The following is a 57,671-nucleotide window of genomic DNA, read 5'->3' on the forward strand; positions in this document are numbered from 1 at the left end:
GTCACCGTCGCGGCTGACCACCACCTTGCCGTCCTCCACTTTGAGGCTCGTGCGCCGTGGCAACTCCCAGTCGAGCTTGCCTTTCGGACCTTCCACATGGACCTTCTGTCCTTTGACCTCAAGCTTCACCTTGGCCGGAAGAACAATCGGTAATTTTCCAATTCGCGACATAAATCAATCCTCACCAAACGTAACAAAGCAATTCTCCGCCGATGTTTTTCTTGCGGGCTTCCTGGCCCGTCATCACGCCTTCCGAAGTGGAGACCACGGCCACGCCCAATCCGCCACGCACGCGGGGAATGGCATCCGCGCCCACGTAATTGCGCAGTCCGGGCCGGCTGATGCGGCGCAACCCTTCGATGACTGATTTCTTGCCTTCGTATTTCAACCGCAACTTGAGCGTCTTCTTGTCGGTGTTTTCCACCGTCACCTCGGCGATGTAGCCCTCGGCTTTAAGAAGCTTGGCCAGGCTTTCCTTCAACCGGGAATGCGGCATTTGCACAGTCGGCAACAGCGCCCGCGACGCATTGCGAATCCGGGTCAACATGTCGGCAATCGGATCAATCATACTCAAAATCGCTCTTAAACTTTCGCTTCAATTTACGGACTTACCAACTGGCCTTCACCACTCCGGGAATCAAACCGTTGGCGGCGGCTTCGCGGAACGTCAACCGGGAGCAACCAAATTTGCGAATGTAGCCATGCCGCCGGCCGGTCATGGAGCAGCGGTTCACCAATCGCGTCGGGCTGGCGTCGCGCGGCAGTTTTGCCAGTCCCGCGTAATCGCGCTTGGCCTTCAGTTCCGCGCGCTTGGCGGCGTATTTTTGAACCGTTGCTGCTTTGCGCTTGTTGCGCTCCAACCATGCTGTCTTCGCCATAAAGTTATTCGTTCCGTGCTTATTTTTCCGAGAAGGGGAAACCCATCTGCTTCAACAAATCCAACGCTTGCGCGTTACTGGTCGCGCTCGTCACGAGCGTAATGTCCATGCCCTGCTGACGCTTCACCTTTTCCAATTCGATCTCCGGAAAAATGGACTGGTCCGCGATGCCAAACGTGTAATTGCCGCGCCCGTCAAATTTGCGCGGCGATAAGCCGCGAAAGTCGCGAATGCGCGGCAACGTCACGGCCACCAGACGATCAAAAAATTCATACATCGCGTCCCGGCGCAAGGTGACGCGGCAGCCAATCGGCTGATCTTTACGCAATTTGAAATTGGCAATCGCCTTGCGCGACCGGCTGATGGCTGGCTTCCGACCGGTGATGGCGGTCAGGTCTTTGGCCGCATCTTCCAACGCGCCTTTTTCCAGCGACGCACTGACGCCCATGTTCACCACGATTTTTTCCAGCTTGGGTACCTGGTGGACGTTGGCGTAGTTGTGCTTCGCCTTCAGGGCGGGCACCACCTCGTTGATGTATTTGGTATAAAGTCGGGATTTCATTTTCTCGCGGTCACGGTTTCAGCCGTAACCTTTCATTTCTTCTTCAAGCCTTCGCTTTCGCGCCGCCGCGTTTGGTCACGCGCGCGTCAAAATGGGTTGCCAACATCACGTTGGAAACATGCACAGAACCTTCCCGCTCAATGATGGCGCCCTGCGGGTTCTGCTGGTTTTTACGGGTATGGCGCTTGATCATGGCCACGCCTTCCACAATGACGCGGCCCTTCTTGCCGAGCACATGAATGATCCGACCGCGTTTGCCTTTGCTCGCGCCGGAGAGCACCACCACCTCGTCGTTTTTCTTCACATGAAATCGCTTCATAACCTCAAATAACCTCCGGTGCCAGCGAAATGATCTTCATGAATTTCTTGTCGCGTAACTCGCGGGCCACCGGCCCAAAAATGCGCGTGCCCTTCGGGTTGTGTTCCGCGTCAATAATGACGCAGGCGTTGCGGTCAAAGCGCAAATACGATCCGTCGCTCCGCCGGATGACATGCCGGGTCCGCACGATAACGGCATTATGCACCTCGCCTTTTTTCACCTGCCCATCCGGTGTGGCGTCCTTGATATGCACCTTCACCACGTCGCCGATGCCAGCGTAGGTTTGATTGCGTCCCAACACGCCGATGTTCCAGGCGACTTTCGCCCCGGTGTTATCGGCCACGTCAAGATGAGAACGGATTTGTAACATAAAATTTATCTCAAGCGGTGACGCGCTCCACCCCGCCACTCTTTTCCACCACTTCCACCAGCCGCCAGCGCTTCAGTTTGGACACGGGCCGGGTCTCTTCAATCCGCACCTTGTCGCCCACCTTGGCCGTCGCCTGTTCGTCATGCGCGTAGAATTTTTTGTACGCCTTGACCACTTTCTTGAACTGCGGATGCGGAAAGCGGCGCTCCACGCGGACCACGATGGTCTTGGCCATCTTGTTCGAAATCACGTCGCCGACGCGCTCTTTGCGATGACCGCGCTTTTCTGTCGTTTGATTTGTGTCAGCCATACCAGATTACCCCATTAACCTTGCTTCGCATTGCGCACCTGTGAGGCCCGGGTTTCGAGCCGCGCAATATCCCGCCGCAACGTCCGCAACCGCGCCGTCTTTTCCAACTGCGCGCTCGCCTGCTGCAACCGCAGGTTGAACATTTCCATGCGCAGATCCCGGCTCTTGGCCAGCGTTTCTGTCAGCGTCATGTCTTTGATTTCCGAAAATTTCATAAATGCTCCTCGCCCGCGGCACGCTTATGCCGCGCGTTGATGTCGGGAAACGAACTTGGTCTTGATCGGCAACTTGGCTGCCGCCAGCCGCATGCAATCGCGGGCCACCGTTTCGGACACTCCGTCCACCTCGAATAAAATGTTCGCCGGACGCACCACCGCCACCCAGCCTTCCACCGGCGCTTTACCCTTACCCATCCGGGTTTCGAGCGGCTTTTTGGTGAAGGACTTTTGCGGAAACACCCGGATCCACAACTTGCCGTGGCGCTTCATCTCCCGGGAGATGGCCACGCGCGCGGCTTCCAGTTGTTTGCTATCCATCCAACAACGCTCCAGCGCCATCAGGCCGTACTCGCCAAAGGCCACCGTGCTACCGCGATACGCCAGACCCGCGCGATTGCCGCGGTGCATTTTGCGATACTTAACTCTTGCTGGCTGTAAAGGCATATTTGTTTCCTCGTCTCAAATTCAAATCATCAACTCGCCACCGCCGCGGTCGCTTCCGGCTTGGCGGCTTTTTGCGGCTGGTTCTCTCCCTTGCAGATCCAGCACTTGACCCCCAGTTTGCCGTACACCGTGTTCGCTTCGGCAAAACCGTAATCAATGTTCGCCCGCAAAGTGTGCAGCGGCACGCGACCCCAGTGGTATTTTTCCACCCGGGCAATTTCCGCTCCGCCCAAACGGCCCGCGCAACGAATCTTGATGCCTTCAGCGCCAAAATCCTTCGCCGTTTGCAGCACCTTCTTCATCGCGCGCCGAAATGAAACGCGTCGTTCCAATTGCAGCGCGACATTCTCCGCCACCAATTGCGCGTCAATCTCAGGCGATTTGACCTCCTGGATGTCCACATAGACTTCCTTGCCGGTCATCACGCCCAAGTCCTCTTTGATCTTGTCAATCTCCGAACCTTTGCGCCCAATGACCACTCCCGGACGCGCGGTCAAAATGGTGATCCGGCAACGGCTCGCGGCGCGTTCGATTAAAATCTTCGGCACGGAAGCGCCCTCGAGTTTCTTCTTCAGAATCCCGCGAATCTTGCGGTCTTCCGCCAGCAGACTGCCAAAATCCTTCTTGGCGGAATACCACTTGGAACGCCAGTCTTTATTGACCGCGACCCGCAGGCCGATTGGATTGGTTTTTTGCCCCATATATTACTCGTCTGACAAAGTGATTTTAATGTGACTACGCCGCTTGATGATGGGGCCGGCAGAACCCCGCGCCTTCGGCACTACCCGCTTCAGCGAAGTCGCCGTTCCCGCCACCGCTTCCTTCACCACCAACGACTCCGGCTTGGCCTTGTTGTTGTTCTCGGCATTGGCAATCGCGGACTTGAGTGTCTTGGCGACGAAACGTGCCGACTTGCGCGGCACCACCGCCAACACCGCCTGCGCTTGCAATGCGGGCAAGCCCTGAATCTGCCGCACCACCTCGCGCACTTTCTGCGCGGACATCGGCACGTTTTTAAGAATCGCGTGGACTTGCATAAACTACTTGGCCTCCGCTTTCGCCGTATGAGCCCCGTGCCGCTTGAACGTGCGCGTCAGGGAAAATTCCCCCAACCGGTGACCCACCATGTTTTCGGTGACAAACACCGGATTAAAGACCTTGCCGTTATGCACCGCAAACGTGACCCCCACGAACTCGGGCGTGATCATTGAGCGCCGCGACCAGGTCTTGATCGGCGCCTTGGATTTCGCCGCCTTCGCTTTCTGGATCTTCTCCAGCAAGCGCTGCTCGACAAACGGACCTTTTTTAATCGAACGTCCCATAAAAATTATTTGTTCTTCATCGGGCGACCATCACGCCGCACCACAATAAATCGGTTGGATTGCTTGCGTTTCACCCGCGTCTTATAACCCTTCGCTAATAAGCCCCACGGCGAGGTCAACTGCTGCCAGCCACCGCCACCCTTGGATTTCCCCGCGCCGCCGCCGTTTGGATGGTCCACCGGATTGCGCACCACTCCGCGGTTGATCGGGCGGATGCCGCGATGCCGCGAACGACCCGCCTTGCCCAGCACCACGTTCTCGTGCTCGGTATTTCCCACTTGGCCGATCGTGGCGTAACACTCTTCGTTCACCTTGCGGATTTCGCCCGAAGGCAGGCGAATTTGCGCATATCCTTCGTCGCGCGACATCAAAATCGCTGCTCCGCCCGCCGTTCGCACCATCTGGCCGCCTCGACCAGGAATCAGCTCGATATTATGCACCGAAAGACCAACCGGGATCGCCTTGAGCGGCAAAGCGTTACCCACCTCGGGCGGCGCCGCCGGGCCGCTCAAAATCTTGCCTCCCACCTGAATTCCAACCGGAGCAATAATGTAGCGCTTTTCCCCATCCTTGTAAGTCAGCAACGCCAGCCGCGCCGAACGCATCGGATCATATTCAATCGCCGCCACCGTCGCTTCCACGCCGTACTTGTTACGTTTGAAATCCACCAACCGGATCTTCTGCTTGTGCCCGCCGCCAATACCCCGCGCGGTGACGCGACCATAATGGTTGCGCCCGCCGGTCTTCTTGCGGATCTGCACAAGCGACCTCTCCGGCTTATGCTTCGTAACGTCGCTGAAATCTGCGTACGACATGTAGCGCAGCGACGGCGTTAGCGGTCTAAAGGTTTTCACTGGCATAAAAATTCAATGATTTCCAGTTGATGTTACTCCCGAAGAGTCGGCAAACCCTCATTCCTGTCCCCGCTGTGGAGTATCAGTTATCGGCTTGCAATAAAACTGGCCCTTCCGTTTTCAAGCGAAAGGGACGCAGAGACTAGCAGGGATAATCTTTGACGCAATATCTTTTTTAAAAAATTTAATCGCGGTGCTGCTTCAAATTAAAAGAGACCGAGACGGTGGCCGATGGAGCGCGCATTACCTCAAGATAAACGCGCCCAGAACTGACCGACGAACGAGGGAGTTGCCCGAATCGAAATGATGCCGTTGAAACTTGGGAGGGACGCGTTCCGTCGTGTTCCTGACCACATCGTAGCCGAAGCGCGGAGTAGGTTTTCAAACCAAGCTGGAACTCAGGAACTCAAAAAACTTTCATCCCATCCTTGGAGTTTCGCGCGCCTCACGGAAGTTCGCGGTTTATCCAATTCTGTCGGCTGAGGGGCTTTGTCGCTTGCCGAAATCGGGCGCAGGGGCGTATCGTCGCCCCATGAATCTGGAAGATCATCTCGGTGATATCATTCGCAAGGGACGAATGATTGCCAACGTCTCACGGCCCGCCGCCGCTCAGGCCGCCGGATTGACTGAAGCCGAACTTTCCGATTTGGAAGAATCGGGAAATTTCTCGCGCCGCCCCAATTTCGCGGCACTCGGCCCGATCATTAAAATGGAGGCACGAAAGCTTGAAGCCATTGCCGCTGGTTGGTTGCCCCGGCCTCCGCAACTGAAACGCTGGCAACACTTGCGCCTGCTGGTCTCGGAGGGCGAAGGGATGACGGTGAATTGCTATTTGGTGTGGGATGCGAGCACTCGCGAAGCGGCGCTTTTCGATACGGGATTCGACGCCCAACCGATTCTTCAAATGGTGCAAAATGAACGGTTGAAACTGGAACATATTTTCATCACCCACTCCCACGAAGACCATGTCGCGGCGCTGGGAGAAATCCGCGCGGCCAGTCCGGGCGTTCAAGTTCACAGCCATTCACGGCACGCGCCGGCGACTCAACGCCTGCAGGCCGGAGCGCAATTCGCATTGGGCGCTTTGAAAATCTCGTTTCGGGAAACGCCCGGACACGCGGCGGACGGAGTGACTTACGTGGTGAGCGGCTGGCCCGACCACGCGCCGGAGGTGGCGGTGGTCGGAGACACGGTTTTTGCGGGTTCAATGGGACGCGGCAACGACGGTTGGGAATTGGCGCGCAATAAAATTCGGGAGGAGATCCTGTCGTTGCCGCCAGCCACGTTGCTGTGTCCGGGGCATGGTCCGCTGACTTCGGTGGCGGAGGAGCGCGCCAACAATCCGTTCTTTTGATCTTTGCAAATTGACCTTCAGGATGGCGATGAGTAGCCTGTTATTCCCTGCAAGCAGGGTTTTATGCGACACACCATCTCAGTCCTCGTAGAAAATAAATTCGGCGTGCTGACCCGCGTGGCGGGCCTGTTCACGGGTCGTGGTTACAACATCCATTCCCTCAATGTCGCTCCAACGCATGACGCCACCGCGTCGTGCATGACCATTGTGACGCACGGAGACGACGCCACCCTCGAACAGATCATCAAACAGCTCAGCAAGTTGCCGGACGTGCTCAAGGTTCAACATTTCGAGGACGGCGAATACGTGGACCGCGAACTGGTGCTGGTAAAGGTGGCGGTGGATTCCAAACACCGCGCGGAGGTGATGCAGATCACGGATATCTTCCGCGCCAAGATCGTGGACGTGCAACCGAAAAACCTGATCATTGAAATCACCGGCGATGAGAACAAGATCGAAAAGTTCATCGGCTTGATGGACAACTTCGGGATCGTGGCGCTGACCCGCACCGGCAAAGCCGCCATGCCCCGCGCCTGACCTTTCAAGGCACGCGGAACTGATCGCGCAATTTTTTTAAATCAACGACGACAATTATTTTATGGCAAAAGTCTATACCGACAAAGACGCCGATCTCGGCGTGTTGAAAAACAAAACGCTCGCCGTGCTCGGCTTTGGCTCGCAAGGCCACGCCCACGCGCTCAACCTCAAAGACAGCGGCCTCAAGGTCATCATCGGCCTCTACGAAGGCAGCAAATCCATTCCCGTTGCGAAAGAAAAAGGCTTCAAGGTCTTTAGCACAGCGGAAGCGGTAAAGCGCGCCGATGTGATCATGGTCGCCCTGCCCGACACCAAGCAACCGGCCTGCTACGCGAAGGACATTGCGCCGAATTTAACCCCGGGCAAAACGCTCGTGTTCAGCCACGGCTTTTCCATCCATTTCAAAACCATTGTTCCGCCGAAAAATGTCAATGTGATCATGGTGGCGCCGAAAGGCCCGGGACACACGGTGCGGCGGCAGTACACCGAAGGTAAAGGTGTGCCGTGTTTGATCGCGGTCTATCAGAACCCCGGTAAAACCGCCAAGAAGATCGCGCTGGCCTGGGCCAAAGGCATTGGCGGCACGCGCGCGGGCGTCATCGAAACCAACTTCAAGGAAGAAACCGAAACCGATCTGTTTGGCGAACAAACCGTTCTGTGCGGCGGCATCAGCGCGCTGGTGCAGGCCGGATTTGAAACGCTGGTCGAAGCCGGTTATTCGCCCGAGATGGCGTATTTTGAATGTCTGCATGAATTGAAGCTGATCGTGGATTTAATGAATGAATCCGGCATCAGCGGCATGCGCTTCTCCATCTCCGAAACCGCCAAGTGGGGCGATATCACCGTCGGGCCGAAGATCGTGGACGCAAGCGTGAAGAAGCGGATGAAAGCCGCGTTGCAGGACATTCAATCCGGCAAATTTGCGAAGGCGTGGGTCAAGGAATACAAGGGCGGCTACAAGAAATACCACGCGCTGCTTAAGAAGGGTGAAAACCATCCGATTGAAAAAGTCGGCACGAAACTGCGCAGTCTGATGCCGTGGATGGGGAAGAAGAACATCAAAGGCGCGCAAGCCGCCTATTGATAAATCAGCCTGACTATTCAGCCGTTATCGTTTCTGGCGGTAACGGCTTTTTTGTGCCGGTCTCATGAAAACGAACTGGCCTGCCCATGCCGGAGAGAATAGGCACGAACAGGCCAGCCGCAGCCGCCAGCGCCCCCGATGACGGCTTAAAGTCTTGGGATGGTCAGCGTTGAAAATGCCCGTCTGAGAAATCGCTTGAGCGAGAAGCGAACGCTCCTCGTGAGGGAACCAGTCAGGTAAATTTCCTCTCTCAAGCTGCCACGAAGTTTCATGGTCGCGGCAACTTACGGCGCAGCGCGCCGGATGCAATTAGGCCCTTCCGGATTCTCCACCCGGGTGTTTCCCGGTAAAAAGAAACCCCCTGCGGAATTGGCTTCCGAAGGGGGTGAAATGACGAAGCGAAACTCAGGGACGATCTATTTCTCCCAATGGGCGGATCCAAATGTTGCGATAACGAACCAGATCGCCGTGATCTTGCAACCCGATCGGGCCGCGAGAAGTTTTGGTTTCGTTGTAGCTGGTGAGTTCGCGGTGCTTGGTGGGGCCGAGATACTCGCGATGATTTTGCAGCACGACTCCGTTGACGATGATGGTGACGGCAGCCTTCCGGGTCAATTGCCCGGCCGCATCCCAACGCGGGGCTTCAAAAATAATATCGTAACTCTGCCATTCCCCCGGCTTTTTGCTGGGATTGGCCAATGGCGGAAATTGCCCGTACATCCCGCCCAGTTGCCCATCGGCATAAGTGGGATTTTGATAGCTGTCGAGCACCTGCGCTTCATATTGACCGATCAAAAAAATTCCGCTGTTCCCGCGTCCCTGGCTGTTGCCTTTGACAACGACGGGGGAGGCGAATTCCAGGTGCAGTTGAAAATCTTCAAACTCCTGTTTGGTGCGGATTGATCCCGCCGCCGGCGTGACTTCCATATAACCATTCTGCACTTTCCAGCCCGCCGCGCCACCGTGTTCGTTTTGCCATTGGGACAAGTCCTTGCCATCAAACAACACCACTGCATCCGAAGGGGCGCCGGCGTTCAGACTGAAACTCGCTGCCGGCGTGACCACTGCGGGACGCGGGCGATTTGAGTCGTGAACATGCCATTTCTGGCCGGGAATGATCGGCGTATCGGTGTAACCCGGGGACTCATCGGCCGGCGCGTTCAGGTTGGTAAGCGTCATACTAATTCCCATCAGGAAAAGAGAGCGGCAAATTCGATTTCGCATGACGCAGTTTTCTTAAGCGGCGTCCAAATTGCAACAGACAAAATCAGCCACACGGACGACCGCTGAAGCCACGCCCGCACTCAGCGTACGCGATGGATCATCCATAGCGCCATCAGGGTAAAGGCGATATTGGGCAGCCAGCCCGCAATCCAGGCCGGCAGATGGCCCGCGGTGCCCGCCGCCTGACTGATTTCCATCACCGCGAAGTACAGCAGGCAAATACCGATGCTCCCGGCAACGCCAGCGAAAACATTGCGCCGCCCCGAAGCCACCCCGAACGGCAGCGCAATCAGGACCACCACGAAACATTTCCACGGACTCGCAATCCGACTATGCAGCCGGGTGTAGAGCCAGTTGCGGGTGGCGCTGGTCAAATCGGGATGTAGCGCCAGATAACTGCGAATGTCTTCCAGAGGAATATCGGCATGATGACGCCGGCGGGAACCGGCACGTTGATTGATCAAAACCTCACTCCGGATTTCTTCGGGAGTTTCCTTAAGATCGGGGCGGGCCAGAACCGGCTCCTGCAACGTCGGCACAGGACTCGCATCCACGCTGGGATCGCTGCGATACTCGCGCGCGTTAAAAAAGACCCACACCCCGTTGCTGTAAACCGCCGAGCTGGCATAGAACCACGTGGGGGCGCCGCCGCGGCCCGAGCTGACGATGATCGGATTGAGCATGGTCAACGCTTCAGGATCAAATTCCTTGATCGCCCAATTGTGACCGTCACGCGCGTTCATGAAGCCCAAATTTTTGATCACCGCTGGGCTGGCGTCCGCCGCGCTGGACGGTTTGCGCCGCGCTTGATTGATGAGGGCCTCCGCCCGTTCTTCGGCATCCGGCGCGAATTTTTCATTCACCACAAACAGGCCGATACTGCCCAGCAAACCGACCAGCAAATACGGCGCGGCCAGGCGCCACAGGCCGATCCCCGCCGCGCGCATGGCGGTGATTTCATTATTGCGCGCATGTTGCGTCAAAGCGTAAAGCAGGGCGAGCAACAGCGCGACGGGCAGCACGACATCGAGGAATTCAGGTGAGCGGATCACGTAATACAAAACCACATCCGCAACCCCGGTCTGGACTTCCTTGAATGTCTCAATGCGCTCGAAAAGATCGGAGGACGTCCAGAAGATGAAGAATCCGCCCAGACAATATGCCAAAGGCAGCAGCAGCTCGCGCAGGAGATAGCGATCCAACAGACGCACCGGGTCAGGCTAAACTTTGCCGACGGCGACCAGCAAGCTTGCGAAAACAAAAACGGCGACCGGGATTGCCGGTCGCCGTTGAAAATGTCCGCCGCTCAAGCGGGTACCAATTGATGTTTGACAATGGCTTCGTAACCTTTGGATTCCAATTCCAAGGCGAGTTCCTTGCCCCCCGATTTCACAATGCAACCATCCGCCATGACATGCACTTGATCGGGAATGATGTAGTTCAGCAGGCGTTGGTAGTGCGTGATGATCAACTGGGCTGAATCCGGACGGCGGAGTTTGTTGACTCCACTGGAAACCACCTTCAACGCGTCAATGTCCAGTCCCGAATCGGTTTCATCCAGAATGGCCAGCCTAGGTTCGAGCACGGCCATCTGAAAAATCTCCGCGCGTTTCTTTTCGCCACCGGAGAAACCTTCGTTCACCGAACGTTTCAACAAATCGTCCTTAAGCTCAAGCAGCTTCATCTTGGATCGCACCAGCGTGAGAAAATCCATTGCGTCCACTTCCGACAACCCTTTGGCCTTGCGGATTTCATTATAGGCCGCGCGCAAAAAGTAGGTGCTGTTCACTCCCGGAATTTCCACGGGATATTGGAAGGCCAGAAACACCCCCGCGCGGGCGCGTTCCTCCGGATCCAGATCCAACAAATCTTCACCCAGATATTTCACCGTGCCTTCGGTCACTTCGTAGCCCTCGCGACCCGCCAGAATGGCGGCCAGCGTGCTCTTGCCGCTGCCGTTCAGTCCCATCAAGGCGTGAACTTCGCCAGGATAAATGGTCAGGCTGAAGCCTTTGAGAATTTGCTTGTTCTCCACACCGGCGTGGAGGTTGTTGATTTCAAGAATAGGTTGCGTGCTCATGGAATAAATTCGTTTTCTGTTTTAGCCGGGATCGTTCCGGCCCTTGTCGCAAGGCGACCTGAAACTCAGCCGACACTCCCTTCCAAACTGACGCCGAGGAGCTTCTGCGCTTCCACGGCAAACTCCATCGGCAGCTCTTTGAATACTTCCTTGCAAAAGCCGTTCACGATCATGTTCACGGCGTCCTGCGTTTGAATGCCGCGCTGGTTGCAATAAAAAATCTGGTCCTCGCCGATCTTCGACGTGGTCGCCTCGTGTTCGACCGACGCGGTGGAGTTTTTCACCTCAATGTACGGAAACGTGTGTGCGCCGCACTTCGAACCGATCAACATCGAGTCGCATTGCGAAAAATTTCGCGCGTGGGCCGCGGTCTTTTGAATTTTTACCAGGCCGCGATAACTGTTCTGGCTGCGCCCGGCCGAGATGCCCTTGGAAACAATCGTACTGCGGGTGTTCTTGCCGATGTGAATCATCTTCGTCCCGGTGTCCGCCTGCTGATAGTTGTTGGTGACCGCCACGGAATAGAATTCTCCTTTCGAGTTGTCACCAAGCAACACACAACTCGGATATTTCCAGGTAATCGCCGAACCCGTCTCGACCTGAGTCCAGGTGATGCGCGAGTTTTTACCTTTGCACAAACCGCGCTTGGTCACGAAATTGTAAATGCCGCCCACCCCGTTCTCGTCGCCCGGATACCAATTCTGCACCGTGCTGTATTTGATTTGCGCGTTGTCGAGCGCCACCAGTTCCACGACCGCCGCGTGCAACTGATTTTCATCGCGCATCGGCGCAGTGCAACCTTCCAGGTAACTGACCTGCCCGCCCTCATCGGCAATGATCAACGTGCGCTCAAACTGTCCCGACTTGGCGGCGTTGATGCGGAAGTAGGTCGAAAGTTCCATCGGACACCGCACGCCTTTCGGGATGTAACAAAACGAACCATCCGTGAAGACCGCGGAATTCAACGCGGCGTAAAAATTATCCGTATAGGGCACCACGGAGCCGATGTATTTTCGGACCAGTTCCGAATGTTTTTGAATCGCCTCACTCATCGAGCAGAAGATGATGCCCTTTTCCGCGAGCTGCTTCTGGTAAGTCGTGCCGACGCTGACGCTGTCAAACACCGCATCCACCGCCACCCCCGCGAGCTGCTCGCGTTCCCGCAGCGGGATGCCAAGCTTCTCGTAAGTTTCGAGCAGCTTGGGATCAACCTCATCGAGACTCTTCGGCGCGTCTTTTTTCTGCTTCGGCGCCGAGTAATACGTGATGTCCTGGAAATCCGGCGTGGGGAATTTTACAAACTGCCACCGGGGCTCGGTCAGAGTGAGCCAATGCCGGTACGCCTTGAGCCGCCATTCCGTCATCCACTCCGGCTCTTTTTTCTTCGCTGAAATCAACCGGATGATGTCTTCATTCAATCCCGGCGGCGCGGACTCCGCCTCCACATCGGTATAAAAACCGTATTTATATTCCTGTTTGACCAGGGTCTCGATGGTTTCCGTTGCTGTGCTCATGCAAAATTATTTCTTCTTGGCGCAATCCGTGCAGACGCCGTGAACCGCGATTTCGTAATAGTCCACCCTGAATCCTTTGGGGCGCGGCACCGCCGTGGCCCCTTCGGTCAGAGCGACATCGAACACCGCACCGCATTGGTCGCAGTAATAGTGGCAGTGCTCCTCCATGTTAGGACAGAACCGCGCCGCGCCACGCTCCAATTGCACCTGGCGCACCAGCCGGCATGAAACCAAGGCGTCCAGACAATTGTAAACCGTGGCGTGAGAAATCTCCGGCATCGCTTTCTTGGCGCGACTGTAAATCTCCTCCGCCGTCGGATGATCCCGCTTGGCGAGCAGCACGTCATAGACGCACCGCCGCTGCGGCGTGAAGCGGAAGCCGCTCGTCGCCAGACGTTCGCTCAAATCTGCTTGGTTCACCGGGTGTTTCATCCCTGCCTACTAGACGCCCCAGTGTAGCGACTCACCCCGCGCCGTCAATAATTAGAATTATTCTAAATCCAAGCCACGTTGCCTCAGATTAAAAGACCCCGGAGCGATTTCCGATGAGACGCGCCTTCGCGGAACATCGGACGGGCGAGCATCGCGACGGACCAGAGCCGGAGGTTGAAAAGCTCCTCGGCCTTGAGTTGCACAGCCGGAAAGCAACCGGGAGTCTGCGAAAAGGCAATGACAACCTTTTGTTGCATATGCGACAAAAGGTTGTCGCCGAGCAGGCGCGGTCGAACGTGCGCAGTCGCCGGCTGGCGACCCGAGTAGTCCCACTCGCTGCCGCCGCGCCGGTTGTCCCAAATAATCGGATGGTAAAAGCCGTTGGGATTTTCGCCATTGCACAATTGACCGGCTCCGCGCACCCTGCCAGCGGCGCTGAACGCAATTCGCCGCCATCGGTTGAACATGAAAATTCCGCAACTGCCCGCCACCAACCTGCGTCCGCATCCTTACTCCGGCCCCTCGCGAACCGAGGTGCTGGCCCAACGCCAGCGTTATGTCCACCCCAGCATTTTCCACTATTATCGCGAGCCGCTCATGCTGGTGGAGGGACAAATGCAATACGTCTGGGACGAGCAAGGCCGGCGTTATCTCGACGGCTTGGGCGGCATCGTCACCGTGAGCGTGGGCCATTGTCATCCGCACGTCGTGGCGGCGGGCAATCGCCAAAGCGAAATGCTGCAACACGCCACCACCATTTATCTGCACCCGAACCTGGGCGCGTTCGCCGAGAAACTGGCGTCCAAGTTGTCGGGTGATCTCAAGGTTTGTTACTTCGTCAACTCCGGCTCGGAAGCCAACGATCTCGCGCTGTTGATGGCGCGCGTTTACACCGGCAACTACGACGTCATCGCCCTGCGTAATGCTTATCACGGCGGTAACGCTTCCGGGATGACCGTCACCGCGCACAGCACTTGGAAATACAACGTGCCGCACAGCTTCGGCGTGCATCATGCCATCGCACCCTACCCGTATCGCGGGCCGTATGGCTATGACGACGCGGACGCCGGTCGCAAATACGCGGATGATGTCAAATCGTTGATTGATTACGCCACGCCCGGCAAGGTCGCGGCATTCATTGCGGAATCCATCCAGGGCGTCGGCGGTTTTGTCGAATTCCCGTCTGGTTACCTCCAGCAGACTTACGAACACATCCGCGCGGCCGGCGGCGTTTGCATTGCCGACGAAGTGCAAACCGGATTCGGACGGCTCGGCACGCATTTCTGGGGCTTTGAAACGCAGGACGTCGTCCCCGACATCGTGACGATGGCCAAAGGCATTGGCAACGGCTGCCCACTCGGCGCGGTGGTGACGACCCCGCAGATTGCCGCGGCCTTGACCGGTAAAATTCACTTCAACACGTTCGGTGGTAATCCCGTCGCCAGTGCGATGGGCAAAGCCGTCCTCGAAGTCATCGAGAAAGAAAAACTTCAAGAGAACGCGCTCAAGCTGGGTACGCGCATCAAAAGTGGTTTGGAGCAACTGAAGGCCAAGCATCCGCACATTGGCGATGTGCGCGGCAGCGGTCTGTTGCTGGGCATTGAGATTGTCCAAGATCGAAAGACCAAAGCCCCCGGTAAAGCCGAATGTGCGGCGGTTCACGAAGCCGCCCGAGAAATGGGACTGCTCGTTGGTAAAGGCGGCTTTTGGAGTCAAACCATTCGCCTCGCCCCACCCATGTGCATCAACGCCGCAGATGCGGATTTTATCGTCGAGGTATTTGACGCGGCATTTACGAAATTGGATTCGTAAGCCCCTCCGCTGCGGCAAAAAGCGGCGGTAAACGCGCCGCAGTCCAGACGCTTCGCGACTGTCAAACGCCACCAAACCGCATTGCTGCCAAGCTGGGCGGTTTTGACACCCAGAATACAGTCGCGCCCGTGAAGCAGTTTCGAGTGCTCGTCCACGGTAAAGATTTCGCAATGCGTGAGAATGATCGGCCCGAACCGCATATACTTGGATTCTGCACAACCGTTTATGTGGAACGCACGGATCAGAACGACGAACGGCAGCCAGCCGAGGCCGCAGTTGCCGTGTGGGTTAACGAAGAGCAAATCCAGTGATGCGCTGGCCGACGGGATTCGGCGGCGGCCGGCCAATCAGGATGAAGATGGTGTGTGAACTTGGAATCCAGTTACGGAATCTCTTTCAGTTGGTAGAAAATGGGGGTGTTCGTGGCGGGCAACGACAAGGGCACGAGCACATTGGTCTGCTGGAATCCAAGCAACGCTTCCCAAATCACCGGGGGCATGAGGCTGTCGGTCACCTGCAATTGATAGTTCGTGCCCGGTCGCCCATAGACGGCCAATTGCCGCGTTTGGTCGGGAGTCACCCATCCTTCGAGCAGCGGATGACGTTGCACCACCACCGCCCGGCCAACGCCGTTGACGTGGTTGGTGTAAAGATGATCTCCGGGCTTGTAACCGGCGAGGTTGGTGACGACGAGGCGGACGAACTGCGACCAGCCATCGGGCGCGGCGGTAAATTGCAGTTGCGCGACCTGTTGCGTGCCTTGAATGGTTTGACCGGGCGGCGCTTGCAGGTGGATCCGCAACTGCGACGGATCAAGCTGCAACTCCGCCGTGTCGAGGTGCGAACCGATTGGGGTCAACGTCCAATTGGTCAGGACGTCCATCGGCACGGGCAGGGCAAACGACAGGTTGGTGACGCCTTCGCTGGAGGCTACGAAAACCGGCAAGGTCGCCGAAGCGCCACCCAGCAGATTGGTTTCGCTCAACTGCACCTCCAGATAATCCAGCACCGTGATGTTGAAGGTGGCGTGGGCGCTCAACGGCGGGTTGCCTTGATCCGTGACCTGCACGGTGACGGAATGGATGGTCGAGGCGTTGGTGCGGGTGGGTTGCCACCAGAACACGCCGTTCGTCGCCACAAGCATCGCGCCGTCGGGTGCGGCGATGAGGCTGAAAGTCAATGCGTCTCCGTTCGGGTCTTCCGCCAAAAATTGGCGATGCGCCGCGCCGTCAGGCGTAATCACGAGGTCCGACAGTTCCTCAACAAAATAAGGCGGTTGGTTTTGTGATTGCCGTTCCCACGACATCGCGAGCTGATCGGTTGCCGGGTTGCCGGCCAGATCGGTGATGTCCCGCAGGTCCGCGACGACGGTGTATTCGCCCGCCGCCGCCGTGAGCGCCGCCAAATTGACAAGTTGCACGCGGTTGCTGGCAACGACTTGAATTGCCGGAGTAAACGGGTTCGTTCCGTTCCAGACCAACGCGAAATTATTGCTCGAGACCGTGAGGGCATTGATGGCTTCCGTAAACGTAACCGTAACGGTGTTGACGTCAGCGTCGGTCGGCGTGGCGATTTGCTCGATGGTGGCTGAGGGCGGGATTTGATCAATCACCACGGTCACAAATGCGGCCAGCGAGACGTTGCCCGCGCCGTCAATGGCCGTGACGCGCAGGCGGTGCGTGCCGTCGCTCGCAAAGAGGAGCGACGCGGAAAAGTTCGTGCCCTCCATCGTCGCCAGACCAAAATCAATACTCGTGGTGGTATCAAAGACGCGCACGGTCAGGTTGGGGGCGGTGACCGTGCCCGACAACGTCACCGCGTTCGTGCTGGTTAAACCGTCGGTGGCCGAAAAGCCCAGGTCGGGGGCGATAGCCAGATGGTCGGGGGTGGCCGGCGTGTCCAGAATCATCGTCCAACTGACGTTGGTGCTGCCGACGCCGGGGTTGCCCGCCCAATCCTGGATGCCGGCGGCGTCCACAGTGAGCGTGTAGCTTCCGGCCCAACCCTGCAACCAACTGATCTCACCGATCTGATATGTGGTCGGTGTCAGGCGCGTCAGGGTCACGTCCGCATTGATCAGGTCCGGTCCGCCGTCGCGAGTGAGCGTCAGATCGTGATGATCGAACGTGGCGGGATCAACGGCGTGCGAGAAGGTGACCGTCAAATTTTGCACCACGATGTTGCGCGGGTTGGTGGTGACGGGCGACAACTCCACGATGTGCGGCGGCGAAGTGATCATGGTCCACGTCCGGGTTTGCGTTCCTTGACCGGATTTACCTCCGGCATCGGTGACGTTGGCGGCGGTGACGGAGAGCACATAAGTTCCCTCTTCACCAGTCAAAGTTCCCAGCCCGGCGAGCGTGAAATTAATGTTGTCTTCCGTGGTAAGCGTGACGTCGGCAGTGATTAGATTCGGTCCACCATCGCGGGTCAATTGCAGGGCACCCAGACCGAACGTGGCGGGGTTGATCGCCTTGGAAAACGCGATGGTCAGCGCCTCAATCGGCTGATTGCGCGGGTCCGGAGTGACGGCAGAAATGCTCTCCACAACCGGCGCGGCGTCGCCCTTGGCCCAGGCGACGACGGCGGAAACATCGCCCAGACGGTTGCCCCAGACATCGGAGATCGCGTTGCCAAAGATACGCAGGGAGTAATTGCCATCTTCAGCCGTCAACGGCACGAGTCCGGTGATGCGGTAAGTGGCGTCGGCGAGCAGCACCACGCTCACTCCCGAGGCCGGGGTGATCAGGTTGGGGCCGCCATCACGCGTCAGTTCCAGGTCGGCGAAGTTGAAAGTGGCCAGGTCCATCGCCGCTGAAAAAACGATCGTGACCGCATCCACCGCTTCGGTTTGGTTGAATGGCGTCACCGGTCCGAACTGAACGATGGCGGGCGTGGTGGTATTGGTTGAGCGATAGGTCAGGGTATATTGTCCCGAACCCTCCCAGTCGAACAGGTGCAATAGATTTTCCCTCACCGCGCCAGGGATTGAAGACGGGAACGAGCGATCGGTGGTCCACGCGTTGTTGGTCAATTCCAGCACTTTGCCGTCCGAACGCACCACACTGGCCAGCAAATATCCGGGGCCGGGATCGGGCAACCGATAATAATTCCAACCCGGTCCGGCCGCCGCCGTGAGCTGCACCTGCCAGTGCGCCGGACCGACGCTGCCGTTGAAGACGCCGTTGGTCACGACGTTCACCGGTTCAATGGCGCCGGTGTTGTGATACAACAAATCGGGGAGATTCTGGGGATCGGCAAAATCATTCACCAGATAGTCCAGAACGCCGTCGTCCGCGGGCCGGTTGGCTCGAACGGGATGGATCAACTCATGCGTCTCCACGCTGTTGATGAGTGACAAATTGGTGTGCCCCAATCCGTCCACATGCTCGAACGTGGCCGCGAACGAAATGAACTTGCCCTGCAACGTGGACAGTAATTGCCAGTTCACGCTCTTCGAGACCCCGGCGGGAACGTCGCCAAGCCGGGCCGTCAGCGAAGGGGCAACCGCGTTGCTGCCCACGCTCGTGCCGATGATGCGGAAGTCAATCAACAGGCCCTTTTCGTTTTCGATGATTTGCGGTTGCGCCGAGGTGATTTCAAAATTCCTGGCGTTCCCGGCGCCGATGTTCTTCACAATCAAACCCAGGGTGTAGGGTTCGGAAGGTTCGGTCGCCGGCGTGAACGGATCATCGCCATAGACATCGCGCTGCTGGAAATAGACGAGGTCCAGCTTCGCCTCGGGATAGACCGTGATGGGCGCGGACAGCAACGGCACGATGACTTCCTGACCGGCATCCAGGTAACGCAACGTGCCCCCGATCTGATAGGAATAGGGTTGGTCAGGCGCGGCATCCGTAGTGGGAATGAAGGTGTAAACCGCACGGCCAGTGGCGCCGCCCGCGAGCACCCCCGAACCGTCCACCGCCGTCATCCCGGTCACGACCGGCCCTTCCGTCACAAATTTGCCCACGGCGGATTGGCCCGCGCCGTCGCGGAAATCCAGGGTGACCTGCACGCCGGTGATGTCGGTGCTGCCGCCATTATCAATTTCCAGGGTGCCGGCAAACGCGCTGCGCGTGAGGGTGACCTCCTGATTGATGCGCAACCGCACTTGCGCGCAGACACCCGCACCGTCCTGGGCCTTGACCGGCGCCTCAATGCGCGGGGCGCTGCCGGCGTTGTAACCGGAATGAGTCACCGTGGTTTCGGCCATCGCTCCAGCCGGCGGCGCGTAGCCCCGGCAATCAGCCCCTTGGATAAGGATGGTGGTTATCACCGGACAGCTGCCGATGGTGTACTCGGCCAGATGCGGAGTGGGCAGCCACATCTCACCCGGCGGAATGGGCGTCGGCCCACCACCACCAAAGTTGGGCAGAGGAATTTGATCCAAATGGGAGCAGATACATTCGAGAATGCCACTGACGCCCGCCCCCACCGCACCAGCCGCGCCACCCAAAGCCGCTCCGCAAGCCGTGGAGATGGCCGCCTTCTGGCAGGTGGATAATTTCGGTCCGGCACAGGAAATGAGCGCACTGATCGCGTTACAGCCGACACTGAGCAAATTTCCCGAACCGATCAACTCCTTGAACCCTTCCAGACATTCTTTGACATCCTTGGCGGTGCAAATGATCGAAAGATCAAGCCCACGACTCTGTCCCACCATTCGATTGCCACAGGGGTACGAGTAATTGGCACGTAAGGGAATCTTGGGCAGACAGGCGTTAAGGTCCTCCAGCGTACAACCATCGCCATCCGCCGCGTGAACGATGCCGGGCGAAGCCGCCGCCAGCGCGCCGCCGGGAGCGGCCCGCATTTGCACGGTCACCGGAATCGTCACGGAGCTTTTCGCCGGGAGCTTGCCGACGTACCGCACCAGGGGCGTAACGAGATAAGTCGGGTGGTCCGGAACTTCGATTTCCACATCATTGGCGGCGATCAACCCTTGATTGGTCAGCTTGATCTCAAACTGGGTGACTTCTCCCGCCGCCACCAACACCATCACCTGCGGCTCTTCAATCACCACGTTGGGCACGGGCACTTCGGTCTCAAACACGGATTCCAGCACGATCCGGTAATGATCCGCAATCTCGGTCGGCACGACGGACCACTGATACGTCACGAGCTGACGCGGCAGGAAAGCCTCCAGCGCGTTGGTGATGCCGGCGGCCACCAGGACCGACCCGCGGAATTGATTATGCTTTTCCGCCGTCACGTCCACGGTGTAACTGCCCTCGGTCAGCGCGCTAAATTGCGCCGTGCCAGTCGGGCCGGAATTGGTTTGCGCGATGATGCCGCCGGTGAACGGATCGCGCACCACAACCAGCGCGTTGGTGACCTTGGGTTCGCCCGCGACGTAGTAGGTGTAATCGTCGGTGACATTCACCACGAGATCCCCAATGCCCGAGGAGACGGCGCGGAACTGATACGGCACGCGCACGCCGACGTTCTCGTTGGCCACCGCAATGTTGCCGTTGTAAAGCCCGAGGGTCAGATCCGTCGCCGGATTCAACAGTAAAGTCACCACCGCATTGCTGCCGGCGGGAATGGACGGAATATTTGCCGTCGAACCAAGGCTGAGCCACGGCAGATCGGGAAGCTGCACGGTCAGGTCGCCGCTCGCCGAGCCACCGGTATTGGCAATGGTGAAGGCCACCACCGTTTGCTCGCCGCGCACCATGCCGCGTTCCAAATAGGCGGGAGTCGCCACCAGTTGCGCAAACGTCGGAACAATTTTGACATACAACGGCAACGCCAACGCGGCCCCTTCCGCCGAAGTGAACGTGGCCGCAAAATTGGCCTGCGCTGCCTGGGTCAATGGCGAGTTCAAAGTGTAGTCCACGGTCATCACGCCGTAGGGCGGCAGGACGTGATTGGTGAACGTGAACGCCACGCTGAGGTTCGTGCCCAGATCGGGCTGCGTGACCGTCAGGTCCGTGAGCGCATAACCCGTCCGGTTCGTCAGCAACACCGAGCCGGTCACGGGCGTGTTGGGCAGGAGTTGCGGGGCCAGGCGGTCGGGCAAGGCGGCCATTCCCAACAGCGCAAATGACGCCTGCGTGGTCTGGTTCGTAACGTTCGGATGATCGGCCGAGGCGGTATAATAGCCCACTTCGTTGGCCAGCGGTTGGAAGGTGTAGGTGAAATTGCCCGTGGCATCCGAGGTAACTTGAAATGTGCGGCGCGTGTCGTTCACCATTACGCGGATGGCCGCGACGCGGTTGGGCACGGACGTGTTGTTGGTGGAATTGAACGTGCGCCCCTGCAACACAATGGGCGTGCCCGCACCGGCCATGAGCGGGCTGACGTCCAGCAATTCGGCACGATACGCGGGATGCACCGTCAGGGGCGAGGCCGCGGCGGCCGTATTGTTCACCGTCTTGAGTTCGGTCAAGGACCGGTTGCCGTTGGCTTCAATCAGCAACCAGAAATTGCCCGGCAGGGCGGGCAGATAAAACGAGGCGGTGTTGGTGTAGCTCTCGCCCACCGCCAGCGCCCGCACGTTGGGTTTGGCGGCCACCAACATTTGGCCCCCACCCACGCTGTCCGAGGCCAGATACACGTAGTCAAACCAGTTCTGGTTGGTGGTGCTGCCCAGACCGTGGTTGGTGATTTGCCAACTGACGGAAACTTGCTGCTCCGTGAACGCTTCGGTCGGCGCGCTGATCACCGCCGACACCAGGTCCGGTAAATAAATATCGGAAACGGTCAGCGTCCGGGCCGCCGAATTGTAACCCGCCGCGGTGGCGCTCAGCACCACTTCACGATTGCCGGTTTGTTGCGCGTCGAGAATCCCGGTGACCGGGAAGTTGGTGCTGGTCTGGTTGACGGCCAGTTCCACCACCGGCAAATGCGTCACCACCCCGGTTGGACTCGAGGCCAACGTCACGATCAGGGCGTTCGTTGGCGCCGTGTTGCGCGTCAAAGTGGCCATCGTGTTGCTGCCCTTGGAAATCACGGTCTGCGCCAGTTCCAACCGCAGGCTGGGGCCGTTGGTGTCCAACACCTGCAAAGTGGCCTGCGCCGCGCCCGCGGTCTGCGGGTTGTTGGCCAGGTTCAACGGATTGGCCGTAATCACCGCCGTCTGGTTGCCGGTGACCAAGCCGTCCGTGCCGACACCGACGTTGAAGGTGGTGGAAGTTGCGTTGGCGGGAATCGTCACCAGGCTCGGCACCGTAACCAGCTCGCTGCCCGTGCGGGTCAATTGCACTTTCTGCGCCTGGGGCGTCATCACGCCGCGCGACACGGTGCCCACCGTGGCAATCGCTCCGGCGCCTTCGGACACCACGGAATCCGCCAAGGTCAAAGCGAGCGTCACCACGTCCGCGTTCAGCACGTCAAGGCCTGCGGAAATGGAAGGGTAACCGGCGGCCACCGCCGTGACGCGCACGCGCCGGCCGCTGTTCAACTCGCCATCCGGCACCGGCGTCAACGCAAACACCGCCGAACCATTGCCCGCCGGAATCACCACGGTTTCCGGCGCGAGCAACGCCTCCGGATGATCGCTGGTGATGTTCACCACCAGCGCGCTATCGAGGTGCGCGTTGCGGGTGATCAAAGCGGAAACCGCATCCACACCCGCATCTTCCGGGATCTGGTTGACGCTCAAGTGCAACGTCAGCAACGGCGGATCGTCGTCGGTGATGGTCAGCGGCACATTGACGGTTGGATAGCCGCCGGCGCTGGCCGTCACCACCCCGGATGCCGTGTCGCCCGAGATGAGGTTGTCCACCACACCCAGATGGAAATTGGTGGCGCTCTGTCCGGCCGGAATGACCACCGCGGCGGGCAGCAGCAAATTGGTGAGTGAAGAACTCAGGTCAACGGTGAGCGCGTTGGCCAGGTCTCCATTACGCAACAACGTGGCCAGTACCGCCTGGCTGCCGGCGGATTCCAGCACGTTGGTCGGTGACAGGGTCAGTTGCAGAGTCGAGGTCAGATGAAGTGGCGCTGCGGCCAGCGTGCTGTTGTTGGTCGAGTTCAGTTCGTAGAAGTTCGCCGCCACGTTGCCTTTGACGATCAGCCATTGGTCGCCGGTGACAAACGGCGGCAACGTCACCGCCTGGGTCAACACCAGCGAGTCGCCGGCCGCCAGCACGTTGGTGACGCTGCGCGTGGCGAGCCATTGCCCGCCACCCAGGGCGTTGACGCTGCTGAGAAAGACCTGATCAAACCACGCGTTGGTGATCGGCGCACTGCCCTGGTTCACATCCGTCCACACCACTTGAATCGTCTGGCCGGCGTTGGCCGCCAGGGGCGCGGTAAGGTTGGTGATGATCAAATCCGGATAGGCCGCCAGCGTGGCATTGATCGTAATGGAGTTGGTGTTGTTCAACTCACCCGTGCCGCCGGCGTTGTATTCGTAAACCTGTTGCGCCGCGTCGGCGGTCACGGTGACCAGGAACTCACCGGCGCCGGACGAGCCATCCGGCAGCGTGAAACTGAACGCGCGCGGGACGGCGCCGCCAGCGGCAATTGGTTCGGCCAAAGCCGGGTCATACGGCAACAACGTGTTCACCAGCACCTGGCCGTTGGTGGCGTTCACCACCGAAATCCGATCGGCAAAAACATTCGTCACCGCACCAAGCCCGGAGTTCTGATCCCGCCAGACCAGATGCACGGAGTCACCTGAATGGAGTGGCGCGTTGGTGACCGCCAGCTCGGTTACTTGCAGGTCGGGATAGGTGGCCAGCACGCTGGTGACCGTGAGGCTCGCACGGTTGTTGCTTTCCGCCGTGCCCTCCAGATTGAATTCGTACTGATGATTGTAAGCATCCACCACCACCGTGATCTGCAACTGCCCCACACCCACGTCGCCATCCGGCAACGTGAAGTTCAGCGCCCGCGCCTGGGCCGCACCAGCCGCAATGTTTCCGCTGACCGCCGGGTTGTAGTATTGATAGGTGTCCAGCAACTGAATGCCGGTGGTCAGGTTGGAGATCGTCACGCGATCATACCAGTACTGGTCGGTGGCCATCGGGCCGGCGTTGGTGTCCGCCCAGGTAATCGTGAGCGCGCCGCCCGATTGCAACGCGCCGGTGACCGCCAGGTCAGCAACCAGCAAATCCGGCGCGGCCAGCGTGGTGAACGTGGCATCCGCGGCAACCGTTTCATTACCCGCCGCGTCGGCCGAGCGCACCCGATAATGGTACGTCGTCAGTGCGGTCAGGTTGTACAGCGTGACCGTGTGGTTCGTCACGGAAGCTGAGCCGTAAGCCGTCGCGCCGTACGCCGTCGTCAAACCGTAATCCACGACCGTGCTCGCCGGTTCGCCGCTCTGCCAGGAGATTGCCGCCGTGTTGATGGCGGGCGTGGCACTGATCTCCGTCAACGTCGGATAGATGGTATCCACCGCGAACGTGTAGGCGTTGGTCAACAGCAGCACCCCGCCGTTGGTATCACTCGCGTTGGCGACATAAACCAGATTCGTCCCGTCCATGCCGTTGGTGATGGCCAACGCCGGCGTCGTGTAGGAATCATTCGGCCGCCAGTAACCGCTCCACGTACCATTGCCGGCAACCGTCGGCGCAATGCCGGCGGCCACAATGTTCGTGAGCGTCACCACCGGCGCAATGTTGGTGTCCATCGTCCGATCAAACCGAAAGGTGAGCGTGAAATTATCGTTGGTGGGCACGACGCCGAATCGGCTGGTCGCCACGGCCTGGATGACGGGATTGGTGCGGATGCCCGTGTAAACGGCCACATACGCCAGATGGGTCGCGTCCAGCGTGGAGAAGGTCTTTTGATAAGTGGCCTGCGTGCTGACGGTGACGTTGCTCAACGCAAAGTGTTGGAAGAAGTAGTTCGAGGTGCCCGACAGTACCCGGGGCGGCGCCACGAAGGTCGCCGTCTCGCCATTGGTGTAGGTGCCGGCTCCGACAATCGCGGTAAGCTCAGCGGGGGTGGTGGCCAGCGTCACGACATGATACGTGTTGGCCTCTCCATAGTGGGCCACAAAATGCCGGTTCGTGTTGGCGACAAAGGTCAGCACGTTGGAAGTCCCGATTACCACGCCGTTTTCCGTCCAGTTGGTGAAGTAATAGCCCGGTCCCGCCACGGCGGTGAGCGTATTGGTGGTGTCCGCGTAGTAATTGCCCGCACCCGTCACCGTACCGGCGTCCGGCGGCTGGTTCGCCGCCGTGATGGAGTAGAACGCGCCGGAGTACGGCGCGAGCACAAAGTTCGCCGTGCCGTTCGCATCGTTCAACACCACGTCCTGCACCACCGGATCATCATAGCCCCGCGCCACCGCGCCCTGCACCCCCACCCGCCACGAACCGTTCGTGACGCCAAGACGGTAATAACCGCCGCCATCGGTCAGGGTGCTGACGTAGTACTGATTCGTGCCGCTCGAATTGAACGCATACACAACCAGATTGCCCACGGGTTGGGCATTGAAATCCGTGACGCGGCCGGTGATCTGTACCGGGCCGGCGGACGCTGCGAGCGCCGTCAACGTCACCGCCGTCGGCGCGTAACTGAGTTGCCAGGCGATGCCTGGAAACTGCCCCAGATTGAGTCGCTCGAAAAAGTTGGTGCGCTGCCCGGCGGTCAACAGATCGAAACGGTCGCCCACCGTCGGCACGTAACCGTCGCGCGCCGTCACTTCCAGCGTGCCGTTCAAACCCACCGTGCCGACCATTTCGACCTGACCAAATACATTCGTCGCGTCCAGTCCGAGCAACAATTTGCCGTCATGCGACGTGAACGAGTTGCCGTTGCCGAACCGGAATTTACCCGTCGCCACATTGACCGTGCCGTAATTGTGAAACGTGGAATTGAGCGGCGTCACGCCCGCACCACCGATTTTGGCAATCGTGCCGTAATTATAAATAATGCCGCCGTCGTAATAAGTGTTCACGCCCGCGTTGTCCGTCGTGACGGTCATGATTCCGGTCAGCAGATTGGAAATCACGCCGTAGTTCGATACGCCATAACCGTCCGCTCCCAGATAAATCCAATCCGTCCAAGTAATCGCGCCGCCATTGATCAGACTGCCGCCAACGAGATATTTCGTCGGGCCGCTCCCGATGCTCCCGCCACCGCAGGTCAGCACCGTGCGCAACCACCCGCCCGTCCACGTAAAGTCCGCCGCCGTCACCGTGTTCGTCCCGCCCAACGTCCCGTTACCGGTCATGAGCAAATTCGGAATCTGCACCACCCCGCTCTCCACGTTATTGAAATTGACCGAGCCGCCCGCCAGCCGGAGGACCGTATTTGTGAATTGGGCCGTGTCGTTGAAATTCAACGTGCCGCTGGTCACCGCGAAATCGCCACCACCACCCACGCTGCTGCCGTCGGTGAACTCATAATTGCTCGAAAACGACAACGCCGCTTCGGGCTGCATCAGAAAACTTCCCGAACTGCTCCCACCGCCCGCAAGGTTCAACGTACCTGATTGAATGTTGACGCTCCCGCTGTTGTAGAACGGGCCTTGTTGAAACGTCGCCGCCCCCGTCCCACTCGTCTTGTTGATCACCCCCGCGTTGTAAATCTGTCCCGCGTCGTAATGCCAGTTGGCGTATATGTCTCCGGTGAGGTTGATCACGCCACTCACCAGATTCGATAACGTCCCCGGATCACCCGTCCCGTAACTGCTCGTCCCCAGCGTGAGTGATCCCGACCATTCCAACGTCCCGGCATTGATCAGCACCCCGCCCACCAGATATTTTGTCGTGCCGCCCCCGATGCTCCCGCCGCCGCAGGTCAGCACCGTGCGCAGCCACCCGCCCGTCCACGTAAAGTCCGCCGCCGTTACGGTGTTCGTCCCGCCCAACGTCCCGCCACCCGCCAACGCCACCGTCGGCACGTTCACTTCGCTGACTCCCGCGTTGTTGAAATACACGTTGCCGCCAGTGATGTTGATCGCTGCGTTGATCTGATAAAGTCCATTGAAATACGTATTGCCGCTCGTGAAGCTGTTCGTTCCCGTCAAACTGTAATCCCCGTTGAAGTTCGCCGTCCCCCCACTCACCCACAGATTCCCCGCCCCCGATACCGTCGAACCTTCCGTCAACGTGAAAGTCCCGCCGTCAAACCGTAACGTGCAGTCGGCAGCCACCACGATGCTGCCCGAGCTGATGCCCCCCCAGTTAAAACTCAAAGTCCCCGAGCTGACGTTGAGGTTGCCACGGTTGTGGAGCTGGCCATGATTGAAAGTCATGGTGCCGACCCCACCGGTCTTATTGATCACGCCGTCATTGTAAATTATCCCACCGTCGTAGTAGCTACTGGCGGAGAAGTCGCTCGTGAGGTTGATGACGCCGCTCACCAAGTTGGAAATGACGCCCGGATCACCCGTCCCGTAGCTGCTCGTCCCCAGCGTGAGTGATCCCGACCATTCCAACGTCCCGGCATTGATCAGCACCCCGCCCACCAGATACTTCCCATAGTTTCCGCTGATGCTCCCGCCACCGCACTGCACGGCGCCCCGCAACCATCCGCCCGTCCAGTTAAACGTCGCGGCGGTTAGCACGCCGGTGGTGACATTAATGGTGCCACCGCCGCTGAATTGTAATTCGGCCACCGCGACATCATTGGTCACCGTGACCGTCACATTGTGATTGAGCACCACGATGTCCGCCGCGCCGGGGACCTGGTTGGGACTCCAATTGTCAGCCTCGTGCCAGACGCCGCTCGCATTATTGGTCCAGGTAAGCGTGGCGGCATGAATTCGAGTCGAGGCTGAAATGAACCAGACCACCAGAGTTGCCAGTACCACAAGGATTCTTGATTTCATAATAATTCGACGGGCGAAATAGATTTGAGTTTGGGATCGCCGGATCCCGGGGCAGGTTTGAAAGTGAAACACCCTTTTGATATGTCAACCACACCGGGCTTCACTCGGCTTATTTGGGTCATCTGCAACGCCCCATGCTTGATAAGTTGCCATCCGGCTGGCAAGTGTTTTCTGATTTACATTCCTCTTGGGACGAGGGCGGAAAGGCGAGGTGGCTTTACGCGATGGATGACCGGGGTTGCGCCCCTTGGCTATTAGCTCAGGCGACGGCAAAAGTTTTCGATTCGGGCCAGTCCTTTTTCGAGGTTTGCCATGCTGGTGGCATAACTGAGGCGGATGTAATCGTCCGCCCCAAACGCGATACCTGGAACGGCGGCAACCTTCTCCCGCTCCAACAATTGCGCGCAAAACTCCGTGGATTTCAGCCCGGTGCCGGAAATGTTGGGAAACAAGTAAAACGCGCCGTGCGGTTTGACGCAGGCGACGCCGGGAATCGCATTGAGCCGGTCGAGCGCGTAAGCGCGGCGTTGGGCGAATTCCGCCAGCCAGCGGGGCAAATGATCTTGCGGGCCGGTCAAAGCCGCCACCCCGCCCTTTTGCGCGAAGCTGGTCGGATTGCTGGTGCTGTGACTTTGAATCGCATTGATGGCTTTGGCAATCGGTTCGGGCGCAGCGCACCAGCCGAGCCGCCAGCCCGTCATGCTCCAGGCCTTGGCAAAACCATGCACGATAATGGTGTGTTCCTGATGCGCGGCAGAAAAGCCGGCCACGCTCTTCACCACGGCGCCGTCGTAAAGCAGGTGCTCATAAATTTCGTCGCTCATGATGAGCACGCCCTTTTCCACACAAACATCTCCCAGCGCTTTCACTTCTTCCGGCGTATAAACCGAACCGGTCGGGTTGCTGGGTGAGTTCAGCACGAACAACCGGGTGCGCGGCGTGATGGCGGCGCGCAATTGGGCGGGCGTCACTTTGAATTCCGTGGCGTCACTGGTGCCGAGAATCACCGGCTTGGCGCCGGCAAGTTTCACCATCTCCGGATAACTCAACCAATAAGGCGCAGGAATAATCACCTCGTCGCCTTCCTGACACGTTGCCAGGATGACATTGAAACAGGAGTGCTTGCCACCGCACGACACGATGATCTGACTGGATTTGAAACTCAGACCATTTTCACGCTGATGCTTGTCCGCAATGGCCTGGCGCAATTCGGGAATGCCGGCGGCGGGAGTGTATTTGGTGAAGCCATTCGCCAGCGCCTTGGCGGCGGCGTCCTTGATGTGCTGGGGCGTGTCAAAATCCGGTTCGCCCGCGCCAAAGCCGACCACATCCTCGCCCGCCGCTTTCATGGCCTTGGCTTTGGAATCAATGGCCAGGGTGAGCGAAGGGGTGAGGGACGCGGCGCGCTGCGAAATACGATAATTCATATAGCCCCAAAAGAATTGAGAAGCGCCCTGCATTTCGCAAGTGGGAAACACTGGACGCGGTGAACCCGGGGCGAAACCGGGTTGTCGGCGGCAGCGGCACTTGGCATCATTGGCCGCATGGCAGTACAAAACCGCATCGTCAAGGTTCAGAAGCGCAATCGAGCTTTGGTGCGCTACGACGAAGCGCGAATCAGCAAGGCCATCCGGCGTGCCGCCACTTCCATCGGCGGGTTTCAGCAGGATTTTCTGCCCGGCATCAATGAACGATTGTTCCAAATCACCCAAAGCGACGAGGAACTGGCAAATTTTCTCAGCGACATCGTGACCGTCTGCCTGAATGGCGATCCGCACCATCTGATCTCGAACTTTCCGCCCACCATCGAGATGATTCAGGATGAGGTGCTGCACGTGCTGCGCAGCTACGGTTTTCAAAACACCGCCGATGCCTATGAATGTTATCGCTGGGGTCGGCATTGGTTGCGGGAAGGCGCGTTGACGCCGGAAACGTTCATGGGCAACGGCTTTCCGCCGACGCGCCTGCAGGAGCAACTTGATTGGAGCCGCGCCCATCAGGTGCATACCGTGGCGGCGCTCAATGAAACCATTCGCTCGGGGCGCATGGGAAAGGTCATCGCGGATTCCATCGCGCAATACGAAGCGTCGCTCGACGCGGCGGCCGCCAAAATCCGCCAGCGGCGCGAACGCGGGGATCAATTGCGGATGCTTTGGGTGAGCGGCCCCAGTTCCTCCGGCAAGACCACCACCACGGTCAAACTCACCCAGCGCCTCGAACAGCAAGGGCTGAAATTTTTGATGCTGAACCTGGACGATTATTTCTGGTCACTCGTGGAACACCCCACGGACTGGATCAATGATCGCAACTACGAAACGCCCGAGGCGTTGGACATTCAATTGCTCAACCAACATCTCGTCGAATTACTCGAAGGCAAGACGGTGCAGAAACCGGTTTACAGTTTCAAAGAAGGGCGGCGCACCGGCACCAAACCCGTGCAACTGTTGCCTGACCAAATCCTGCTGCTCGACTGTTTGCACGGATTGTATCCGCCCATCACCGAAGGCATTCCGGCCAGCCTGCAATTCCGCGTCTATATCGAGGCACGCAATGTCCTCTACGAAGGCGACGGCAGTTCGCGGCGGTTGACGCAATTCACCGACGTGCGGTTGATCCGGCGCATGTTGCGCGACGCGCTGCACCGCAATCACAGTCCGCTCAAGACCATCCTGCACTGGCACTACGTCCGCGCCGGCGAACTGTTCAGCATCATCCCGTTGCAGGGCCTGGCTGATCACGCCATCAACGGAGGTTTTCCCTTCGATCTCCCGGCATTAAAACCTTTCTTTGTGGGCGAAAACGGCCTCATGCCGCGCGAGGCGGATTTCAGCAGCTACACCGGTTTTCTTGACGCCAAACTGCGGTTCGAGCGCATCCGCGCTTTGTTGGATTCGGTGACGGGTTTCACGAAAGCTGAGGTGGCGAATCCCCACTTCATTCCGGGCGACGCGGTGATCCGCGAATTTGTCGGCGGCAGCACCATCCAGATTCCGCACAACGAATGAACCGACCGACGGCGTCAGCCCGGTGATCCCCGTGCGTTTCAAGCTGCGGTTTGGGCTGAGTTACCGTCCCGATAATGAACGACCTTGACGCGTTCCAGCGTGACCAGTCCACCACCGATCATGGCGTTCAGTACCGGCAGGAAGGCGTTGATTTTTTCTTCCGCATCCACGATCTCGATGACCAACGGCAAATCCATCGAGAGTCGCAGAATCTTCGCCGTGTGCAGGCGACTGGATTTGCCAAAGCCCAGCGGCCCGCGCAAGACCGTCGCGCCCGCCAGGTGCAGTTCGCGCGCCTTGAGCACGATGGCTTCATAGAGAGGTTGATGCCGCCAGCGGTCGCTCTCGCCGATGAAGATTCGCAGCAACATTGCGTCACGGGGGATTTGCATATCAAAGTCCTTTCGAGGAGTTGAAATGGGCCGCCAGCAGATGCCCGAGCCAGACGGCGATGAGGCAGAGCACCAACGAAAGCACGGCATTCGCGCCCGCTTTGAACCATTCGCCGTCACGCGCGAGGTGGAGCGTTTGCAGACTGAACGAAGAGAACGTGGTATAGCCGCCGCAAAGGCCAATCATGAAAAACTGACGCCAAGCGTCGGGGGCCAGAAACCGTCCTTCCGGGCTGGTCAGCGTGGCAAACAAACCGATGGCGAAGGAGCCGATGACGTTGACGGTAAGGGTGCCGAGCGGAAAAGTTTCGCCCCAGTGCCGGGCAATCAAACCGGAGAGTCCCCACCGGGCCAAGGTGCCCAGTCCGCCGCCGCAAAAAATTAAAATGGCATTCAGCATACGATGACTCCGCCACGAATGGCGGCTCGTAGGAGTTATCAGCCCGAAATCGTCGCGGCGGTTTTCCCCTGGCGGGAAGGCAAACCCCATTGCCCAATGCTGCCCGAATCAATAGAACGGCTGCCCACCGCAAGCAAGTAAATTCCCAGTCGTGGCAAAAGCTGGTTGCCCGATCCGTTATTGGCTAAACTCGCCGCGTTTATGGCCGATCCAGACGCGATCCATTACTTCAACCGCTACACGCAACACGTGGAAGTGGAACAAGTTTATGGCGCGGCCTGGCTGCGCTGGGCCTATCAGCACCCCCTCGGGCGACTCGCGCTGGCCGCCTTGATCAAACGCGCGGTCTTCTCGCGCTGGTACGGCTGGCGCATGAATCGCCCGCGCAGTCGGAGTAAAATCCAACCTTTCATCCGCACCTACAATTTGGCGGTGGATGAATTTGCGGAGCGACCCGAAACCTTCCGTTCATTCAACGAATTTTTCTACCGACGCCTCAAACCCGAGGCGCGGCCCATTGACGCGGACCCGCGAGCGGTGATTTTTCCCGCGGACGCACGGCATCTGGGTTTTCCCGACGCTTCAAAAATTGAAGGCGTCTTCGTCAAAGGCCAACGCTTCGAACTGGCGCGGTTGCTTCAAGATTCCGCGCTGGCGGCGCGCTATAAAAAAGGCCCGGTGGTTTTATCTCGCCTTTGCCCGGTGGATTATCATCGCTTTCATTTTCCCAGCGCCGGTCGCGCCAGCGCTCCGCGCCTGGTTGATGGACCGCTTTACTCGGTCAGCCCGATCGCGCTGCGACGCAAACTGGCTTACCTCTGGGAAAACCGGCGCGTCATCACCACGATCACCACTGAAAATCTCGGCACAATCATCATGCTGGAGATCGGCGCAACCAATGTCGGTTCAATCCGGCAAACCTATCAAGCCGGTCCCATCGGAAAAGGCGATGAGAAAGGTTATTTCGCCTTCGGCGGCAGTTCCACGCTGCTGCTCTTCGAACCGCATCGCGTTCAACTGGCCGCCGATCTGCTCGAACGAAGCCGCCAGCGATGCGAACTCTACGCGCGCATGGGCGATCGTCTGGGAGTCGCGAATTGATCACCATCCGTGGGTGAAACCGCGCGGTTTGCCGTCGCGCCCCAGCTCCACTAAAATGGCGACATGTTTTTGGTGACATCAAATCCCGGGTTGCAATTGCTGTGTCTGACTTACGCGGGAACCATCAACCGCGAGGAATTAAAACGACGCCATGCGGACCTCGAAACCTTGGCGGCCGGATTGCGGCCCGGATTACGGGTGCTCGTGGATCTTACGCAACTGGAGCGCATGGAGGTGGATTGCGCGGAGGAAGTCGGCTTCGGCATGGAACGGCTGGACCGGCATGAAGTAAGCCTGATTATCCGCGTCATTCCCGATCCGCACAAGGACATCGGGATGAGCATTCTGACGTTGTTCCATTACAAACACCGGCCGCGCGTCATGACCTGCCGGAATCTGATTGCGGCGGCGGAGTTGTTGTCGTTGTAGCCTCGACTTTCAGCGCGTCCGCCAATACTTCCGCCATGTGCCGCGAGCGCACGATGGCCAGGTGATCAATCTGCTGCCGACAGCTCGTGCCCGTGGCCACAACGACGCTGCCGTAAGGCAACTCGCGAATTTTTTCGATCAAGGGCCGCGCAATTTGCAGCGACAACTCGTACTTGGATTCCATCATTCCAAACGTGCCCGCCATGCCGCAGCAGCCGGTGTCCAGATACTGCACCTTGCAACCGGGCAACCGTGCCGCCAGCCGATGCAGGTACGCCGGATTGGTCAGCGATTTGGCGTGACAATGCACGTGAATCGCCACGGTCGTCTGGCGCGAGTGGAACCGCAGCGCCTCCGGTTCGGCGCTCAACACTTGATCCAGAAATTGTTCAAACAACACGCTGCGCCGGGCGATGCGATCCGCGCCGGGCAAATGCATTTCGCGGTAGTCCTCAAAAAACATCGAGAAGCACGACGGCTCCAAAAAAATGATCGGAATGGCGTCATCGGTCTGGCTCAACAACGCCAGATTGTGCGCGCCCCACTTGCGCGCCAGACCAATGTTACCCTGACTGAACGCCGGCCGCCCGCAGCATTTACGGCCCACAGGCAGCAGCACCTCGTATCCTGCCGCCTCAAGTACGGTCACGGCAGCAATGCCAATATGCGGATCGTAATACCGGACGAAAGTGTCATCCCATAAGATCACTTTGCCGCGCTTTCCGGCGCCGGCGACCGGGCGTTTTCGGAACCAGTGATCGAACCGCTGCCGGGTGTAACGCGGCAACACCCGCTCTTCGGAAATTCCCATCGTTTGAGCGAGCAGCCGACGGATCACCCGTGAGCCGAGCAGATCATTCGCCAAGCGCGGAAACAGGCAGCCCAGACGTCCGAGCAAATCCACGGAACTGAACATCCGCTCCTTCAGCGATAATCCATCGCGCTGAATTCGCGCCCACATCAGCTCCGCCTTCAGCAGCGCCAGGTTCACGTTGGAGGGACATTCCTTGGTGCAGGCTTTGCAGGAAAGACAGTTGCTCAACGCGGCCTCCAGTTCCGGCGCGCGCAACGGGTCCGCGCCTTTGCTCAATCCGCGTCCCGCCAGAACCGCGCGAATCAAATTGGCGCGACCGCGGGTGGACATCAGTTCGTCGCCGGTCGCGAGAAACGTTGGACACATGGTCGGCGTTTCCTTGCGGCATCCACCGCAACCGTTGCACTGCTCGAGATTCGCGGTGAAAGATCCGTCCCGCGCGGCGAAGGCCAGGTACTGCTTGAAGGGTAATTTGGTTTTGCCTTCAACCGCCGGGCGCAGTTGCTGATCCAGCCGGTAGCGGCCATCACCAATCAGTTTGCCGGGATTAAAAACATTATGCGGGTCGAACGACTTCTTGATCTGCCGCATCAGCAGATAAAGGTCTTCTCCCACCTGCTCCTTCAAAAATTCCGTGCGTCCCAAGCCGACGCCATGTTCGGCGCAGAACGATCCTTTGAACTGGCGCACCAGCGCGGCCACTTCCTCGGTGAGGGACCGAAACTTTTTCAAGTCGCCGGGATCGTGCAGATCCAGCACCGGACGCACGTGCAACAAACCCGAAGCGGCATGTCCGTAAAATGAAGCCTGCAAGCCCAGCCCGTTGACCAGCTTTGAAAGTTCGCGGTGATACGCCGGCAAATCCTTCGGACGCACGGCGGTATCCTCGATGCACGTCACGGGTTTGGCGGCGCCCTTGCGACCGGTGAGCAGGGATAAACCTTGTTTGCGCAGCCCCCAGACCAGGTTGATCTGCGCCAGGGTTTGCATGATTTTTTTACGTCGCCCAAGTGGCAATTGTTCCAGGGCCGCCAACCGCTCTTCGACCTCGGAATAAAACTCCACAATCAGCACGCCTTCCGTCGGTTGCGCGTCGAGTTCCAGTAAATCCCGCGCCGCCTGAAATGCCAGTTGGCCGCGGGTTTGATCCAGCAGAATGCGATCAATGAATTCAATCGCCACCGGTTTCAAGGCCGCAAGTTCGACCGTTGCTTGCATGGCGTCCGCCACGGAGTCAAAGAAGATCAACCCCAAACCGATTTCGTCCGGAGTGCGCACCACCTTGACCTTGGCGGATAAGATCGCCGCCAGCGTGCCTTCACTGCCCGCGAGCACGTTGATTAAATTGTTGGGCGCCTGCACCACCCGATCCAGCGCGTAACCCGGCCAGCGTTTCAACAACCCCGGACCAAAGCGCTCATTGACCTGCAACGCGTTCAGCATCGCCAAGTTTTCCAGCAACTCGCGCTGCACTGGCAGCGTGCCGCGTTCGGGGCCGACCTGCAGAATCCGCCCATCGGCCAGCACCACCTCCAGTTCAACCAAATGGTCCAGCGTGGTGCCATAAAACGCGGTGCGCGCGCCGGAAGAATTGTTTCCAATCATCCCCCCCATGGTGGCGCGGGAACTCGTGGCCACGTCCGGACCAAAGGCGAAGCCTTCCGGGCGGAGAAAATTATTGAGTTGATCCAACACCACGCCCGCGCCGACCCGCACGGTTTGCGCCTCTCGATCAAAGTTCATGATCCAGCGCGTGTAGCGGGAAAAATCAATCACCAACCCGTCGCCAATTGCGCCGCCCATCAACCCCGTACCGGCACCACGCGGGATTACGGAGACCCCGGCCTGCACCGCCGCCTGAATGATCTGACTCGCCTGTTTGGAGTCGCGCGGAAACGCGACCGCCATAGGCTCGATCTGGTAATGCGAAGCGTCGGTGGCGTAAAGTTGCCGCGTCTGATTATCGAAGGCGACCTCGCAAGACGTGGCCGAAAGCATCGCGTGTTGTTGTGTCGGCGTCATGAGCAACTTGCCGGTTCAGGGTAAGGAACAAATTTTCTTCTGACAATGGGGAAGCACGGCGCATGGGGAAGCACGGCGCACCTTTGCGACCGCACTCCCGCGACTTTATCCGCACCCGCCATTACACCGGTGATTCCGACCACAGCGCGGCAGTCGCTTGCAATCTGGTCAGCAATTGTGCGTCCGCAGCCGGAAAGGCGTAATTGTTCAATTCCGTTCGGGAGACCCATTGCACCGCGGCGCACTCCAGCGGTTGGGGTTCGCCTTGGATTAATTGGCAGAGAAAAAATTTCAGCGCCACCCGACGTTCTGGATAGGTGTGCAACACGCTCTCAAACAATTCGCCCACCGCCACCGTGACGCCCAGTTCTTCGCGCAACTCGCGAATCAGACATTGCTCAAACGTCTCCTGCGACTCGCGTTTACCGCCGGGGAATTCCCAGAGACCGCCCAGATGCGTTCCGGCCCGGCGTTGAGTGATGAGCAGTTTGCCGGCGCGAAAAACCAGACCCGCAGCGACTTCAATGACAGCACCCATCAGCGCCCGACGCTCTTGTAGATCCAACCCAGTTTTTCCATTTCCTCGGGGTCGAACAGGTTCCGACCGTCAAACATGATCGGCGCCGAGAGCAGGTCCCGCGACTTGGCCAGATCCAGTTGTTTGAACTCGTCCCATTCCGTGGCGATCACCAACGCGTCGCAGCCGGCGGCGACCTCGTTCATGTCGTCCACGTACGTGACATCCGGCAACAGCGCGCGCGCTTTTTCCATCGCCTTGGGATCATACACCCGCAGCTTCGCGCCGCCGCGCAACAGGCGTTGGCACAAATCAATTGCCGGCGAGGAGCGCACGTCGTCGGTGTTTTGTTTGAAGGCCAGGCCCAGCACCCCGATCTTTTTGTCCTTCAGCACCCACAAGGTTTCGGTGATTTTTTTCACGAACCGCTCCATCTGTTCCGCGTTGATGCGCTGCACTTCTTTGAGCAGTCGAAAATCGTAACCCACCTGCTCGGAAATTTTGATGAACGCGCTCAGATCTTTTGGGAAGCAACTACCGCCAAAGCCGAGGCCCGCGTTCAGAAAGCGACGCCCGATCCGCGCGTCCAGCCCCATCCCGTTGGCCACCTGTTGCACGTTCGCCCCGGTCGCTTCGCAAATCGCTGAAACCGCGTTGATGTAGGAAATTTTCAGCGCTAGAAAGGAATTGGAGGCGTGTTTGATCAGCTCCGCCGAATTGATGTCGGTGACGATGATTGGCGCGTTAAACGGCGCGTACACCGCCTGCATCGCCCGCACTGGACGTGGCGAACGCACCCCCACTACGATCCGATCGGGCTTCATCAAATCCTCCACCGCAAAACCTTCACGGAGGAATTCGGGATTGCTGACCACGTCGAACTCCACCTTGCCCTTGGAATAGCGCTCGATCGTCTCCGCCACCTTGTCACCGGTTTTCACCGGCACCGTGCTTTTGTCCACCACGATCTTGTAACTCGTCAGCGCGCCGGCAATTTCACGCGCCACCTTTTCGATGAAACTCATGTCCACCGAACCATCCGGTTGCGGCGGGGTGGGGACGGCAATGAAAATGACTTCCGACTCCGCGACGCCTGCCGCGATGCTGGTGGTAAAACTCAGCCGTCCGGCGGCCACGTTTTGCTTCACCAACGCTTCAAGGCCCGGTTCGTAAATCGGAATGCCGCCCGCCTGCAACAACTCCACCTTCCGGGTGTCGTTGTCCACACAAATCACGTGATGCCCAACTTCGGCGAAGCACGTTCCCGTGACCAAACCCACGTAGCCCGTCCCAATGATTGTCAGTTTCATATCGTTCCGAATATCCAAGTGATGGACGGACGCATTCGAAGCCAACGCTCAATTGTTCGCGGACGAACCCTCTCAAAGAGGAGCGCGGCTGAACCGATTCCGCGCGCCGGACTCAGAAAGGGTTGCCGGGACCAACTCGCCATGGGAACGCGGGGGTCAGTTGGTTGTGGACTGCGAGTCAACTGCGGGAGGATTGGTTTCCGCAGCCGTTGGAACAACCACGGGCGGCGGCAACTTGGCGCGTAATTCATCCGCGCGCAGAGCGGCTTCCGCGCCAAGCGAACTGCGCGACGCGTCACGAGCCACTTCCTCATAGAGCGAGACAGCTTGATTCAAATCACCTTGCTGCGCGCGCAGACTGGCCAGCGCATAACGCGCCTGCGAAACCAGTGGCGCCTGTGGGAACTGATCCACCACGCTCTTGTAGGCGTCGGCGGCTTCCGACGTCTTCCCTTGCGCGCTCAACGCCGCCGCTTTGCCATAGAGCGCCTGCGCCGTTAGTGGACTGGAAAAATGTTCGTTGGCAAATTGTTCAAACGCCGCCTGGGCTTCACTGAACTTGCCGGTGTCGAACAACGCCGCCGCCGCCAGCAACCGCGCCTGCGCTCCGGCAGGAGTACTGCGATACTCATCCGCCACCTTGGTGTAAGCGGCCTCGCTTTCAGCGGCAGTCATCTGTGTGGCCGCATAAAAGGTGTCCGCCAGCGCAACCCCCGCCGCTTTCCGCTGATTCGCGCGCGACCAGAAAGTATAGCCAATGACCAACGCACCGATCACCACCACCGCCGTCCCGATGATCAACTGCTTTATATTCTTTTCCGCCCAAGCCCAGGCTTTCAGTACCTCCGGGCTTTCAGTGATATCTAAATCCATATTTCAAACGCGCAGTCTTCCGCTCCATCCCTCGAAAGGCAAGTTTGAAATCGGGCGGAACGACGTTAAATCGGCGTGGTTTCAGCCATCAAACTCGGGGCCAAGCCCCATCCTCTTGGAGGTGGCCATCGGCCGTAACGCCTTTCAAATGCAGGTCATTTCAACCACGATGCGACCTTTTCGCCGGCCCAAATCTCGGGAATTGGTTGGCGGGCACGGACCAGCGCCGCCTTCCGCCCGTGAACCATCACCTCGGCCGCCAGTGCCCGGGTATTGTAATTCGACGCCATGACGAAGCCGTAAGCGCCGGCGCTTAACAGTGCCAAATAATCGCCTTCCCGCACCCGCGGCAACGGACGGTCCTGACAGAAGTAATCACCCGATTCACAAACCGGCCCCACCACGTCCGAAGGAATGGTCGTGCCGCTTTTTTTCGTGACCGGAACAATTTCATGGTAAGCATCGTAGAACGCGGGGCGGATCAGATCGTTCATCGCGCCGTCCACGATGACAAAATTCTTTCGACCCGTGCGCTTCACGTATTCCACGCGCGTCAACAAAGCCCCCGCGTTACCGGAAATATAGCGACCGGGCTCCATCAGGATTTTGACTCCCAGTGAACGCACCAGGGGCAGCAAGGCCGCCGCGTATTGTTGCGGCGTGATGAATTTTTTACCCGCGCCCCGCCACCAAGCCGCTTGGCCGCTGGCAAGCGCGGATTGATAAACAATCCCGATCCCGCCACCGATACTGAAAAATTCGATGCCGTAACGCGCTTTGAACTGCGCCACCAAGGGAGCGACTTTTTTTACCGCTTGAGCGAACGGCGTCACGTCGGTCAATTGCGAACCGATGTGCATCTGCACTCCGCGCAAACGTAGATTCTTTAACTTGGCCGCACGCGCATACACGCCGGGAATGTCCTCAAACGCCACGCCGAATTTGTTCGCATACGTGCCGGTCGTAATCTTGGCGTGCGTCTTGGCATCCACATTGGGATTCAATCGCACCGCGACCGGAGCGATTTTCTTCAACCGACGGGCCACCGCGTTGATGCGCTGCAATTCCGGCTCACTTTCCGCATTGAATGAATAAACGCCCTGTTGCAGCGCGAAGCGAATCTCCGCCTCGGTCTTGCCCACACCGGCAAAGACGCAGCGTCGCGGATCGCCACCCGCAGCCACCACCCGTTGCAGTTCGCCACCGCTGACGATGTCGAATCCGCTGCCCAATCCGGCGAGCAAACGCAGAACGGATTGGTTGGAATTGGACTTGACCGCAAAACAGACCAGGTGTTCGACTGGAGCCATTGCCTGATTCAATTCCCGATAGCACCGCGTCAGTGTGGCTTGCGAATACACGTAAAGCGGCGTGCCGTACGTTCGCGCCAGCGCTTCCAGGCTCACGCCTTCGACGTGGAGCCGGCTTCCCTGATAATGAAAATCATGCATGGCGCGAGAGTTTAGAGCGCGCGAGTCAAAGCGCAAGCGTCACCATCAAGCGGGTCACGACTGGAAGCGGCGATCAATTGAGGGTGGTGGGTTTGGCCATTCAAGAACCGGTGACGAGCAATCCAAAAACCGCTGGGAGTCACACTCCGATGGCAATGAACCGTGGCGACGGTGGCGGCAACCGTGGCGGTCTTGACGGCGCAGCGTTGGAAGCCTTGCACGAGTTGTTCGAGCGCGGTCTGAATGCGTTCCTCCTGTGGCCGCAGACTCATGATTTTACCAAACTTGAACTGGAATTATTTTTCCGGGAAAAAAGTGATTATTCCGGTTCGTGTTTGGAGGAATTCGTGGTAGAACTGGCGCATGTCAAAAGCAACGCAAACTCAAATGACGCGACGCGAATGGATGGGACGCAGTGCCGGTGCTTTGCTGGCGCTGGGGCTGTGGCCCGGTTGCGCGCGCTGGGCCGGCAAACGCAGCGCGGGCGACTTCAGCTTCGCTGTCATCAACGACGCGCATTTCCAAAGTCCGAAATGCCCGGCGTGGTTTGAACGGGTGTTTGCCGACATTCGCGCCCAGGAAAGTCGCCCGGAGCTTTGCCTGGTGGTCGGCGATCTGACCGAGCATGCCAGTCGCTCCGAGTTCGGCCAGATGCGCGAGCTCCTGCGCGGATCAGGGCTGCCTTACTACGCCGTGCCGGGCAACCATGATTACCTTTCCAAAACCAACCGTTCCACCTGGGAAGATGCGTTTCCCGCCAGCTTGAACTATCATTTCGAGCATCGCGGCTGGCAGTTCATTGCCTTGGATTCCTGCGACGGTCGGGAATATAAGAACACGCAGATTCAGCCGGAAACTTTCGCGTGGCTGGACGCGAACTTGCCGAAACTTGATCCCGCCAAACCGACCATTCTGTTTACACACTTTCCGTTGGGCATCCTCGTTCCGATGCGGCCAGCGAATGCCGAGGCGCTGCTGGAGCGCTTCCGCGATTTTAATTTGATCGGGGTCTTCAACGGGCACTTTCACGGTTACACCACACGCCGCGTGGGACGCATCGAACTTACCACCAACCGTTGCTGCGCCATCAGTCGCAATAATCATGATGGCACGCCGGAGAAGGGCTATTTTCTTTGCACGGCCAAAGCCGGCGAAGTGCGGCGCGAATTTGTGGAAGTTCAGCCGGTTTGATCCGTTGGCTTCCGGCGTATCCGTCTCGCCGCCCGGGAACTGGCGCGCTTGAACGACAACAACGCCTACTCGCGCCCGGCCGCCGCGATGAATGGCTTCAACTCGCGCATCAATCTGGCGAAGCCGTCCAGCGTCAGTTGTTGCGCGCTGTCGCTCCACGCTTCGGCGGGATTCGGATGCACCTCGATAAGCAATGCGTCCGCACCCATCGCCACCGCGCCCTTGCACATGGTGGCGACCAAATCCGCCCGGCCCGCGCCCTGGCTGGGATCAATGACCACCGGACAATGCGACTCGTGTTTCACGATCGGAATGGCCGCAAGATCCAGCGTGTTGCGCGTGTACGTCTCGAACGTGCGGATGCCGCGTTCGCAGAACATCAAATTCGGATTTTCGTTCGCGAGCACGTATTCGCCCGCCAGCAGCCATTCCTCAATCTTCATCGAAAGGCCGCGCTTGAGCAGCACCGGTTTGCCGGTGCGCGCGGCAGCGATCAGCAATTGGAAGTTCTGCGCGTTGCGCGCGCCAATTTGCAGAATGTCCGCGTATTCAGCCACCAGATCGGCGTGGTTCTCCGACAACAACTCGGTGATGACCGCCAGCCCCGTTTCCTTGCGCGCTTTGGCGAGCAATTTCAAGCCTTTCTCGCCCAGGCCTTGGAATTCGTACGGCGACGTGCGCGGCTTGAACGCTCCGCCGCGCAGGATGGTGGCTCCCGCCTTTTTCACCGCCACGGCCGTTTTGAGCAATTGCGCCTCATTCTCCACCGAGCACGGTCCGGCCATGACCTGAAATTTCTTGCCGCCGATGATTTGGTGGCGCACGCGGATGGTGAAGGCGCCGGGATGCGCCTCGCGGCTGACCAGTTTGTAGCGCTTCTGAATCGGCAGCACGCTCTCGACCGCGTCGGGAAATTGTGCGCTCAGGACGTTGAGGTTCACGTTGGCCAGTTCATCGCCGATCGCGCCAATGACGGTGCGGGCGACGCCGCGCATGACGTGCGGCTGGTAGCCGAGTTTGCGGATTTCCTTTAAGACGGAGGTTTCAGTCCGTTTGGCAATGCCGGGTTTAAGAACAATGATCATGTGTTTTACTTTCTGGTTGGCCGCGGGACGACGCCACAAAAAAACCGCAGGTGGCGGGGCGACCTGCGGCGATTTATTCGTTTCAAAATTCGACTATCGCAGCAAGCCGGGGCCGGGCCAAAAATAAAAAAGAAAGCTGAACGAACCTTGGTCGGCCGCTTTCACTTCTGGCTTGCTGCTGTTCAAACTCACGGGAGAAACCGTATCAGCCCGTTCTTCTGCGTCAAGCTTCGGCTTGTCACAGGGTGTGATTGGAAGTGACGGTCAATTGAGGCCGAGTTTTGGCGTGGACCAGTAGCGCGACCAGAGTTGGTTGGCGCGGGCCACGCGTAGGCCTAGCATGGCTTCGGCGTTGGTTTCCTTCCACCAACTGCCCGCCAGTTTGAGCCGTTGTTGAATCACATGCCGATGGCCGCTTTCAATCTCGCCGGAGCCGATCTCCAGTCCCGCCGTCCGTGCGCCCGCATAGTCCAGATGCGCCCGCCGTTCGCTCAAGTAGCGGTACGCCGCCCGCACGGGCGCGGTCGGCACGCCTTCGGGTTCGAGGTGCGCAGTCAACGCCCGCAGCACGGCCGACACCTTGTTTTCCAGCAACCGGCTTTGTTGGCGGCGGCGCCAGCGTTCGGGATTTTTGGGGTGAATCACCGTCGCGGCCGCCGCGAGGTATTCGCTCACGTGGTAGAAGTCCAACAAGTAATCACCTTGCGCGCCGAACTGTTCCTGGAACTGGGTGAGAATCCAGGCCGCCCCGTCGCCCACCCCATGGACGTGCGTGCGTGCGCCCAGCCCGGCGGCTTGGGCCGTGGCCCGCCACATCGCGCCAGCCAGCGTCACGCTGCCCAAGGTGGCGCCGTAGCAGGGCGTGGCCGAGTCTTTGGGCCGAGCCAGACACAAACGCGCTTCGCGCCAGATGAGTTGTTTGCCGCAGCGACGATCTTCGCTGTGGGTGGGCGGCACCATGATGGGAATCAGACTGCCGTCCAGTTGCGTGACCAGCGTGCGGACCGCGCGTTTGGGCGGCGTGACGGCCAAGGCGCTGATCCGCGCCCCGTGCGCCAAGGTGTGCTGGCGCACCGCTGTGGCCGTCACGTCCAGCCCGTAGTGTTCCCGCACGCGTTGAGCGGCGCGGGCAAAACTTTCCTCGGCCCCGAAATCCACCAGCGCCCGTTGCAACCGCCGCGAACGGCCGCGCGGATTCACCCTGGCCCGTTGGCAGAAGGGGCGCAACAACCGGCCGCGCCGGCCCAGCCGCCATTGCGTCTCCTGGACTTCCACCCACCCAAAGGTGGTCTGCCACGTCAGTCTTTTTTTTTACCGTAGTGAATGGCATCCGGATGGCGCTGGGGCACCTGGGCTTGGGTGTGGGCCTCGGCTTCGCGGGCCCACTGGCCCAAAAGCTCCTGAGCCAATTGGCGCACCTGCGCGCTCACGCGCGCTTCGGCTTCATCGGCGGTGCAGTCGTCGGTGACGGATTGGTCGAGCGTATCGGCCAGTTCGTGCAGCCGTGCCAGCACGTCGGGCCGATGCGCCAACCGCTCTTCCAGGGATCGGCGGGAAGGGGAAACGTTTTTGGATTTCGGTCGTTCATCGTTCATGAACCACTTCAAATATACAAAATCGTTCCAAGGCGCCAGGGCTAAATCACTTACAAAAAATTAGCCTTTGACCGTCACTTCCAATCACACCCCTTGTCACATTCGATGAGCAATCTCCTCATGCGCCCATGCTGGAACGTCTTCCGGCATTTATGCGCTCAAGTTGGCTCATGGCACGACGCTGTTCTCATCCGTCTCCAACGACTACACCGCTCGCAACTAACTCATTTTCGTTAGTTGCTCCACATGGAAATCAATCGTTACCGCATGAATCCGACTTTACCTCCGGTCACTTTCCGCCCGTTTTTTGTTGGTGCTTGTCGGTGCGTGGATGCGTGGCAAATGGAGGTTGAGTTGAGTCAATTCACGCTGTACAAAAAGGGCGTACAAGTGCGGAGCAAAACCGGCCAGCGTGATGTTCTCCGTGCGCAAGGAAAGCCGTGGACGTGATTTGTTCTCCCGGTCAACGATGGATGTAAAAGTAAAATTTATTAACAACGAGCAAGTCATGGCTTGGCTCATTCCATACGGTGATTTCAAAATTCTTTCATGCCTTACATACGACCCACCAAGCTTGAACCGTCCCTCGACATCCGGCGCGATCACGTCCTGGGCGATCCCGAAGCCGAACTGACTCTCGTTGAATACGGCAGCTACGCCTGTCGGCATTGCCACGCCATTCACGAGGTCATCGAGGGGCTGCGCAACCGCTTTGGTGAGCGGATGCGGTATGTGTTTCGGCACCTACCCGTCGCTGGCAGTGGAGCTGCGACTCGCGCCGCCGAGCTGGCGGAATACGCCGCTCAAACGACCGGACGTTTCTGGGAGGTCCACGAGGCGTTGATGGAGCGGGGACCGTCGTTCGCGGAAGGCGATTTTGATCAGATCGCGAAGGATTTTGACCTGCCGCCGCGCGATGCGACACACGAACCCGTCTTCGCGGCGGCGCAGTCGCGGGTGCGCGATGACGTGGAAAGCGCACGTCGCAGTGGCGCGCGGATAACGCCGACCCTCTTCATCAATGGCCACCGCTATACCGGTACTTGGGATGAAAGCTCGCTGGCCGACGCAATGCTTGGCTCGTTGGGACATCGCATTCAGGCGGCGGCGTTTGGGTTTGTCCGTTGGGGGCCGGCGGCGGGCTTGCTTCTGGGATTGGCGACCGCGCTGGCCTTGATACTCAGCAACTCGCCGCTCGGCCCGACATTCACCGCGTGGTGGGAGACGCTTCTGGGGTTCCGGTGGGGCGAACTGGTGTTTACACATTCGCTGCTTCACTGGGTTAATCACGGCCTCCTGACGGTTTTCTTTTTCGTCGTCGGACTCGAGATCAAGCGCGAATTCACCGTCGGCCACCTGGCCACCTTTAGATCCGGCGCGCTGCCGGTAATCGCCGCGTTGGGCGGGATCGTCTTGCCTGCGGTTATTTACGCCTCGATCGCGCCTCCCGAACTGCGGCACGGATGGGGTATTCCAATCGGAACGGACACCGCCTTCGCCGTGGCGCTGATCGTGTTGCTCCGGGATCGCGTCCCCATCGAACTGCGGGTGTTCCTCACCGCTGCCGTCATCATGGACGACATCGTGGCGATCGTGGTGATCGCCCTCTTTTACACGGGTGCGATCCACGTGAGCTATCTGGTGGCCGGCCTGGCGATCATTGCGGTGGTGATCATTCTGAGCCGGTCCGGCGTTTACCGCCCGCTCCCGTATGCGCTCTGTGCCGTGGTGCTTTGGTTCTGTCTTCACGAAGCGGGATTACATGCCACGCTGGCCGCCGTGATCATGGCCGTGCTCATTCCCACGCGTCCGCCGGCCAATTTGAACGCGCTGATGTCACAGGCGGCGGCGGTCATCCAATCGGAGGATCGTCATGCCGGTGAAGCCATGCGGACCGGACCATCCGCGCCGGCGTTACGGGCGTTGGATGCGATTCACGACCGGGTGGAGTCGCCCGCTGACAAACTCCTTCGTTCCGTCGAACCGTGGTCCAGTTACGTGGCGTTGCCAATCTTCGCGCTGGCCAACGCGGGAGTCGTCTGGTCGGCCGAAGCGTTTCAGGGGAACGGACGATTGATGTGCGCAATCGCGTTGGGGCTGGTCGTTGGGAAGTCGGTCGGCATCGTGGTGGCCGCATGGTGCGCCGTGCATAGTGGGATCGCGTTGAAACCCGATGCTTACTCGTGGCGTCAATTGGTCGGCGCGGGGGCGTTGGGCGGGATTGGCTTCACAATGTCGTTGTTCATCTCGGGTCTGGCGTTTCCCAACCCTGCTGACTATGCCGCCGCCAAAATCGCCGTCTTCATAGCCTCACTCATCGCCGGAGCATTGGGAGTGGCCATTTTATGGCGGCGACCATCCGAAACAAGTGGCGCCGCAGATGCCGCCGAAAAAGGCGTGAACGCCGCCGCGACGAAAACCTGATCTGATTGCCAGCCTTGCTGGGGCGAACCCAAGCCATAGAATGGTCGCATGTTCAAAAGCATCCGCCAGTTGTTGTCGAAATATTTCGACCGCCATCCGGCGGTGAAACGGACGGCGGGTTGGCTGGGCAAACGAAAAAGAAAGCTTACGATCTGGCTCTTCATTTTCGCGCACCTGGCCGGCGCGCTGACTTCCGCGCGCGCTATTCTGGAGGTCCGCACGGCGCAGGGAGCAATCGCCTGGGCCGTCGCACTCAACACCGTGCCGTATGTGAGCGTGCCAGCCTATTGGGTTTTGGGTCGCAGCAAGTTTCAAGGCTACATCATTGCCCGGCGCAAAGACTTCGCGTACACGTCTCCGATCCAACAGCAGTACCTGGCGAATCTCACATATCGGGGACTACTTACCTATCCCACCCTTGGTCACGCTCAGACCATCGAGAAGCTCGCCCGCATGCGCTTTACCACGGGCAACGATGCCGAACTTTTGGTGGATGGAGACGCCACTTTTGCATCCATCTTCGCCGGGATCGAACAAGCCACCAACTACGTTTTGGTGGAGTTCTATATTATCCGCAAGGACTCGACCGGTGAGGAATTGAAGCGGCGGCTCATGGAGAAAGCACGCCAAGGCGTCCGGGTCCATGTGCTTTTCGACGAAGTGGGAAGCGCTGATCTGCACAAAAGTTCGTCGGCTGAATTGCGGAACGCGGGGGTTGAAGTGCGAAGTTTCGATACCACGCAGGGCCGCGCCAATCGTTGGCAGTTGAACTTTCGTAACCATCGAAAGATTGTCGTCGTGGACGGCCAAACTGCGTGGGTTGGCGGACTCAACGTGGGCGATGAATACGTGGGGCGCGATCCGGCGATCGGCAACTGGCGCGACACCCACGTCAAGGTGACCGGCCCGGCGGTGCAGGGAGTCCAGGTGACCTTCTTTGAAGATTGGCACTGGGCGAGTCAGGAAACCCTCGAGCTCGATTGGGATCCGCAACCCGCGGCCTCCGGCGCTCGACGCACGGCGCTCGCCTTACCGACCGGCCCCGCCGACGAACTTGAAACCTGCACGCTGTTTTTCCTTAACGCCATCAATACCGCCACGAACCGGCTCTGGTTGGCGAGTCCCTATTTCGTGCCGGATGAACAGTTCATCAGTGCGCTGCAACTTGCCGCCTTGCGCGGCGTGGATGTGCGCGTTCTGCTGCCTGACCAGATTGACAACAAGCTGGTGCAGTTGTCCGGCTGGTCCTATTTGGATGAGTTGGAAAAAGTCGGCATCAAGGTCTATCGCTACCAAAAGGGCTTGATGCATCAAAAGGTGATGTTCATTGACGACCTTTACTGCACCATCGGCACCGCGAACTTCGACAACCGCTCTTTCCGTTTGAATTTCGAAATTACCATGGTCTTTGCCGACGCTGAGTTTGCCAACCAGGTGCGCCGGATGTTGGAGCAGGATTTCGCCGACGCCAAACCCGTCAAGGCACAGGAATTGAAAGCCCGAGGTTTCTGGTTTCGATTTTCAGTGCGCTGCGCCCGGTTAATGGCGCCCGTGCAATGATTGTGCAACCGTGAGCACGCGGATCTTTGAATGGCAATCCACCCTTGAAGAAAGCCTTTGATGAATCGCCGTCCGGACCACCGCACCTCGAACCCGGAGCATCGCTACATTATTTCTGGAGCCGCGCTATGGCGGTTCAATTAGAGCCGTAGCTGTCGAAGCAGAATGAGCGTAACTCCGTGAAGGCTGAGTTCGAATGGCGGATGAGTTCTGTGTCCGCGAGGTTTTGGAGTGCGGCAGGCTTCTGCCGCTTTCCGATCGCGGACCGATGATTCCACAGCGGCAGAGGACTGCCGCAGTCCAGGACGCGGTCGCGGGAGTGCTCATCCCGAACCAATGGTGGTCGTCCGTTTGACCTCAACGCTTGGCTTGAAGTTGGGAGGCCCGTTGCGGCATGTCGGCGATTATAGGAATACTTAAAATGCTCTAGCCGACGGGTTGGTAAAGATACCGCTGGAAGCCGGAGAACACCCGGCTGATTTCGTCAGGTCGGCCGAGGTCGGCCTGCGCGTCCGCAATGGAATCGTGATAGTGCAGGCGCAGCAGCGGCGTGAGTTTTTTCTGAGCCAGTTCCTCGACGCCGACGTTCACGTAATGTTCCAGCACAAAATTCAGGAACGCCTGCTGTTTGGCGCTGAACCGCGTGTTGATATGGACCCTGGTTGCGACGCGGCTGCCGCGGCTTCGGCCCGGTCGCGCTCATGGGGGAAGTATTGAACCTGGGACGACAAGTTGTGGCAACTGGAAAGCCAAGCCCAACGATCCGCACAGCAGAAGATGGACGAGCCGGAAGCGCGTCGGTATGGTCTGAAGCCGGGCGAATGACAGACGGCAAACAAAGCGAGAGCGCATGAAACGGTTTCAAGCGGGCATTTTTCTTTTGAGCGTTTGGTTCGGGCTGGGCGGCGGATGGTCGGCATCCGCCCAGACGCCGGCGCTGGAAAGTGGTTGGACAAATCCGCCGCCGGCGGCTCGATTGCGCGCGTACTGGTGGTGGCTGAACGGCAACGTGACTTCCAATTCCATCACGCGCGATCTGGAGGAAATGCAAGCGAAGGGTTTTGGCGGTGCGCTGATTTGTGATGCGGACGGCTCCAGCCAGGACGGCAACGCCCGCGCACCGCACGGGCCGACCTTCTTCACTCCCGAATGGCGCGCGTTGTATCGTCACGCGTTGCACGAGGCGGCACGGTTGGGCCTGGAGCTGAGCCTTAACATTCAGAGCGGTTGGAATCTGGGCGGACCGATGGTGACGCCGGACGACGCGCCCAAGAAATTGGTTTGGAGCGAAATCCGCATCCCGGGTGGAACGAATGGGAGCTGGCAACTCCCGCCGCCGGCGCAGCGCGACAATTACTATCGCGACCTGTTCGTGCTCGCTTACCCGCTGCGAGCCGAACCAGCGGACGCTCACACGCGGCTCGAGCTGGTCGCCAGTTCGCAACAACCGGAACACCCGGCCACCCGGGCGATGGATCAGAGCGCGGACACTTTTTGGGTTTCGGGCAACAGCGTTCCGGGAAGCGGCCCCACGGTTGCGCGTCCCGAGTGGTTGCAGTTTGATTTTGCCGAACCGGTCCGCGTGGACGAATTGATCCTGACGCCGCGCCCCCATTACGGCCCGCGTCAGGGCGAAGTGCAAAGCTCCGACGACGGCCAGCTATTTCGTCGCGTCCGTGATTTCACTTTGCCGGCACAAGGTGAAAGCCGCATCAGTTTTGCGGAAGTGCGCGCCCGCCATTTCCGCATTGTTTGTCAGGAGGCTTATGATCCACGTTATCCCGACGCGCCGCGCAACGTGCAAATTGCGGAAGTGCGTTGGCGCGGGGCGGACGGCACGTGGCCGCAAGCCGAAACCAACCAACGTTTGCCATTGCAAAACTGGCCGGAGAAAGCGCTGCTCAAACCGTTGGTGCCATTTTCCGCGCCGGATTCCACGCCGTTGTTTCAAGAGCATCCAAGTCAGCCGGACGAAGCGGACCTGCGCGTTTCCGACGTATTGGATTTGACCGCGAACCTGGATGCGGACGGGCGTCTGCATTGGCAGCCGCCGCCGGGCCAGTGGCAGGTGCTGCGTCTGGGTTGCACGTTGAACGATCATTGTCGCGTTTCCACGTGCAGCGAAGGCTGGGACGGTTATGCCGTGGATCCATTCGATGCCGAAGCGTTCAACCGTTACTGGAACGCGGTGGTCGAACCGCTGATTGCCGATGCCGGAGCGCTGGCGGGTAAAACGCTGAAGTATTTGCACACGGATAGTTGGGAGGTGGAGGTGGCGAACTGGACGCCAACTTTGCGCGAGGAATTCCGGCGGCGGCGCAGCTACGATTTGTTGCCGTGGCTGCCAGTCATCACGGGCAAACTGGTCAACAGCCGCGAGGAGAGCAACCGTTTCCTCCACGACTTCCGGCGCACGATGGGCGATTTGGCGATTGACCATCATTACCGGTTGTTCAAAGCAAACGCGCACCGTCACGGTCTGTTGATCCATCCGGAGAGCGGCGGACCGCACGCGGTGCCGATTGATGCCCAGCAATGCCTGGGTTACAGCGACGCCCCCATGAGCGAATTTTGGGCGTGGTCCTGGCGTCATCGCGTGGGTGACGCCAACCGCTTTTTCGTCAAACAACCCGCCTCCGCCGCGCACACCTACGGCCATCCGCTGGTGCTCGCTGAAGGCTTCACCACCATCGGTCCGCACTGGCAGGAAACGCTTTGGGACAATCTCAAACCGTCATTTGATCAAGCGTTGTGCGAGGGGTTGAATCTGCTCGTCTGGCACGCGTTCGTCTGTTCACCCGCCAGCGAAGGCATTCCGGGACAGCAATACTTTGCCGGCACGCACCTCAATCCGCTCGTGACGTGGTGGGATAAATCCGCGCCCTTTTTCGATTACCTGAATCGTTGCCAGTTCCTGTTGCAATCCGGTCGGTTCGTTGCCGATGTCGCGTACTATTACGGCGATCACGTGCCCAACTTCGCCCAACTCAAAAGCAGTGATCCGGCAAAAATCCTGCCCGGTTACGATTACGACATCGTGACCAGCGAAGTCATTTTGGAGCGGCTGTCGGTAAAGGATGGCCGGCTGGTGTTGCCCGATGGCCTGAGTTATCGGTTGCTCGTGCTGCCCTCGCGCGACGCGATTTCGCTGCCGGTGCTGAGAAAAATCGAAGCGTTGGTGGCGGCGGGCGCGACGGTGATTGGCCCCCAACCCCGTCGTGAACAATCGCTCACGGATTATCCGCGTGCCGATGCGGAGGTCGTTAAACTGGCTACGGCGCTGTGGAATCAGAGCGCGTCGCAATCCACCGCAACGGCAGAAGGAAAAGGTCGCGTCATTGCGGATCGCGGTGCGCGTGAGGTTTTATTGGCGGACGGCGTGGCCCCGGATTTTGAGTTTCGCGCCCAACACCCGGACGCACTGATTGATTACCTACATCGGCGCGACGGCGACACGGAGATCTATTTTGTCGCCAACCGCTCGAATCGAACGGAAAACGTGGGGGCCACGTTCCGCGTGTCGGGTCGGGCGCCGGAGTTGTGGAATCCGGTTTCCGGCGAACGTCATTTCGCCGCCACCTATTCCGCAGCCGATGGACGCACTTCCTTGCCGTTGGAATTTACACCTTACGGCTCCTGGTTTGTCGTGTTTCGCGAACCGGCCACCGCGCATCCGGCGACGGGCCAACCCAACCATCCATCCTTTCAGCCACTGACCGAACTTACCGGAACTTGGACCGTCAAATTTGATCCCAGTTGGGGCGGCCCGGCGACGACGACGTTTGATCGGTTGATGAGCTGGACCGAGCGAGCCGAACCGGGCATCAAGTTTTACTCGGGCACGGCCACTTATGTAAAATCGTTCGATCTCCCGGCAACCGGCGGAAGCACGGCTGACCGATCGTTGTTCCTCGACTTGGGCGATTTGCGCGAACTGGCTGAAGTGCGCGTGAACGGCCAACCGTGCGGCATCACCTGGTCGCCTCCGTTCCGCGTGGACATTTCCCCAGCCGTCAAACCCGGGCGCAACGAGGTGGAAATTGACGTGGTGAATTTCTGGCCGAATCGCATCATTGGCGACGCCGCACTTCCCCCGGAACAGCGCCGCACCCGGACCAACATCCGCAAGCTGGCCGCCGACACGGCGTTGATGCCCTCGGGATTGCTTGGGCCAGTCCGCCTGCTGACGAGTGATGTTGCTGGCAACTGAACCGCCGCCCCAGCCGCCCGGTCAACCGATTCACAATCGGCAACCAGATTACCGTCCGTATTGCTCGCGAATCAGGCCGAAGAACGTGTAAGCGTCCACGACCGTGACCGGGGCTTCCGGATGTTGCTCCTGCAGCAGTTGTGAAACTTGCGCGTACCAACTGGGTGATTTCAGAATGCTCCGCGCCCAGAGAAACTGCGGTTCATCGCGCACGGACTGGGCCAGGTCGGCAATCAGTTGCGCCGCCGCTTTCGCGGAGTCAGGCAAGTCGCGCTCCGGACAGGTGGGAACACCGGCAATCAGGCGCGGACCTTTTTCAAAATGGGTGCCGCAACCGTCCGGACTGAATTGACGATAGGCCGCCAACTCCCGCGCGGTGGAAGCGCCGCTGCTGCCATCCAAAATGAAGCCGGTGATGGACATGTCCCATTGGGTGAAGTAGCGCTGGCTGTGCGCCGTCCATGCCGTCAGCGCGGAAGGCAAACCGGAATCGGGCCGGTGGGTCAATCCGTGAGGGTTCAAGTAACCCGCGCCGGAATCGCCCGCGATGAAAAAATCATTGGCGCTGGCATGGCGGTAAACGTAAGCGAACACCTGCGGCGCGCGATCGGCGAGGTTGGGATCGAATGCCCAGTTCAGCGGCACGCGACCACGCTGCGGATCGCGGAAGAACTTCGGGACGGCTTTATACAACCAGGAAGGCGAGTCATAATCCCCGACGTAATGTCCGACGAATAATCGGGGCGCCACTTTTTTCGCGGCGTTCAACCAGCCCGCGCGTTGCCAATCCGCCGCCGCCGGTTTGGGATTGGGCTGCGCGTAGCGTTTCCGCAACGGATAGTGCGCGAAGAACGAAGCGTTGGCCATGCCGCCGTAGCCCGCGGCATCGGCTTCGTGATAAGCGTTGAATTGGGAGATCAACCGGGTGAACTCCCATTCCGTCGGCACGCCGTCATGTCGGCCGGAATTGGCGTGCGTGGTGTATTTGAACGGCCAGGGCGGAAACCCGCCGATCTTGATGATCTCGTTGGGCGCGTGCGCTTGCAGCCCGGCCAGAATCGAAAGCAGAGTTTCGCGATCCAGACCCAACGTCTGGGCTGGGTCATCCACGGGCACTTCATCGCCCCAGGGTGAGAGGTCGAAGAAGAACGCGCGCCGCGCCACAAAGTAATCGTGATTGGAAAGCGTGTGCAGATCGGGCGGACCGTTGCGCGGTCGTTGCAACCAAAAGGCGTCCAGGTAATAGACGGCGAACCGGGCGTCGCACTTGGCCAGGTAATGTTGCAGCGCCCAACGATAAACATCCACTTTCGCACTGCCCGAGGTGGCGGCATCGGAATCCGGCAATTGACCGCGCCCGGTGAACTTGGCCGTGCCATCCGGATTAACGAGCCACACTTTGACCGGGAGTAGTTGCGAACCGATCAATCGCGCGTAAACCGAATTCGTGGCGCGACTGAAACGCACCGGCAAGAGATCATCACAACCCGCAACGGTGGAGGCCAGGCAGGAAGTCGCAGGCACGGCTGGATCGTAAACCACCGCGCCTTTTAACTGCGACGAAAACGTTCGCACTGCCGCTTCGAGTGACGCCAGCGGCACGACGCGGGTTGACTTCAACCAACCATCCTCGTTTTGCAACCAATCCAGCCAGAATTGATCGGTCTCCACGCCGAAGTCGGCGCAGTAAAGCAGATAGAGCCGGGGCGCATCGCGATTCACGAGGCCTTGCAAGGCCGCCACGGCGTGCATGGTTTCCCAGACTTCAGCGGCCGCTTCCGGTTGATTCAAATCGCGCTGCTTCAACTCACGCAGATCCAGCAGATGAATGGTTTCCGGAGAATCCGCCGCCGCCAGCGTCACGCTGCAAAATCCAATCGCCAGCAGTCGGGCCAAACCACACCAACGGCGATTGAGCGCTTTTAAGGTGGAACGTATAAGCAGAACCTTGGGCGATGCTCCGTTTATTGCGGCGGTGAAAATGTGCTTCACGACTCGGATGATGCTGAGAAAAAGCACGGATACCAGACAAAGATTGACCGATACGCAAACGGTATGGACGAGCATTTTTGACTTTTAATCAAGCGCCGGCGTTCGGATCATTTGAGCGATGCAAAATCCGATCATTGCGGCCCTGGATGTGCCGACGGCGGAGCAGGCGCTGCGGTTGGCGCAGTCGCTCGCGCCGGCCGTGGGCGCCTTCAAAATTGGCAAGGAGCTTTTCACCAGCGCCGGACCGGAGATCGTCAAACGGGTGCGCGACACGGGGGCGTCGGTTTTTCTCGATCTCAAATTTCACGACATTCCCAACACGGTGGCGAAAGCCGTGGCGGCGGCGGTGCGTCTGGACGTGCAGATGCTCACCATCCACACCAGCGGCGGCAGCGAGATGATGCGTGCCGCCGAGCAAGCGGCGCAACAAACCGCGTTGCAGGCCGGGAAGAACGCGCCGCTGGTTTTGGGGGTCACGGTGTTGACGAGCCTGGATGCGAAGGGGTTGGCTGAACTGGGTTGGGAAGCCAACGTGGGCAAACAAGTGGAACGTCTGGCCACCTTGGCGGCGACGTCCGGACTGCGCGGCTTGGTGTGTTCGCCCTTGGAAATCACCGCCTTGCGGAAAATCCTGCCGACCGCCATGCAACTGGTCACTCCCGGCATTCGCCTCGGCACGGAACCGGCCGATGATCAGAAGCGCACTTTGACGCCGCGCGAAGCCATGGCTGCGGGGGCCAACTGGCTGGTGATTGGCCGGCCCATTTATGCGGCGGCCCAACCGCGAGTCGCGGCGGAAAACATTCTCAATTCACTGCGTTAACTCTCTCAAATCAATGAAAACCGTTACGGTCATCGCCACGTTTGAAGCGCGTCCCGGCAAGGAAGCCGAGCTGCGCAATCTGCTCACCAGCCTGATTACGCCCACGCGACAGGAGCCCGGCTGCCTGAATTACGATCTGCACGTCGCCCCGGAAAAGCCGACGCAATTCCTCTTTCACGAAAACTGGACGACGCGGGAGGCGTTGGACACGCATTTGCAATCGGCCCATCTCCAAGCGGTGTTACCCCGCGTGACGGAACTCTGCGTGGCCCCGCCCGCGATTCAACTTTTGGAACGCATCGTTTGAGCGACATCCGGAGCGGCCCGCAAGTAGGGTTTCAGAGCCGCGACCAACGCCTCGGGAACACGTTTCACTTTTTCCTCCAACGACAAGGTGGCGTGCCAGGTTTCACCCGATAAAATCACGGTGCCGCTTTGATTGGTTATCTGATAACCAAAATTCAAGCGTACCCGCTCCACGCGCGTCAACCAGACCTCCGTGCGCAGCAGATCGTCGTAGCGCGCCAGGGCTTTGTATTGCAGATGCGCTTCCACCACGGGAAACATAAAACCAGCCTGCTGCCATTGGAGTAGCGACGTGCCGAGCTGGCGGAAAAACTCACCGCGCGCGGCTTCGAGGATGCCGAGGTAATTGGCGTAATAGACATGGTTTCCGAGGGTGCAATCGCGGTAGGTGACGCGGTAGTGGTGGACGAAATGTTGGTTGCTCACTCCGCCAGCTTAAGAATGAATGAAGATCGGACTCAACGGCGAAGTGGCGCCGGTGGTGAGAACTTTCGCATTGCCTCGACCGCAGGTCGGCCTATGTTGACCCCGTGAATTTTGACTGGCAGACCGTGGTTTCGCTGCTCATCGTCGCGACAGCGGCGACGGGACTGCTCTGGCCCAAGCTGCGCAAGCGCAAGTTCAGCTTTGAGCGCAATACGCATTGCGGATATATCGCGCCCAACCGTTCCACGACGCATCAATCCATTGTTTTCCACGTCCGCAAGGGCGAGCGACCGCAGGTCATTGTGAAAAAGAAAACCGCGAAGTGATTCGTAATGAAGCGGCACTTGCACGGGGGCGGCGGGTGAGATAGCTTAAATCCGCATGGCGATCACCAAAGTTAGCCTTTCCACCGAATTCGTCACCCGCGCCTCCACCATCAGCGGACGCGACTCTGCCGTCAACGGCCATTGGGTGCCCAACACCGACGTTTACGCCACGAGCTCCGGACTCGTGATCAAAGTCGAGTTGGCCGGAATGCGCAGCGAAAATCTGGAAATCACGGTGGAGGGCAACCGGCTGTGCATCAGTGGCGATCGTCCGGATACCTGTCGCGCTCAGAAAGCAAGTTTTCTGGTGATGGAGATCAATTACGGCCCGTTTGAAAGTCTGCTGGAGCTGCCGCCCGGCTACGATCTCAGCCAGGCCAAGGCTTCCTACCTGAACGGCTTCCTTCGCATTGACGTGCCGCTCATTTCCGCCGCCACTCAAACCAAAAGCACCAGGCTGACCATTTCCGACGGCAAATAATCGGCAGGTTTGCTTGAATTGTTTCCGGGATTCAAACTCTAATACCGCAGTGAGTTAATACCGCGATGACGCCAGCCGATACAGAATTTGTCAGCATCATGAGCCCGCCCGGAACTTCCGAGGAGGCCTCCCGCATCTCGTCTCGTTCCCTGCCCGAAACGCTGCCCATCCTCGGCTTGTCGGACATCGTCATTTTTCCGGGTGCGATTGCGCCGTTGCTGGTGGAAACCGGTCCGAGCATCCAGTTGATTGATGAAGTGGTCGCCGGCAACCGGTTGATGGGCGCCGTGCTGCAAAAACGCGCGGACGTTGCCGATCCCGCGCCGGAAGATCTTTACGACGTCGGCTGTGTGGTGCGTCTGGCGAAGATGGTAAAATTCCCCGACAACACGGTGCGGGTATTGGTCGAGGGCCTCTGGCGCATTGGCATCAAGGAATACACCAGCACCGCGCCGTATCTGCGCGCCAAGTTTGGCCTGATTCACGAGCAACGTGACGAATCCATCGAGGTTTCGGCGATGATGCGCACCGCGCAAACCCAGTTTCAAGAGATCATCAAGCTGTCCCCGGCGCTCTCGGAGCAAATCAAGGTGGCCGCCGCCAACATCGAAGACCCGGCGCACTTTACCGATCTCATCGCCGCCAATTTGAATCTGTCGTTGGAAGATCGGCAGATGTTGCTGCAAACCGCGTCCGTCAAGGAGCGGCTCACGAAACTGCTTCCGATGCTGAATCGCGAGCATGAAGTGCTGACGCTCAGTTCCAAAATTCAGACGGACGTCGCCAGTTCCATCGCCAAGACTCAGCGTGACTTTTTTCTGCGTGAACAACTCCGCGCCATTCAGCGCGAATTGGGCGAGAGCGATCCCAATTCCAACGAAGTCA

The 57,671-nt window shown here is 59.0% G+C and carries 50 protein-coding genes, 1 pseudogene and 1 riboswitch (2 of these 52 only partly in view); of the genes and pseudogenes, 17 read left to right on the forward strand and 34 right to left on the reverse strand.

Annotated elements, in window-relative coordinates; all coding sequences use genetic code 11:
• The 13 genes in view from rplF to rplB are tightly spaced (at most 43 nt apart) and all read right to left on the reverse strand, a layout consistent with a single transcriptional unit that may run on beyond the window.
• A protein-coding gene (gene rplF, locus M9920_04765; protein ID MCO5051595.1) for a 50S ribosomal protein L6 crosses the window boundary here: on the reverse strand, positions 1 to 171 show its beginning. The gene continues 366 nt to the left of window position 1, outside the view; the window shows 171 of its 537 coding nt (coding positions 1–171); the start codon lies at positions 169 to 171; the stop codon falls past the left edge of the window.
• A gap of 10 nt (positions 172 to 181) precedes the next feature.
• Positions 182 to 568 (reverse strand): 30S ribosomal protein S8, encoded by a 387-nt coding sequence (gene rpsH / locus M9920_04770; protein ID MCO5051596.1) that lies wholly within the window; start codon positions 566 to 568, stop codon positions 182 to 184.
• Positions 569 to 608: 40 nt separating this feature from the next.
• Entirely contained in the window at positions 609 to 878 is a 270-nt protein-coding gene (rpsN, locus tag M9920_04775; protein ID MCO5051597.1) for a 30S ribosomal protein S14, read from the reverse strand.
• Between the two features lie 19 nt (positions 879 to 897).
• Positions 898 to 1,440: a 50S ribosomal protein L5 gene (gene rplE / locus M9920_04780; protein MCO5051598.1), complete on the reverse strand. Its 543-nt coding sequence runs from the start codon at positions 1,438 to 1,440 to the stop codon at positions 898 to 900.
• A 43-nt stretch (positions 1,441 to 1,483) separates the two neighbouring features.
• Positions 1,484 to 1,759, reverse strand: coding sequence for a 50S ribosomal protein L24 (locus M9920_04785; protein ID MCO5051599.1), 276 nt, complete (start codon positions 1,757 to 1,759; stop codon positions 1,484 to 1,486).
• 4 nt (positions 1,760 to 1,763) lie between these two features.
• Positions 1,764 to 2,129 carry a 50S ribosomal protein L14 gene (gene rplN, locus M9920_04790; protein ID MCO5051600.1) on the reverse strand — a complete coding sequence of 122 codons (366 nt, stop codon included), beginning with the start codon at positions 2,127 to 2,129 and terminating at the stop codon, positions 1,764 to 1,766.
• A 10-nt stretch (positions 2,130 to 2,139) separates the two neighbouring features.
• Positions 2,140 to 2,439 carry a 30S ribosomal protein S17 gene (gene rpsQ / locus M9920_04795; protein ID MCO5051601.1) on the reverse strand — a complete coding sequence of 100 codons (300 nt, stop codon included), beginning with the start codon at positions 2,437 to 2,439 and terminating at the stop codon, positions 2,140 to 2,142.
• A 14-nt stretch (positions 2,440 to 2,453) separates the two neighbouring features.
• Entirely contained in the window at positions 2,454 to 2,654 is a 201-nt protein-coding gene (gene rpmC / locus M9920_04800) for a 50S ribosomal protein L29 (GenBank protein ID MCO5051602.1), read from the reverse strand.
• A 24-nt stretch (positions 2,655 to 2,678) separates the two neighbouring features.
• On the reverse strand, positions 2,679 to 3,101 hold the full coding sequence (gene rplP, locus M9920_04805) for a 50S ribosomal protein L16 (protein MCO5051603.1): 423 nt from the start codon (positions 3,099 to 3,101) through the stop codon (positions 2,679 to 2,681).
• A 29-nt stretch (positions 3,102 to 3,130) separates the two neighbouring features.
• Complete coding sequence (rpsC, locus tag M9920_04810) at positions 3,131 to 3,802, reverse strand: 30S ribosomal protein S3 (GenBank protein ID MCO5051604.1); 672 nt, start codon at positions 3,800 to 3,802, stop codon at positions 3,131 to 3,133.
• A gap of 3 nt (positions 3,803 to 3,805) precedes the next feature.
• The gene (gene rplV / locus M9920_04815; protein ID MCO5051605.1) at positions 3,806 to 4,138 is read right to left on the reverse strand and encodes a 50S ribosomal protein L22; all 333 of its coding nucleotides are present in this window, start codon (positions 4,136 to 4,138) and stop codon (positions 3,806 to 3,808) included.
• A gap of 3 nt (positions 4,139 to 4,141) precedes the next feature.
• Positions 4,142 to 4,423: a 30S ribosomal protein S19 gene (gene rpsS, locus M9920_04820; protein ID MCO5051606.1), complete on the reverse strand. Its 282-nt coding sequence runs from the start codon at positions 4,421 to 4,423 to the stop codon at positions 4,142 to 4,144.
• 5 nt (positions 4,424 to 4,428) lie between these two features.
• On the reverse strand, positions 4,429 to 5,283 hold the full coding sequence (gene rplB, locus M9920_04825; GenBank protein MCO5051607.1) for a 50S ribosomal protein L2: 855 nt from the start codon (positions 5,281 to 5,283) through the stop codon (positions 4,429 to 4,431).
• A gap of 526 nt (positions 5,284 to 5,809) precedes the next feature.
• Here rplB and M9920_04830 point away from each other — a divergent pair.
• From M9920_04830 to ilvC, 3 genes are all read left to right on the forward strand, one after another.
• A complete protein-coding gene (locus M9920_04830; protein MCO5051608.1) occupies positions 5,810 to 6,631 on the forward strand; it encodes an MBL fold metallo-hydrolase in 822 nt (273 codons plus the stop codon).
• Between the two features lie 63 nt (positions 6,632 to 6,694).
• On the forward strand, positions 6,695 to 7,168 hold the full coding sequence (ilvN, locus tag M9920_04835; GenBank protein ID MCO5051609.1) for an acetolactate synthase small subunit: 474 nt from the start codon (positions 6,695 to 6,697) through the stop codon (positions 7,166 to 7,168).
• A 61-nt stretch (positions 7,169 to 7,229) separates the two neighbouring features.
• Positions 7,230 to 8,252, forward strand: a complete 1,023-nt coding sequence (gene ilvC, locus M9920_04840; protein MCO5051610.1) for a ketol-acid reductoisomerase — start codon at positions 7,230 to 7,232, stop codon at positions 8,250 to 8,252.
• 405 nt (positions 8,253 to 8,657) lie between these two features.
• Here the strand turns inward: ilvC and M9920_04845 are convergent, their stop codons facing one another.
• The 5 genes from M9920_04845 to M9920_04865 all read right to left on the reverse strand — a co-directional run bounded on the left by M9920_04845 (position 8,658) and on the right by M9920_04865 (position 13,490).
• The gene (locus M9920_04845; GenBank protein ID MCO5051611.1) at positions 8,658 to 9,431 is read right to left on the reverse strand and encodes a DUF1080 domain-containing protein; all 774 of its coding nucleotides are present in this window, start codon (positions 9,429 to 9,431) and stop codon (positions 8,658 to 8,660) included.
• A gap of 125 nt (positions 9,432 to 9,556) precedes the next feature.
• On the reverse strand, positions 9,557 to 10,687 hold the full coding sequence (locus M9920_04850; protein MCO5051612.1) for an LptF/LptG family permease: 1,131 nt from the start codon (positions 10,685 to 10,687) through the stop codon (positions 9,557 to 9,559).
• Between the two features lie 95 nt (positions 10,688 to 10,782).
• The gene (gene sufC / locus M9920_04855; protein MCO5051613.1) at positions 10,783 to 11,541 is read right to left on the reverse strand and encodes a Fe-S cluster assembly ATPase SufC; all 759 of its coding nucleotides are present in this window, start codon (positions 11,539 to 11,541) and stop codon (positions 10,783 to 10,785) included.
• A gap of 80 nt (positions 11,542 to 11,621) precedes the next feature.
• The gene (gene sufB, locus M9920_04860) at positions 11,622 to 13,070 is read right to left on the reverse strand and encodes a Fe-S cluster assembly protein SufB (GenBank protein ID MCO5051614.1); all 1,449 of its coding nucleotides are present in this window, start codon (positions 13,068 to 13,070) and stop codon (positions 11,622 to 11,624) included.
• 6 nt (positions 13,071 to 13,076) lie between these two features.
• A complete protein-coding gene (locus M9920_04865; protein MCO5051615.1) occupies positions 13,077 to 13,490 on the reverse strand; it encodes a transcriptional repressor in 414 nt (137 codons plus the stop codon).
• A gap of 477 nt (positions 13,491 to 13,967) precedes the next feature.
• Here M9920_04865 and M9920_04870 point away from each other — a divergent pair, with 477 nt between their 5' ends.
• Positions 13,968 to 15,314: an aminotransferase class III-fold pyridoxal phosphate-dependent enzyme gene (locus M9920_04870; protein ID MCO5051616.1), complete on the forward strand. Its 1,347-nt coding sequence runs from the start codon at positions 13,968 to 13,970 to the stop codon at positions 15,312 to 15,314.
• A 382-nt stretch (positions 15,315 to 15,696) separates the two neighbouring features.
• Here the strand turns inward: M9920_04870 and M9920_04875 are convergent, their stop codons facing one another.
• Both M9920_04875 and M9920_04880 read right to left on the reverse strand, forming a co-directional pair.
• Complete coding sequence (locus M9920_04875; GenBank protein ID MCO5051617.1) at positions 15,697 to 28,053, reverse strand: Ig-like domain-containing protein; 12,357 nt, start codon at positions 28,051 to 28,053, stop codon at positions 15,697 to 15,699.
• Positions 28,054 to 28,307: 254 nt separating this feature from the next.
• Positions 28,308 to 29,480 carry a pyridoxal phosphate-dependent aminotransferase gene (locus M9920_04880; GenBank protein MCO5051618.1) on the reverse strand — a complete coding sequence of 391 codons (1,173 nt, stop codon included), beginning with the start codon at positions 29,478 to 29,480 and terminating at the stop codon, positions 28,308 to 28,310.
• Positions 29,481 to 29,597: 117 nt separating this feature from the next.
• Here M9920_04880 and M9920_04885 point away from each other — a divergent pair, with 117 nt between their 5' ends.
• The gene (locus tag M9920_04885; protein ID MCO5051619.1) at positions 29,598 to 31,058 is read left to right on the forward strand and encodes a hypothetical protein; all 1,461 of its coding nucleotides are present in this window, start codon (positions 29,598 to 29,600) and stop codon (positions 31,056 to 31,058) included.
• Between the two features lie 38 nt (positions 31,059 to 31,096).
• On the opposite strand, the gene M9920_04890 is transcribed toward M9920_04885, so the two are convergent.
• Together M9920_04890 and crcB are read right to left on the reverse strand one after the other, a co-directional pair.
• Positions 31,097 to 31,450, reverse strand: coding sequence for a DUF190 domain-containing protein (locus M9920_04890; GenBank protein MCO5051620.1), 354 nt, complete (start codon positions 31,448 to 31,450; stop codon positions 31,097 to 31,099).
• Position 31,451: 1 nt separating this feature from the next.
• Positions 31,452 to 31,850, reverse strand: a complete 399-nt coding sequence (gene crcB / locus M9920_04895) for a fluoride efflux transporter CrcB (GenBank protein MCO5051621.1) — start codon at positions 31,848 to 31,850, stop codon at positions 31,452 to 31,454.
• 22 nt (positions 31,851 to 31,872) lie between these two features.
• A riboswitch (Fluoride riboswitch) is annotated at positions 31,873 to 31,953 on the reverse strand.
• A 98-nt stretch (positions 31,954 to 32,051) separates the two neighbouring features.
• Between crcB and M9920_04900 the strand changes: the two genes are divergently transcribed.
• Both M9920_04900 and M9920_04905 read left to right on the forward strand, forming a co-directional pair.
• Entirely contained in the window at positions 32,052 to 32,951 is a 900-nt protein-coding gene (locus M9920_04900) for a phosphatidylserine decarboxylase (protein ID MCO5051622.1), read from the forward strand.
• 63 nt (positions 32,952 to 33,014) lie between these two features.
• Positions 33,015 to 33,380 carry a hypothetical protein gene (locus M9920_04905; GenBank protein MCO5051623.1) on the forward strand — a complete coding sequence of 122 codons (366 nt, stop codon included), beginning with the start codon at positions 33,015 to 33,017 and terminating at the stop codon, positions 33,378 to 33,380.
• Here the strand turns inward: M9920_04905 and M9920_04910 are convergent.
• The 6 genes from M9920_04910 to M9920_04935 form a co-directional block, all read right to left on the reverse strand.
• Positions 33,331 to 36,216, reverse strand: a complete 2,886-nt coding sequence (locus M9920_04910) for an FAD-binding protein (GenBank protein MCO5051624.1) — start codon at positions 36,214 to 36,216, stop codon at positions 33,331 to 33,333. The two genes, M9920_04905 and M9920_04910, sit on opposite strands and share 50 nt — an antisense overlap.
• Positions 36,217 to 36,337: 121 nt before the next feature.
• Positions 36,338 to 36,781, reverse strand: coding sequence for an 8-oxo-dGTP diphosphatase MutT (gene mutT, locus M9920_04915; GenBank protein ID MCO5051625.1), 444 nt, complete (start codon positions 36,779 to 36,781; stop codon positions 36,338 to 36,340).
• The gene (locus tag M9920_04920) at positions 36,754 to 38,043 is read right to left on the reverse strand and encodes a UDP-glucose/GDP-mannose dehydrogenase family protein (protein ID MCO5051626.1); all 1,290 of its coding nucleotides are present in this window, start codon (positions 38,041 to 38,043) and stop codon (positions 36,754 to 36,756) included. The genes mutT and M9920_04920 overlap by 28 nt, the downstream gene beginning before the upstream one ends.
• A 156-nt stretch (positions 38,044 to 38,199) precedes the next feature.
• Positions 38,200 to 38,916: a tetratricopeptide repeat protein gene (locus M9920_04925; GenBank protein ID MCO5051627.1), complete on the reverse strand. Its 717-nt coding sequence runs from the start codon at positions 38,914 to 38,916 to the stop codon at positions 38,200 to 38,202.
• A 155-nt stretch (positions 38,917 to 39,071) separates the two neighbouring features.
• The gene (gene lysA / locus M9920_04930) at positions 39,072 to 40,367 is read right to left on the reverse strand and encodes a diaminopimelate decarboxylase (GenBank protein MCO5051628.1); all 1,296 of its coding nucleotides are present in this window, start codon (positions 40,365 to 40,367) and stop codon (positions 39,072 to 39,074) included.
• 11 nt (positions 40,368 to 40,378) lie between these two features.
• Positions 40,379 to 40,639 carry a hypothetical protein gene (locus M9920_04935; protein MCO5051629.1) on the reverse strand — a complete coding sequence of 87 codons (261 nt, stop codon included), beginning with the start codon at positions 40,637 to 40,639 and terminating at the stop codon, positions 40,379 to 40,381.
• 91 nt (positions 40,640 to 40,730) lie between these two features.
• Between M9920_04935 and M9920_04940 the strand changes: the two genes are divergently transcribed.
• Positions 40,731 to 41,558: a metallophosphoesterase gene (locus M9920_04940; protein ID MCO5051630.1), complete on the forward strand. Its 828-nt coding sequence runs from the start codon at positions 40,731 to 40,733 to the stop codon at positions 41,556 to 41,558.
• A 65-nt stretch (positions 41,559 to 41,623) separates the two neighbouring features.
• Here M9920_04940 and aroF read toward each other — a convergent pair whose 3' ends face one another.
• The 3 genes from aroF to M9920_04955 all read right to left on the reverse strand — a co-directional run bounded on the left by aroF (position 41,624) and on the right by M9920_04955 (position 44,238).
• Positions 41,624 to 42,643, reverse strand: a complete 1,020-nt coding sequence (gene aroF, locus M9920_04945) for a 3-deoxy-7-phosphoheptulonate synthase (GenBank protein MCO5051631.1) — start codon at positions 42,641 to 42,643, stop codon at positions 41,624 to 41,626.
• Positions 42,644 to 42,907: 264 nt separating this feature from the next.
• A complete protein-coding gene (locus M9920_04950; GenBank protein MCO5051632.1) occupies positions 42,908 to 43,918 on the reverse strand; it encodes a UPF0236 family protein in 1,011 nt (336 codons plus the stop codon).
• Between the two features lie 23 nt (positions 43,919 to 43,941).
• Positions 43,942 to 44,238 carry a hypothetical protein gene (locus tag M9920_04955; protein MCO5051633.1) on the reverse strand — a complete coding sequence of 99 codons (297 nt, stop codon included), beginning with the start codon at positions 44,236 to 44,238 and terminating at the stop codon, positions 43,942 to 43,944.
• 246 nt (positions 44,239 to 44,484) lie between these two features.
• Here M9920_04955 and M9920_04960 point away from each other — a divergent pair, with 246 nt between their 5' ends.
• From M9920_04960 to cls, 3 genes are all read left to right on the forward strand, one after another.
• The gene (locus M9920_04960) at positions 44,485 to 44,688 is read left to right on the forward strand and encodes a hypothetical protein (protein MCO5051634.1); all 204 of its coding nucleotides are present in this window, start codon (positions 44,485 to 44,487) and stop codon (positions 44,686 to 44,688) included.
• Between the two features lie 99 nt (positions 44,689 to 44,787).
• Positions 44,788 to 46,662, forward strand: a complete 1,875-nt coding sequence (nhaA, locus tag M9920_04965) for a Na+/H+ antiporter NhaA (protein MCO5051635.1) — start codon at positions 44,788 to 44,790, stop codon at positions 46,660 to 46,662.
• A gap of 48 nt (positions 46,663 to 46,710) precedes the next feature.
• Positions 46,711 to 48,222 carry a cardiolipin synthase gene (gene cls / locus M9920_04970; protein MCO5051636.1) on the forward strand — a complete coding sequence of 504 codons (1,512 nt, stop codon included), beginning with the start codon at positions 46,711 to 46,713 and terminating at the stop codon, positions 48,220 to 48,222.
• 426 nt (positions 48,223 to 48,648) lie between these two features.
• On the opposite strand, the pseudogene M9920_04975 reads toward cls, so the two are convergent.
• Positions 48,649 to 48,882 (reverse strand): annotated as a pseudogene (locus M9920_04975) (hypothetical protein).
• A 190-nt stretch (positions 48,883 to 49,072) separates the two neighbouring features.
• On the opposite strand from M9920_04975, the gene M9920_04980 reads away from it, so the two are divergent.
• Positions 49,073 to 52,432, forward strand: coding sequence for a discoidin domain-containing protein (locus tag M9920_04980; protein MCO5051637.1), 3,360 nt, complete (start codon positions 49,073 to 49,075; stop codon positions 52,430 to 52,432).
• 48 nt (positions 52,433 to 52,480) lie between these two features.
• On the opposite strand, the gene M9920_04985 is transcribed toward M9920_04980, so the two are convergent.
• A complete protein-coding gene (locus M9920_04985) occupies positions 52,481 to 54,499 on the reverse strand; it encodes a hypothetical protein (GenBank protein MCO5051638.1) in 2,019 nt (672 codons plus the stop codon).
• Between the two features lie 43 nt (positions 54,500 to 54,542).
• Between M9920_04985 and pyrF the strand changes: the two genes are divergently transcribed.
• Positions 54,543 to 55,247, forward strand: coding sequence for an orotidine-5'-phosphate decarboxylase (gene pyrF / locus M9920_04990; GenBank protein MCO5051639.1), 705 nt, complete (start codon positions 54,543 to 54,545; stop codon positions 55,245 to 55,247).
• A 13-nt stretch (positions 55,248 to 55,260) separates the two neighbouring features.
• Positions 55,261 to 55,554 carry an antibiotic biosynthesis monooxygenase gene (locus M9920_04995; GenBank protein MCO5051640.1) on the forward strand — a complete coding sequence of 98 codons (294 nt, stop codon included), beginning with the start codon at positions 55,261 to 55,263 and terminating at the stop codon, positions 55,552 to 55,554.
• On the opposite strand, the gene M9920_05000 is transcribed toward M9920_04995, so the two are convergent.
• Positions 55,530 to 55,979 (reverse strand): acyl-CoA thioesterase, encoded by a 450-nt coding sequence (locus M9920_05000; protein ID MCO5051641.1) that lies wholly within the window; start codon positions 55,977 to 55,979, stop codon positions 55,530 to 55,532. The two genes, M9920_04995 and M9920_05000, sit on opposite strands and share 25 nt — an antisense overlap.
• 104 nt (positions 55,980 to 56,083) lie before the next feature.
• Here M9920_05000 and M9920_05005 point away from each other — a divergent pair, with 104 nt between their 5' ends.
• From M9920_05005 to lon, 3 genes are all read left to right on the forward strand, one after another.
• Positions 56,084 to 56,305 carry a hypothetical protein gene (locus tag M9920_05005; protein ID MCO5051642.1) on the forward strand — a complete coding sequence of 74 codons (222 nt, stop codon included), beginning with the start codon at positions 56,084 to 56,086 and terminating at the stop codon, positions 56,303 to 56,305.
• Positions 56,306 to 56,360: 55 nt separating this feature from the next.
• Positions 56,361 to 56,786: an Hsp20/alpha crystallin family protein gene (locus M9920_05010; GenBank protein MCO5051643.1), complete on the forward strand. Its 426-nt coding sequence runs from the start codon at positions 56,361 to 56,363 to the stop codon at positions 56,784 to 56,786.
• 98 nt (positions 56,787 to 56,884) lie between these two features.
• Positions 56,885 to 57,671, forward strand: partial view of an endopeptidase La gene (lon, locus tag M9920_05015; GenBank protein ID MCO5051644.1) — the beginning only. The gene runs 1,577 nt beyond the window's last position; the window shows 787 of its 2,364 coding nt (coding positions 1–787); it begins with the start codon at positions 56,885 to 56,887; its stop codon lies off the right edge, out of view.

This window comes from Verrucomicrobiia bacterium (assembly GCA_023953615.1).
Taxonomy (GTDB): Bacteria; Verrucomicrobiota; Verrucomicrobiia; order Limisphaerales; family JADLHS01; genus JADLHS01.

Coding starts and splice junctions, on each gene's coding strand:
- rpsH (MCO5051596.1), bottom strand. CDS start 568: ATGATTGATCCGATTGCCGACATGTTGACCCGGATTCGCAATGCGTCG.
- rpsN (MCO5051597.1), bottom strand. CDS start 878: ATGGCGAAGACAGCATGGTTGGAGCGCAACAAGCGCAAAGCAGCAACG.
- rplE (MCO5051598.1), bottom strand. CDS start 1,440: ATGAAATCCCGACTTTATACCAAATACATCAACGAGGTGGTGCCCGCC.
- M9920_04785 (MCO5051599.1), bottom strand. CDS start 1,759: ATGAAGCGATTTCATGTGAAGAAAAACGACGAGGTGGTGGTGCTCTCC.
- rplN (MCO5051600.1), bottom strand. CDS start 2,129: ATGTTACAAATCCGTTCTCATCTTGACGTGGCCGATAACACCGGGGCG.
- rpsQ (MCO5051601.1), bottom strand. CDS start 2,439: ATGGCTGACACAAATCAAACGACAGAAAAGCGCGGTCATCGCAAAGAG.
- rpmC (MCO5051602.1), bottom strand. CDS start 2,654: ATGAAATTTTCGGAAATCAAAGACATGACGCTGACAGAAACGCTGGCC.
- rplP (MCO5051603.1), bottom strand. CDS start 3,101: ATGCCTTTACAGCCAGCAAGAGTTAAGTATCGCAAAATGCACCGCGGC.
- rpsC (MCO5051604.1), bottom strand. CDS start 3,802: ATGGGGCAAAAAACCAATCCAATCGGCCTGCGGGTCGCGGTCAATAAA.
- rplV (MCO5051605.1), bottom strand. CDS start 4,138: ATGCAAGTCCACGCGATTCTTAAAAACGTGCCGATGTCCGCGCAGAAA.
- rpsS (MCO5051606.1), bottom strand. CDS start 4,423: ATGGGACGTTCGATTAAAAAAGGTCCGTTTGTCGAGCAGCGCTTGCTG.
- rplB (MCO5051607.1), bottom strand. CDS start 5,283: ATGCCAGTGAAAACCTTTAGACCGCTAACGCCGTCGCTGCGCTACATG.
- M9920_04830 (MCO5051608.1), top strand. CDS start 5,810: ATGAATCTGGAAGATCATCTCGGTGATATCATTCGCAAGGGACGAATG.
- ilvN (MCO5051609.1), top strand. CDS start 6,695: ATGCGACACACCATCTCAGTCCTCGTAGAAAATAAATTCGGCGTGCTG.
- ilvC (MCO5051610.1), top strand. CDS start 7,230: ATGGCAAAAGTCTATACCGACAAAGACGCCGATCTCGGCGTGTTGAAA.
- M9920_04845 (MCO5051611.1), bottom strand. CDS start 9,431: ATGACGCTTACCAACCTGAACGCGCCGGCCGATGAGTCCCCGGGTTAC.
- sufB (MCO5051614.1), bottom strand. CDS start 13,070: ATGAGCACAGCAACGGAAACCATCGAGACCCTGGTCAAACAGGAATAT.
- M9920_04870 (MCO5051616.1), top strand. CDS start 13,968: ATGAAAATTCCGCAACTGCCCGCCACCAACCTGCGTCCGCATCCTTAC.
- M9920_04875 (MCO5051617.1), bottom strand. CDS start 28,053: ATGAAATCAAGAATCCTTGTGGTACTGGCAACTCTGGTGGTCTGGTTC.
- M9920_04880 (MCO5051618.1), bottom strand. CDS start 29,480: ATGAATTATCGTATTTCGCAGCGCGCCGCGTCCCTCACCCCTTCGCTC.
- M9920_04885 (MCO5051619.1), top strand. CDS start 29,598: ATGGCAGTACAAAACCGCATCGTCAAGGTTCAGAAGCGCAATCGAGCT.
- M9920_04890 (MCO5051620.1), bottom strand. CDS start 31,450: ATGCAAATCCCCCGTGACGCAATGTTGCTGCGAATCTTCATCGGCGAG.
- crcB (MCO5051621.1), bottom strand. CDS start 31,850: ATGCTGAATGCCATTTTAATTTTTTGCGGCGGCGGACTGGGCACCTTG.
- M9920_04900 (MCO5051622.1), top strand. CDS start 32,052: ATGGCCGATCCAGACGCGATCCATTACTTCAACCGCTACACGCAACAC.
- M9920_04905 (MCO5051623.1), top strand. CDS start 33,015: ATGTTTTTGGTGACATCAAATCCCGGGTTGCAATTGCTGTGTCTGACT.
- M9920_04910 (MCO5051624.1), bottom strand. CDS start 36,216: ATGACGCCGACACAACAACACGCGATGCTTTCGGCCACGTCTTGCGAG.
- M9920_04920 (MCO5051626.1), bottom strand. CDS start 38,043: ATGAAACTGACAATCATTGGGACGGGCTACGTGGGTTTGGTCACGGGA.
- M9920_04925 (MCO5051627.1), bottom strand. CDS start 38,916: ATGGATTTAGATATCACTGAAAGCCCGGAGGTACTGAAAGCCTGGGCT.
- lysA (MCO5051628.1), bottom strand. CDS start 40,367: ATGCATGATTTTCATTATCAGGGAAGCCGGCTCCACGTCGAAGGCGTG.
- M9920_04935 (MCO5051629.1), bottom strand. CDS start 40,639: ATGAGTCTGCGGCCACAGGAGGAACGCATTCAGACCGCGCTCGAACAA.
- M9920_04940 (MCO5051630.1), top strand. CDS start 40,731: ATGTCAAAAGCAACGCAAACTCAAATGACGCGACGCGAATGGATGGGA.
- aroF (MCO5051631.1), bottom strand. CDS start 42,643: ATGATCATTGTTCTTAAACCCGGCATTGCCAAACGGACTGAAACCTCC.
- M9920_04955 (MCO5051633.1), bottom strand. CDS start 44,238: ATGAACGATGAACGACCGAAATCCAAAAACGTTTCCCCTTCCCGCCGA.
- M9920_04960 (MCO5051634.1), top strand. CDS start 44,485: ATGGAAATCAATCGTTACCGCATGAATCCGACTTTACCTCCGGTCACT.
- nhaA (MCO5051635.1), top strand. CDS start 44,788: ATGCCTTACATACGACCCACCAAGCTTGAACCGTCCCTCGACATCCGG.
- cls (MCO5051636.1), top strand. CDS start 46,711: ATGTTCAAAAGCATCCGCCAGTTGTTGTCGAAATATTTCGACCGCCAT.
- M9920_04980 (MCO5051637.1), top strand. CDS start 49,073: ATGAAACGGTTTCAAGCGGGCATTTTTCTTTTGAGCGTTTGGTTCGGG.
- M9920_04985 (MCO5051638.1), bottom strand. CDS start 54,499: ATGCTCGTCCATACCGTTTGCGTATCGGTCAATCTTTGTCTGGTATCC.
- pyrF (MCO5051639.1), top strand. CDS start 54,543: ATGCAAAATCCGATCATTGCGGCCCTGGATGTGCCGACGGCGGAGCAG.
- M9920_04995 (MCO5051640.1), top strand. CDS start 55,261: ATGAAAACCGTTACGGTCATCGCCACGTTTGAAGCGCGTCCCGGCAAG.
- M9920_05010 (MCO5051643.1), top strand. CDS start 56,361: ATGGCGATCACCAAAGTTAGCCTTTCCACCGAATTCGTCACCCGCGCC.